We start from the raw sequence: 57,671 nt of genomic DNA, 5'->3' as shown, positions 1-57,671 counted from the left end.
GAGAACGCGAAGGATAAGTTCTTTATCCTGAATAGTTGATTTCTCAACTTCAGCTTTGAAACCGTCCCAGTCTTCGGCTGTGGTCTTTGAATCGAAGAAACCTGCTGTTTTTGCAGCTTCAATCTTATCAAACTCTTTCTTAATGAATTTATCAGCTGAGGTACCTCTGTTAACTGAGAGTTTCTCGTTAAGCTCAAGTTTTCCGTCTGGAGAAGCATATGAACTGACAACTGCACTTTTCAACTGACGGTTTGGATCTGCAGATGCAGTTTTGATATATTCTTTCAGAAGAGCAATATCTTCAGCTTTCAGTTCTGTAGCACGAACATCTGATTTATTGATAAGATAGTTAATGTCAGCTGCCTGAGTTTCAGGATTGATTCTGACATAAGAATCTTTTGTAGAAATAGATTTATCTTCTTTCTCAACAAGAGTAGAAGTGATTATAACACCATCAGCAAGTTTCACAGGAGCGAAATCAAGGCTCTTTGTACCTCTTACAGCTTTAGCTCTCAGCATCAGTTCAGAAACTTTCATACCTTCCTTATAAGGTATGCTGGCTGTGTAAGAGAAATCACCACCGTTATATGTGATAACTTTATTATTAGCCTGAACGCTTTCACCCTGAAGAACCTGAACTTTATCAAAAGCGGTTTCGCCACCAGCATAAGTAAGAACCGGAGTAGCGGTTACAGTGGTCTTCTTGTCAAAATAGCTTGCTGGGAAGGTACCTTTGATTGTAACATTAATCATCCCGGCATGTGCTTCAAGGACCTTAGGAGTGACCTCATACTTGATCAAGTTAGAGTTTTTCTGCATCTTACTCAGGCCGCTGCAACCAGTCATGAGTGTTGCGGCTAGGATAAGGATAAAATAGCTTCTGAATTTTTTCATAGTTAAAAAGTGTTATTTGTTAATGTTTGCTTGTTTGTCTGTTAATAATGAACAATATACTAAATCTCGAACATATGTGCAAATTTAAAAAAATTTAGACAATATGGAACAATTTAAAACAAATTAAAATTACAATATCACCTTATTAAGTCCCACAGGGTAATTATTATAAAAAATGGTATCGATAATTTTGGTGTAGTGGCTTTCATTCTCCACAAAGTCTATATCATTAACATCAATAACCAGATATTTGTTCTCAGGATTTTGCTTAAAGAATGAAAAATAACTATCCTGGATTTTCTGCAGGTATTCTTTTGTTATAGACTTTTCATAATTCCTTCCGCGCTTCTCAATATTCCGTATCAGACGGTCAGGATTAAGATGAAGATATACGTAGATATCAGGCTTAGGCAATGACCCGTATATTATATAGAAGATCTGCCGGTAAAGATTATATTCATCACCTGTGAGTGTTGATGCAGCAAAAACAAGTGATTTCATGAAGTAATAATCAGCTACTGAAAAGGATTTAAAAAGATCCTGGGGAACAAGTTCTTCCTGAAGTTGCTTGTATCTGCTTGCCAGGAAGGAAAGTTCGAGGGGAAATGAATACTTATCCGGCTCCTTATAAAACTTTGGAAGAAACGGATTATCAGCAAAATGCTCAAGTATGAGACGGGCATTGAACTGATCAGCAATCCGGCTGGCAAGAGTGGTTTTCCCTGCCCCTATGTTCCCCTCAATAACGACATAATTATACCTGATCTTCATGCCTTAAAATTAAAAAAAAATCCCGCTTTTGCGGGACTCTTTTTAATTATTTGGATTCTGTTCAGGATCTTTTTTAGGAGCTTCCGGACGCGGAGGACGAGGGAGCAGCTCTTTACGGGATAATTTAAGTTTCCCTGTTTTCGGATCAATATCGATTATCTTAACTTCAATCTCCTGACCCTCCTTAAGAACATCCTCAACCTTGTCTATCTTTCTCCATTCAATTTCAGAGATATGAAGAAGTCCATCCTTATTCGGGAGGATCTCCACAAATGCACCAAACTGAACAATTGTTTTCACTTTTCCTCTGTATACCTGACCTATTTCCGGTACAGTAACAATTTTTTTCACCCAGTCTAGGGCGGCAGTAATAACTTCGGCATTCTCGCCAAAGATATTCACATCACCATGACCATCTATCTCTTCAACAATAATTGTTGCTCCGGTTGTACGCTGGATCTCCTGAATTACTTTTCCGCCCGGACCAATAAGTGCGCCGATCATCTCCTTAGGAATTGTCAGCATTTCAATCCTTGGAGCGTGGGGTTTAAGTTCCGGACGAGGCTCAGAGATTGTATTGTTCATAATACCAAGGATGTGCAGTCTTCCTGCCTTTGCCTGATGAAGAGCTTTTGTTAGAATCTCAAACGAAAGTCCGTCAACTTTGATATCCATCTGTGTGGCTGTTATGCCATCGCGTGTTCCGGTAACCTTAAAGTCCATATCTCCCAGGTGATCTTCATCACCGAGAATATCAGAAAGAACAGCATATTTTTTAGTGTTCTTGTCTGAGATAAGTCCCATTGCGATTCCTGAAACAGGCTTTTTAAGTTTTACTCCGGCATCCATAAGTGCAAGTGTTCCGGCACAAACAGTTGCCATTGATGAGGATCCGTTCGACTCAAGAATATCAGACACAACCCTTATTGCATATGGATTCTCATCATCAGATGGCATCATATTTTTAAGTGCACGATGAGCAAGGTTGCCATGACCTATTTCCCTTCTTCCAACACCACGGTAAGCCTTGGCTTCACCTGTAGCGAACGGAGGAAAGTTATAATGCAGAGTGAACTTCTCAGTTCCTTTGTTCAAAACGTCGTCAATAATTTTCTCATCGAGCTTGGTACCAAGAGTTACAGTTGTAAGAGACTGTGTCTCTCCCCTTGTGAAAAGAGATGAACCATGAGTTGCAGGAAGAGGATCTATCTCACATACAATCTGCCTGATCTCGTCGGGTTTTCTTCCGTCGAGACGAACATTGTCATCAAGAACCAGTCTCCTTGAAGCTTCCTTCAGCACATCGTGATAATATTTCTTTACCAGACCCTCATTAACAGGATTCTCATCTGTATACTGTGCTAAGAATTCCTTTACAATATTTTCGAATGAATCGATTCTTTTGTGTTTATCGGCAGTGCATGATTTAGCAGCCTCATAACATTTTGTGTAGGTCTCATCCCACACTTTTTTTCTGAGATCCTCATCATTTGTCTCGTGACAGTAAGTACGCTTAACAGTTGAACCCACCTCTTCGGCAAATTCCATCACAGCCTTACACTGGACTTTAATGGCATCGTGTGCAATTCTGAGGGCTTCAAGCATCTCCTCTTCAGAGACTTCCTTCATTTCACCTTCAACCATCATAATGTTATCATATGTTGCTCCAACCATAAGGTCGATGTCAGCATTTTCAAGCTCAGAAGCTGCAGGATTCACAATAAACTTTTTGTTTATTCTGGCAACCCTTACCTCTGATATCGGGCCATTGAACGGAATATCTGATACAGCAAGTGCTGCAGATGCTGCAAGACCTGCAAGAGCATCAGGTATAATGTCCATATCGGCGGAAACCAGGTTTATTGTAACAAATGTTTCTGCATGATAATCATCCGGGAAAAGTGGTCGCAAAACTCTGTCAACCAGCCTTGATACCAGAATCTCATAATCAGATGCACGTGCTTCCCTCTTAAGAAATCCGCCGGGGAAACGTCCGGATGATGCGTATTTTTCCTTGTATTCAACTGACAACGGCATGAAGTCAACATCTTCTTTTGCTTCGCGTGCCGATACTACTGTTGCCAGCAACATTGTCTTTCCCATTTTTAACAAAACAGAACCATCGGCCTGTCTGGCCATTCTGCCTGTCTCAAGGGTTATTGTCCTCCCGTCGCCGAGATCAATAATCTTTTCTTTAACTTTAAACATTATATATGATTTTATGATTATTGAAATTACAAAATAAGCTTAAATAGTATGAAAAAAGGCAATTTTAGATTGCCTTTTATACTCTATTTACGTAATTTCAACGCTTTTATGATTTCGCGATACCGCTCGATATCTTTAACTTTAAGGTAGTCTAAAAGCCTTCTTCTCTTACCTACAAGCTTAATAAGTGCCTGCTGGGTACTGAAGTCTTTCTTATTCTTCTTAAGATGCTCTGTAAGATGATTGATCCTGTATGAGAACAGCGCTATCTGGCCTTCTGCAGTTCCGGTGTCTATTTCAGATGTTCCGAATGTCTTGAAAAACTCCTGCTTCTTTTCTGTTGTTAAATACATATCTCTAATTAAAATATTGTTAATCCAAATATAGATCGAGTCTCCAATTTTGGAACGCAAAAATAAGGCTTTTTTATGTAAATTATCAAACAATTGACTTTTTTTTTACAAAGTTGATGAATTATTTATTTTTACAGGAACGAAAACATGCTGCTAAAAATTGTTCCTGTCCTATTATAAAGACGTGTAAAATGTACTAAACGTTGCGTCTAATAACATTATCATTCAGCTATTTGTCAATGATTTTTAATTATTCGTCAAAAGAATCTCCCCATCACCATTTCTCCCCACCTTGTCATCCATAGCTTTAGCATAGGGGGATACTCCCCATAACCGTCAACTTAAGAGGTTATATAAATTAAGATAGTGAAAGATTTAAGGACTAAACAGAATGTAAAGCGCAGAATGTGTGTTTGATACATTTCCCCTCCTTTTGAAGGAGGGGTGGCCGGACCACTTATTAATCATGATACAAATGCCTATACCGGCCGGGGTGGTTGATTGTTTATTCTAATTCCAGATCTTTATTTTTGAAGTTTTTCCTAATTTCATTTTTTACAAATTCAGGTTCCTGAAATACTAGTCTGTTTTCAAATCTTAGTACTGTGAATCCAAGACCTTCAAGATACTGATCTCTTTTTATGTCTTTTTCTATTTTATGATATTCACCATGCGGATTACCATCAAGTTCAATTATTAGTTTTTCTGAAGTACAAAAAAAGTCAACTATGTAGTTACCTATACTGTGTTGTCTTCTGAATTTTCTTAAATCAAGTCTCTTTGACTTTAAAATGTTTCATAACTCAGCCTCAGCAGAGGTGGACTTGTTCCTAAGTGTTGATCTGAAGAACTTAAGACTTTTCCTGTTAAAGATGTTTTGGTTTTTCATATCATTAAGAATAATAAGAAATCAGAGAATCAACCACCCCGGTCGGGAAATAGAATTCTGTATATATATGATAATCAGTCATCCCGACCACCCCTCCTTCAAAAGGAGGGGAAACTTCTATATGCAGTTTCTCTTTCATCCCAAAAGCTTAGGTTAATTCCTATATGATACTCCCGCTAACTCATTTACGGCTCAAGAATAAGCTCATCCTGGTCTTTCAGTTTACTTCCCTGACTAATGATTTTGTTGCCGATTCTGCAACTGAGGCATTTTCTGTTTCTGCAATATTCATTTCTCAGCTGAATTAGCGCCTGCGAATAAAATGCAGATTCAACAAGCATTCCTGCATTTCTCCACTCTGAAATTATTTTATTGTCCTCAGCTTCAACACCTTCGAGAAAGTCGAGAGCCCTTTCACAGATATCCTGACGGTCGCGGCTTTTGCCAAAAACAAATATTGCGGGAATAACAGCATTTATAAGCAGTATATCTGTCGTCTGTGATCCGGTGTTTTTTTGTGATTTTCTGCTCTTCCTGCCAAAAACATAATGGTCATCCCAGTAATCTGATGCAGATACCTCAAATAGTTTTTTAAGCCGTGTAACCTTATCTGCCTCAATAACCTTTGAAAAAAGGCCGCCTGTAGCAGAAAGCATTGATGCAAGCTGTGAAATTCTCAGGGTAGGGAAATTGGCTGGTCTCAATCTGGAGAATTTCCAGATCCAACCCTGAAGTGACTGCAGAGAGTATTTTGATGAGAGGATTCTGTACTCTCTGATAAGACTCCGGTAATATTCATCAGAAAGGGCATCCTTAAAGAGACCTTCGTCGAGCATACCGGCTGCGCCAAAGAGAAGTGCCTCAATCTGAAATCTGTTATCGGCATGCTTTCTGATAATACGGAAAGGGAGTGCCCTGGCAAGCATCTCAAACGGCTCAGTATTAACTCTGAACCCAAAATATCTCGATAACAGCCTGTAAAATGTTTCATCCCAGTCATTTCCGGTTTCATCCATAATACGGAGTATCATCTCCGCCTTCTCCTGAAGCCTTTCAATTAACAGTGAGGTGAGCCAGTGACGGATAAGTATTTTATCGACTTTGCAAAGCTCATCCTGACAGGCAATTACATACGGATTATTTACCAGCGAAAGGTATTTATCATATAATGTCTGATCAAATTTTATTTCGGAGGTAAGTATTTCCTCTCCCATTTGATTGAAAACCTTCCTGTCGTTTTCAGCCACGACATGCAGTATCACATTGTTAAAGGCCGGATCGGTCTGATGACCATGCATCTCGAAATGGGATGAGCGGGTATGAATTTCCACATTCCCTGCCCAGAGGGTATCTCCTATTAATAATCGTGAATTGAAAAAATCCGGTCCTGAATCACGGTTATATTCCCCTGGATGAATAACTGTAATCAGTTTACCGTCGCTGTCAAGCAGACTGTCAGCATTATACAAACTGTATTTCCACAGGTAATGAAGAAACTCCTCTTTCATTCTTAGCACGAATTAAATGAGAAAGCAGCAAGAATATAAAATTAAGAAAAAAGTATCAAACGCAATATTGTTGGTACATTTCTTTTTCTCTGTGTAACTCTGTGATTCCTCCGTGTCACTCTGTGTAAGTTCTTATTTTTTGTTACACAGAGGTCCACTGAGAAGACACAGAGAGCCACAGAGAATCTCAGAAATTATGATTTCGAAATGCAAAAATTCAGATTCTTTTAAATCAGACTCCGTTCAGAAAGATATTTCTCCATTTCGAGCTGAACCTCCAAAGCCTTTTCTCCGGCTACTTTATCAAAGTTTTCGGTGTTATCGGCGAAGATTATCCCGCGCGAGGAGTTGACAAGGAGACCGCATTTGCTGTTCATACCATACTTTGCCACTTCTTCGAGACTGCCTCCCTGTGCTCCGATACCAGGGACAAGAAGGAAATGGTCAGGAACCAGTTTTCGGATATCTTTAAGCATCTCGGCGCGTGTGGCACCTACAACATACATCATATTATTTATTGTACCCCATTTTCTGGAAACGGATAATACTCTCTCAAAGAGTTTAATTCCATCATCGCTATGGTACTGAAAATCATCTGCTCCTTTATTTGAAGTAAGGGCAAGAAGGACAACCCATTTATCCTTATATGTAAGAAAAGGTGTTACAGAGTCTTCTCCCATGTACGGAGCAACAGTTATTGCGTCGAATGGCATATTTTCGAGAAATGCTTTGGCATACATTTTTGAAGTATTGCCAATATCTCCGCGCTTTGCATCAGCTATTATAAAAATTTCAGGATAATTGTCCCTGATATATCTTACCGTAGCCTCAAGAGTAATCCATCCCTTTGCACCATAGCACTCATAAAAGGCTACATTGGGTTTATAAGCCACTGTATATTTATGAGTTGAATCGATGATCCGTTTGTTAAACTCGAATACCGGATCTTTTTCCTTATGAAGAAATGATGGAATCTTTTCAATCTCGGAATCAAGTCCGACACAAAGGAAGGAGTGTTTTCTGACTATCTGTTCAAACAGGGAATCGTGGTTCATGAAAACCGGAATTAGATGTTGCTTTCTTTTAATCGTTCAGCATTTTCAGCCATTTGCAGCTTATCGAGCACCTCCTGGATGTTGCCATCGAGGATTGAAGGAAGATTATATATTGTAAGATTGATACGGTGATCAGTCATTCGTCCCTGGGGATAGTTATAAGTACGTATCTTGGCCGATCTGTCACCGGTTGAAACCATTGTCTTTCTCCGGTGTGAAACCTCATCGAGGTACTTCTGATACTCAAGGTTGTAAAGCCTTGTCCTCAGTTCCTTGAGAGCTTTATCATAGTTTTTAAGCTGCGATTTTTCATCCTGACATGTGACAACTATTCCGGAAGGAATATGTGTCAGTCTAATTGCAGAATATGTAGTGTTAACTGACTGTCCGCCCGGGCCCGAAGAACAATAGGTATCTTTACGGATATCTTCAGTCCTTAGATCGATATCAAACTCGTCAGCTTCTGGCAGAACAACAACTGATGCAGCAGATGTATGAATTCGTCCCTGGGTCTCAGTCTGAGGAACACGCTGAACCCGGTGCACTCCTGATTCATATTTCATTATTCCATAAACACCTGTTCCTGTGATGCTTAAGACTATTTCTTTATAGCCACCGGCAGTTCCTTCCGAAATATTTGTAACATCAACTTTCCACCCTTTTGTTTCGAAGAACTTGCTGTACATTCTGAACAGATCTCCTGCAAAAATACTTGCCTCGTCACCGCCGGTTCCTGCTCTTATCTCCATAACCGCATTCTTATCATCCTCAGGATCAGCAGGAATGATGAGCATCTTTATTTCATCCTCCATCTCAGGCAATCCGGCGGTGAGCTCATCGAATTCAGCTTTTGCCATCTCGCGCATCTCATCATCCTTTTCTGTTGCCATTATTTCTTTTGCACTGGCTATATTACTAAGAGCCAGTTTATATCTCTCGTACGATTCAACAATTGGCAAAAGGTCTTTATATTCCTTATTCAGTCTGACATACTTCTTCATATCCGTGAGAATCTCGGGCTGGGTAAGAAGATCACCAACCTCAATGAACCGTGTTTTCACGCCTTCAAGCTTCTCAAGAATCATATTATTTGCCATAGCATGATAAATTTTCAGGGGGCAAAGGTAATAAAAAGGCGCAAAGGCACAAAGGGTTAACGGCGCATAGGAAAAAGAAAGAATTGGAGAAAGGGAGAAGAGGTGAAGAGGAGATCTTTACTCTGTGCAACTCTGTGTATCCTCAGTGTAACTCTGTGTAACAAAAAATTATGGACAGAATGAATCCTGCACAGAAATAAATAAATTAATAATCAAATGTTCCGAATTCAGATTTTATGGTAAGCCTCTTACTGTCTGAAGATTCACAGTGACCAATAACTTTTGCGTCGATATTGAACGATGAAACAATTTCAATTATCTTCTGACTGTTTTTTTCATCAGTATAAATCTCAAACCTGTGCCCCATATTGAAAACCTTATACATTTCGGACCATGGTGTACCTGATTGCTCCTGAATAATTCTGAACAGAGGAGGTAACGGGAACAAATTATCTTTAATAACATGCAGATTTTCAACGAAATGCATCACTTTTGTCTGTCCTCCTCCTGAACAATGGACCATTCCGTGTATCTCGTGGCGTATTGACTCCAGCACTTTGATTATAACCGGGGCATAAGTACGGGTCGGAGAAAGAACCATTTTTGCGGCATCAGTATTTAATCCTTCAATTTGATCGGTAAGCCGGTATCGGCCTGAATATATGAGATCATAAGGCAGCGTGGTATCGAGGCTCTCAGGATATTTTGAAGCAAGATAAGGAGCAAATACATCGTGCCTCGCGGAAGTTAATCCGTTGCTTCCCATACCGCTGTTATACTCTTTTTCATAAGAAGCCTGTCCCGAGGATGATAATCCGATAATTACATCACCCTTTCTTATATTATGGTTTGAGATCACATCCGCCCTTTTCATCCGGGCAACAACTGTGGAATCCACAACGATCGTTCTAACCAAATCGCCAATATCGGCCGTTTCGCCGCCGGTGGAAAATATTCCGACTCCCAGGTTCCTTAATTCTTCAAGTACTTCTTCGGTACCATTAATAACAGCTGACAGAACCTCGGCCGGTATATGATTTTTATTTCGCCCTATAGTGGAGGAGAGGAGAATATTGCTGTAAGCACCTATACATAGTAAATCATCAAGATTCATTACAATGGCATCCTGGGCAATCCCTTTCCATACCGACAGGTCACCTGTTTCCTTCCAGTAGATATAGGCGAGTGATGATTTTGTTCCGGCGCCGTCGGCATGCATTATATTACAGTATTCAGCGTCGCCACCCAGGAGATCGGGTACTATTTTGCAAAAAGCCCTTGGATAGAGCCCTTTATCGATATTCTTAATGGCAGCATGAACATCTTCCTTTGCAGAAGAAACACCTCTTTTGCTATATTTTGATTCGGTTGACATATCTTAATTTATTCCCTTATACACCCATTCTATAGATTGCTTAAGCAGCTTTCTGAAGTTCTGGTTTTCAAAAGTAGGCACATCGTGACCACTCTGAAGCACAACTATTCTTGATTTTCCATACATCTTTGACCATCCTATTAAAGGTGTGCTGCTCGGTTCATCAGTAGTAAGAAGGGGGGTTACACCCTCTTCAACATAATAGCCCTTATAAGTCTCATCAAAAATCGGGAAATCATCTACACCTTTAGTTACAGGATTGTTCTTACTTACAACCTTTACATTGAAATGAACATCATGTATATAAGAGCAGGGCTGATACTCCTTGCCCCTGAAAGTAGTTGCTTTATGAAAATATTTTCCTCCTATTATGTTCCAGTATTCAGTCCAGTCGTCGTAAGCACAAATACTATGGTGCAGTGCTACCACCGGTTTTCCTTCACTTATGCATTCTGCAAAAACTTTTGCCTGCTCATCAGTAATTTTCTGCCACATGTGGTAAAATACAAGAACATCATAGCTTATGCGGTTTTCAGGAAGAAACATATCATATGCAGCCGGAAGTTCAGCTACCTTATAAGTTATGTTATCGCCCAGACCTGAAAGCATCTGGTTAAACTGCTCCACTTTATATGTGTGTCCACCAGTAATTACCAGAATGCGGATTGTTTTAGCAGGAGGATCAGCAATTGTAACAATTGTTACAAAACAAAGCAGGAGAAGTGAAAGCAAATATCTCATATGATGAAGAGTTACCTTTTATTTCTTTGGGGCTTCATAATCTGTTCTCAATACCCTGAATTCCGTTCTCCTGTTTATCTGATGGGCAATCTCTTTTTGTTCATCGGTCGACAGGGAATTAATCAATTGTTCTGTCAGTGTTGCCCCAGATCTGAGGAAAGGATTCTGAGCAGCGATAATGGCATCAACAACTTTCGGTGTCGACTCACCATACCCTTTAGCTGAAAGTCGTTCAGCTTCAATTCCTTTTTCAATAAGGTACTGAACTACAACCTGTGCTCTTTTTTGAGAAAGATCCTGGTTGTATTGCTCGGTATCTCTTGAGTCGGTATGCGACATAAGTTCAATTGTCACATTTGGGTTATCTATGAGTGTTTCAACAAGCTTATCAAGCGAAACCATCGATTCGGGTCGTAATTCCCACTTTCCAAAATCGTAAAGAATATTCGGAAGTTCAATTGGATTATCTATCGGTGTGAGAAGTATTGTCACCATAAATTCACGGCTCTTCTCCTGGCCTTTTGTAGTCTCTTTGTCTTTACCCTTAAGGTATCCCCTTTTTGATGCGACCATTATATAATCTACATCAGCTTTAAGGGCAAATTTAAAATCACCTCCTGTACCTGTCTCTGACTGAAGGCTGTTGCCGTCGCTGGCAATCAGTTCAACGAGTGATCCTGTTACAGGAGCCCCGGTTTTTTCATCTTTAACCAGACCTGTTACACTAAACTTCAGGGGTGGAAGTTCAAACAGATAGAGATCATCATTCCCTCTCCCCTTTCTTGTAGAGCTGAATATTCCTCTCTCATTCTCGCCTTCGAAAGTAATTCCAAAATCATCCGCAAAACTATTGATCGGGGGTTTCATGTTCTGAACAGTCCAGCTGCCGTCAGGCTGCGGCTTAGCCCTGAAAATATCGAGTCCCCCCATTCCTATTAATCCGTCAGACGCAAAATAGAGAGTCCCATCGCTTCTTTCATAAGGGAATAGTTCATCTCCGGGCGTGTTAATATCTGGACCAAGATTTTCAGGTTTTGACCATGCACCGTTTCCTGATCTTGTCACTTTCCAGATGTCTTTTTTCCCTGATCCTCCTGCTATATCAGAAACAAAATAAAGAGTTGATCCGTCGGGTGATATTGAAGGATGTGCAGCTACAACAGAGTCGGGTAATACTCCAATGTTTTTGGGTTCACTCCACGTATCCCCCGACTTTTTTGATACCATTATAACACAACCTTTCTTCTCACGTTTTCCTGCCTCGCAGCGTGTGAAATAAATCTCCTTATAATCGGAAGAAAAAGAAGGAGTACCGTCTTCAAACTCGCTGTTTATTGCCTGCACCGGCACAGGAGTGCTCCATTTGGATTTCTTATCCATCCGGCTTTCAAAGATATCAGTATAGCTTTGACCGGTTGCGCCATGTGTCTGAGTACCTGCGGCATCGTCACGCGAGGATGTAAAATATATGAGTCCGAAATCGTCTCTTCCATATGCCGGACTAAAATCAGATTCTTTGGAGTTGATATCTCTCAGGTCTTCGACCTTATATGCTTCGGGATTCCTTAGCCATTCGATAGCCAGTTCGCAGGAACGGATCTCCTGGTCAGCTCTGGCATCGGAAGGTGCAATCTGTTTATACTTCTTAAATTCATCTATTGCCTGCTGATGTTTCCCGTTCTTCTTTATTGATTCGGCAAGCCAGAATTGTGCATCGGGTCGTGAAAATGACGATTTCACTGCCAGTTTATACCATGTCTCGGCATTTTTGGGATCATTTATAAGTCTATAGCACTCAGCAATCATAAACACAAGCTCAGTCCGGGTATTTTTATCAGCCTTCTTGGTTTTGGAATATGCGTCCTTAAACTGATCAATTGCATCGAAATACTCCCCGGCGGCAAAAGCGGCATAAGCTCTGTCTGATTTTCGTTTCTGGGCTGAAACGTCAGGATTAGCAACAATAGAAAGCAATATGATAAATAACAATAATCGTTTCATAAATCCGCCATGAATTTGAGCATAAAAGTAATCAATTTAAGGAATTCTGGTAATAATTAAAGTAACGTAATAAGTTTGTTAATAGTATATCAAAAAAAGGGACTCCAGCAGGAGTCCCTTTAACTTAAACTATGAATAAAATACAACCCAACTTATCTTGTGAAAAGCAACTCCCTGTATTTAGGAAGCGGCCATATCTCGTTATCAACAATTAGCTCCAGTTTGTCGATATGTACCCGGATCTCATCCATATAAGGTTTTACCTTGCTCTCATAGGCTAATGCCATTTTATATGTATCAGTTATGACATTGGCTTTTTTACGTTCCTCGATCATTTCAGCCACCAGTCTCTTAATATTTGAGATATGATCTGATATTGTAACAATCATCTCTTTACGAGGTCCGGCGAGTCTTTCAAATTCTGTATCCTTAAATATCTCCTTGAGTCCTTTAACATTTTCAATAAGAGTAGTCATATAAGTTATTGCAGTCGGGACAATATGATTTATAGCAAGATCTCCAAGTACACGTGCTTCAATCTGAACCTTTTTGGTAAATTTTTCATATTCCACCTCAACACGGCTTTCGAGCTCTTTATCTGTCAATACTCCTGATCCAACAAGTGTGCTTCTTGATTTTGCACTGAGCAATGTGCTAATTGATTCAGGTACGCTGGCAATATTTGAAAGGCCTCTTTTCTTCGCCTCCTTATGCCATTCAGCACTATAACCATCACCTTCAAACAATACCTTTTCAGATTCAAGAATGTACTTTTTCAGTACCATAAATATTGCTTCATCCTTGTTTCTTCCCTTTTTAATAATAACATCGACATCCTTTTTGAACTGTGCGAGCTGATGAGCGACGGCAGCATTAAGGACAATCATTGCTGAGCTGCAGTTGGCAGATGAGCCTACTGCCCTGAATTCAAACCTGTTACCGGTAAAAGCAAATGGGGAAGTACGGTTTCTGTCGGTATTGTCGAGCATTATCTCAGGTATTTTACCAATACCCAGTTTCAGTTCAGTCTTCTGAGCCGGAGTCATTTTGGCATCGGTAACCTTTCGTGCAATATTCTCGAGCATTCCTGTAAGGTACGATCCGAGGAATATTGATATTATTGCGGGAGGAGCCTCATGACCACCAAGACGGTAAGAATTGGTCTCATTCATTACTGATGCTCTGAGAATCTCGTTATTATCATATACTGCCTTCACAACATTTACAAGAAATGTAAGGAACTGCAGATTTGTTTTTGGATTCTTACCGGGAGACAAAAGGTTTACTCCGGTATTGGTAGCCATCGACCAGTTATTATGTTTACCTGATCCGTTGATCCCTGCAAAAGGCTTTTCATGAAACAGTACTCTGAATTTATGTTTGCGAGCTACCCTCTTCATAATATCCATCAGAAGCTGGTTGTGATCAACTGCCAGGTTTACCTCCTCAAATATCGGGGCACATTCAAACTGATTGGGAGCTACCTCATTATGACGTGTCTTTACCGGAATTCCCAGACGATAAGCTTCGCATTCAAAATCCTCCATGAAATTCATTACCCGTTCAGGAATTGATCCGAAGTAATGATCGGACAGCTGCTGGTCTTTAGAAGACTGGTGACCCATCATTGTTCTTTCTGCAAGCATAAGATCAGGTCTTGCATAATACAATGCTTCATCAATCAGAAAATACTCCTGCTCACAACCGAGAGTGGCAATTACTTTATTGACATCTTTATCAAAGTACTGACAGACATCTACTGCTGCTTTATCAAGTGCAGAGAGAGCCTTAAGAAGAGGAGCTTTATAATCAAGAACTTCTCCTGTATATGATACGAAAATTGTCGGAATACAAAGTGTTGTACCTACAATAAATACCGGGGATGAAACATCCCATGCAGTATAGCCTCTTGCTTCAAATGTATTACGAATACCACCGCTTGGAAAACTTGAGGCATCAGGTTCAGACTGAACCAGTACTTCTCCTGAAAAATTCTCAACAACCCGGCCATTATCGCCCATTTCCATAAATCCATCATGCTTCTCAGCTGTCCCGTCAGTAAGCGGATGGAACCAGTGGGTATAGTGAGTGGCACCTTTACTTATAGCCCATGCTTTGAGCCCGGTAGCAACCTGGTTCGCTTCCTGACGGCTTAATGATTTACCTTCATGTATAGCCCTTTTCACTACTTTATATGCCTCTTTCGACAGGTAGTGTTCCATTTTTGGAAGATCAAAAACATTCTCTCCGAAGTATTCGGATACAACTTTAGATGGTGTTGAGACTGCAACCGGTTCGCGGTTGAACACTTCTCTTAATGCACTAAATCTGAGTTCTGCCATTTTTTTAAGTATTTTTTACAAAAATAGAGATATTTTTAATATACACCCTGTTTTTTAGGGTTATTTTCGTTATTTAGATTGTTTTTTATTAACATACCCCCTGTTTTTTATGTTATTCTCCATTATTTTATAGTTTTTTTATAGTTGGGCCGAAAATAACCCCCTTGCCCTCCGGGCATTCCCCCTGGGAGGGGAGATGCCACGCAGTGGCAGAAGGGCCTTAATATACAATTTAATATATGTCCAGTGTTTTAATGAAATTTTGTTATATTTGTCGCCTGTATTAAAAAAGCAATATTTCTATTAATTATTAAAGTATATATTACATGTCAGCACTTCAATTTTTACGTGAGAAAGCCGGAGTTTTGGTTGCGGGAGTTATTGGTCTTTCACTTCTTTTATTTGTTGTGAGCGATTTCTTTGGAAATGGCAGAGGACAAAGGATGAAGATGAAGAAATACTATGAAATTGGTGAGATCGGCGGGGATATGGTACAGTACCAGGACTATGAGCTGAGACTTCAGAATCTTACTGAGATTTATAAGTTGTCAGGACGTACAAATCTTGATGAGGCTACTGTTGAAACTATGAGGGAGCAGACCTGGCAGCAGATGGTAAGGGAAAAGATCCTTGATTCACAGTATGAGAAACTCGGAATCGGAGTAAGTACTGAGGAAGTGGATGAGCTTGTTCTTGGAAACTATCCTCACCAGATAGTTCAGCAATTATTCACCGATCAGCAAACCGGTGCTTTTAACAAGTCATTCCTTGTTAACTTCCTTAAGCAGACCGAAGTTGATGAAACAGCAAAAAGATACTGGCTCTTCTTTGAAGATGAAATTGTAAACGACAGGATGAATACGAAATACAGTAACCTGGTGTCAAAAGGATTATATGTAACATCCAAACAGGCTGAATTTGATAAAGCTCTTGCCGGTAACACAGTTGACTTCAGTTATATTCTTAAGAACTATGCAACTATTGCTGATTCTTCAGTTACAATTACTGATAGTGAAATACAGGCTTACTATACTAAACACAAGGACAGTTATAAGAGAACTGCACTGAGAGATATTGAATATGTTACTTTTGATGTAACTCCTTCGGAAGAAGACATTAAGCAGACTGAAGACTGGATGAACAAAACAAAAGAAGAGTTTGCTGCTGCTGCTGATCCGGTTCAGTTTATTAACCTTACTGCTGACACCCGTTATGTTGGATTTTACACTCCACTGACAGACGTTCCTGAGAACCTGAGGGATTTTGCAAAAAAAGAAGATGTGACCTCAATTTATGGTCCTTATCTTGAAGATGGTTATTACAAAATGGCCAAACTTATTGCTGTAGCTAACAGACCAGATTCAGTTAAAGTTCGTCATATTCTTCTTTCTCCCAATCAGACAAGAAGTCTTGATGATGTTAAACGCCAGGCAGATAGCCTTATGAAACTGATCAAATCAGGAACTCCGTTTGAAATACTTGCTCTTGCCAATTCAGATGATCAGGGTTCGGCACAGCTTGGCGGTGACCTCGGATGGTTTCCGGAAGGAAGAATGGTAGTACCTTTCAACAATGCATGTTTTTCAGGGAAAAAAGGTGATTTAAAAACTGTTGAGACAACATTTGGTATTCACATTATTGAAATTCTTGCACAATCGAAAGACACCAAAAAGTATAATATCGGTCTCATTGACCGTAAAATAATACCAGGTACCCTGACCAACCAGAAGATCTACAGTGAAGCCAGTCAGTTTGCCGGTACAAATGATACATATGAGAAATTCAACAAGGCTGTTGCCGAAAAAGGTTTGAATAAAAGAGTAGCCAATGACGTTTCTCCACAGCAGAAAACACTCCCCGGGCTTGATAGTCCCCGTGGTTTGATCATGTCTTTGTTTCAGGCTGAAGAAGGTAAAATTATACTGAGCAATGAGCAGGCAGTTTTCGAATTAGGAGAACAATATGTTGTTGGATATTGTACTAAGGTTCTGGAAGACGGAATTGCTCCCTTAAAAGATGTTGAGAACGATATTAAGTTCGCTCTTATAAAAGACAAGAAGGCTGAACTTATTTCAGCAGAATTTGTCAGGAATAGCGGTTCAGGCAAGACCCTTGATGATATTGCAAGAGCAATGTCGCTTACAATTCAGGAAGCTACACAGATTACCTTCAGATCATACACCGTACCAGGTGCCGGAACAGAGCCTGCACTTATTGCTGCTGCTTCAGCTGCAAAACAGGGTGAAGTTGCAGGACCGGTAAAAGGGCTTAATGGAGTTTATATGCTCATTGCAAATAATGTAACACCAGCACAGGGAGAAGATGTAAAGCTTTTACAGGACAGGCTAGCCTCTACATTCCAGATGAGAGGAACATATGAAGCTTATGAAGCTCTCCGTAAAAATGCAAATATCATTGACAGGAGATACAAGTTCTATTAGCAGAACACAGATTCAAAATATAAAAGGACATGCTGCGGTATGTCCTTTTTTTGTATCCATAAGCCGCTGCGCGGCATATCCAATGAAAGATTTTACTATTATTTTCAAACCCCTCTGCCCTTCGGGCATCTCCCCTGGAAGGGGAGAAAATCCCTGCAATTAACCGAATTTCACTTACTTCCAGAGTTTTCTCCCCCCCCCGGGGGGAGTGGCCGGAGGCCGAGGGGGTGTATGTATGATGCAGGATTACCCTGTTAATCTTCTGCTAAGCGAAGTCTGGAGACTTCGCTTTACCTGCATTGTAGTCTTAAGGTTACATTTATCTGCGACGCAGTCAGAGACTCCGCCGGGCAAGAGTAATTTGGATTTCTTAGCGTCTTTGTGTGAATGGGGTATAAATAGAAAAAGCCCCTTGATTACTCAAGGGGCTTTTAATTAAAGTCGGCGACGACCTACTCTCCCACAATTGCAGTACCATCGGCGCTGTCGGGCTTAACTTCTCTGTTCGGAATGGGAAGAGGTGGAACCCCGACGCTATAGTCACCTAAAGATCTTTTGAAGTCTGAAGTCCGAAGTCCGAAGTCCGAAGTTTGAAGAATATATCTTCCTTACTTCTTTCTTCCGTCTTCTGTCTTCCGTCTTCCGTCTTTTAAATAACTTAGACACATCGGAAAGGAAAGTTAATAAATCTGTACCCCGAAAGTTTACGGGTAATTAGTATTGCTCGGCTTTGACGTTACCGCCTTTACACCTGCAACCTATCAACGTCGTAGTCTTCAACGACCCTTAAAGGAGATCTCATCTTGAGACGAGCTTCGTACTTAGATGCTTTCAGTGCTTATCTCTTCCAAACATAGCTACCCTGCGATGCAGCTGGCGCCACAACAGGTACACTAGAGGTCTGTCCAACACGGTCCTCTCGTACTAGTGTCAGGTTCTCTCAAATCTCCTACGCCCACAACAGATAGGGACCGAACTGTCTCACGACGTTCTGAACCCAGCTCGCGTGCCACTTTAATCGGCGAACAGCCGAACCCTTGGGACCTTCTCCAGCCCCAGGATGTGACGAGCCGACATCGAGGTGCCAAACCGCCGCGTCGATATGAGCTCTTGGCGGCGATCAGCCTGTTATCCCCGGAGTACCTTTTATCCTTTGAGCGATGGCCCTTCCATACGGAACCACCGGATCACTATGCTCTACTTTCGTACCTGATCGACTTGTCGGTCTCACAGTCAAGCGCCCTTATGCCATTGCACTCTGCGCACGGTTACCAATCGTGCTGAGGGCACCTTGAGAAGCCTCCGTTACTCTTTTGGAGGCGACCACCCCAGTCAAACTACCCACCAAACAATGTCTCCCCTTGCGGGGGTTAGGTTCCAGATAAATAAAGGGTCGTATTTCAAGGGTGACTCCCCGATTCCTGGCGAAACCGGTTCATAGTCTCCGACCTATCCTACACATTATTTACCCAAAATCAATGTTAAGCTATAGTAAAGGTTCACGGGGTCTTTCCGTCCCGTTGCGGGTACCCGGCATCTTCACCGGGACTACAATTTCACCGAGCTCGTGGCTGAGACAGTGCCCAGATCGTTACACCATTCGTGCAGGTCGGAACTTACCCGACAAGGAATTTCGCTACCTTAGGACCGTTATAGTTACGGCCGCCGTTTACTGGGGCTTCAATTCAGAGCTTCTCATCCCGAAGGACAATAACCCCCCCTCTTAACCTTCCAGCACCGGGCAGGTGTCAGGCCTTATACTTCATCTTTCGATTTCGCAAAGCCATGTGTTTTTGCTAAACAGTCGCCTGGGCCATTTATCTGCGTCCCTCTTGCGAGGGAGACCTTTTTCCCGAAGTTACAGGTCTAATTTGCCTAGTTCCTTAGCCACGGATCACTCGAGCACCTTAGGATTCTCTCCTCGACTACCTGTGTCGGTTTGTGGTACGGGCACCATGTACCTGAAGCTTAGAGGTTTTTCTTGGAAGTCTGTTTAGGATCACTATCCGCTTGCCCGAAGGCTCGCGGTACTGTCAGGTTCATCATACCAAAGCTATTAACCTTAATATATAACTACACCCTTTAACGTACTATTCCGTCAGTACGCGGATCTTTCACTACTCCGTCACCCCTTCGCAGTACACGGTGGTACTGGAATATTAACCAGTTGTCCATCGAGATCGCCGTTCGGCTTACCCTTAGGACCCGACTAACCCTGATCCGATTAGCGTTGATCAGGAAACCTTAGTCTTTCGGTGGACAGGTTTCTCACCTGTCTTATCGTTACTTATGCCTACATCTTCTTTTCCAGCCGCTCCAACATACTTTACAATACATCTTCTGCGCTGACTGGAATGCTCCCCTACCAATAACGCTCAAAAGCGTTAGTCCATAGCTTCGGTAATATGCTTATGCCCGATTATTATCCACGCACAACCGCTCGACTAGTGAGCTGTTACGCACTCTTTAAATGAATGGCTGCTTCCAAGCCAACATCCTAGCTGTCAAAGCAGTCGCACCTCGTTTAATCAACTTAGCATATATTTTGGGACCTTAGCTGATGGTCTGGGTTCTTTCCCTTTCGTCCACGGACCTTAGCACCCGCAGGCTCACTCCCGTGTATATCTTGCAGCATTCGGAGTTTGTCAGGGGTTGATAGGCGGTGAAGCCCTCTAGCCCTATCAGTAGCTCTACCTCTGCAAGACTCACCACGAGGCTGCACCTAAATGCATTTCGGGGAGTACGAGCTATTTCTCAGTTTGATTAGCCTTTCACCCCTATCCTCAGTTCATCCAAAGACTTTTCAACGTCAACTAGTTCGGCCCTCCATCCCGTGTTACCGGAACTTCAGCCTGACCAAGGATAGATCACAAAGTTTCGCGTCTACCCCCTCTAACTATACGCCCTATTCAGACTCGCTTTCGCTTCGGCTCCAACTCTTAAAGTCTTAACCTTGCTAGAGAGGTGTAACTCGTAGGCTCATTATGCAAAAGGCACGCCGTCACCAAACCTAAGTCTGGCTCCGACAGGTTGTAAGCGCACGGTTTCAGGTACTATTTCACTCCCCTGTTCGGGGTACTTTTCACCTTTCCCTCACGGTACTGGTTCACTATCGGTCTCTCAGAAGTATTTAGCCTTACCGGATGGTCCCGGCAGTTTCAATCAGGATTTCTCGTGTCCCGACCTACTCAGGATACCAATTATATTATTAATACTTACACGTACGGGACTTTCACCTTCTACGGTCTTACTTTCCAGAAATGTTCCATTTCATATTAATAATAATGTCACTGGTCCTTCAACCCCAAAAACGCCAAAACGTCCTTGGTTTGGGCTATTCCCCGTTCGATCGCCACTACTAAGGGAATCACTTTTGTTTTCTTTTCCTCCGGGTACTAAGATGTTTCAGTTCTCCGGGTTTGCTCCTCGTATCACTACGGGTACCAGGTCTTCATCCTGGTGGGTTGCCCCATTCGGAAATCAACGGATATATCGGATATTTGCTCCTCCCCGTTGCTTATCGCAGCTTGTCACGTCCTTCTTCGCCTCTGAGAGCCAAGGCATTCACCATGCGCTCTTATTTACTTTCTTGAGTTAATCAAATTTACTAACTTTCTTACCAATATGTCAAAGAACTTTTTCGGAATTGCCCCTAAATCCCCTTGAAGGGGACTTTTTTACCCCCTTTAGGGGGAAGGGGGCGAACCCCTTAACCACATACGCCTAAGCTTAAGTGGTTTAAGTTATAATAATGAAGTATACCAGACGGATATGTAACTATGTCCATTTTCTATCGGAGCACAGTTAAGTATTGATTTTCTCCAGAAAGGAGGTGTTCCAGCCGCACCTTCCGGTACGGCTACCTTGTTACGACTTAGCCCCAGTCACTAGTTTTACCCTAGGCCGCTCCTTACGGTTACGGACTTCAGGTACCCCCAACTTCCATGGCTTGACGGGCGGTGTGTACAAGGCCCGGGAACGTATTCACCGCGCCATGGCTGATGCGCGATTACTAGCGAATCCAGCTTCACGGAGTCGAGTTGCAGACTCCGATCCGAACTGAGACCGGCTTTCGAGATTCGCATCCTGTCTCCAGGTAGCTGCCCTCTGTACCGGCCATTGTAACACGTGTGTAGCCCTGGACATAAGGGCCGTGCTGATTTGACGTCATCCCCACCTTCCTCACGGTTTACACCGGCAGTTTCGTTAGAGTTCCCGGCATTACCCGCTGGCAACTAACGATAAGGGTTGCGCTCGTTATGGGACTTAACCCGACACCTCACGGCACGAGCTGACGACAACCATGCAGCACCTTGTAAAGAGTCCCGAAGGAAAGGGATATTTCTACCCCATGCACTCTACATTTAAGCCCAGGTAAGGTTCCTCGCGTATCATCGAATTAAACCACATGTTCCTCCGCTTGTGCGGGCCCCGTCAATTCCTTTGAGTTTCAGCCTTGCGGCCGTACTCCCCAGGTGGATAGCTTAATGCTTTTGCTTAGCCGCTGACTGTGTATCGCCAACAGCGAGTGATCATCGTTTACGGCGTGGACTACCAGGGTATCTAATCCTGTTCGCTCCCCACGCTTTCGTGCATCAGCGTCAGTAATGGCCCAGTAAGCTGCCTTCGCAATCGGTGTTCTGTGTAATATCTAAGCATTTCACCGCTACATTACACATTCCGCCTACCTTGACCGTACTCAAGACTAACAGTATCAATGGCAGTTCTCCAGTTAAGCTGAAGGTTTTCACCACTGACTTATTAATCCGCCTACGCACCCTTTAAACCCAATAAATCCGGATAACGCTCGCATCCTCCGTATTACCGCGGCTGCTGGCACGGAGTTAGCCGATGCTTATTCCCAAAGTACCTTCAGTTCTGTACTCGTACAAAATTTTATTCCTCTGGAAAAGAAGTTTACGACGCATAGCGCCTTCTTCCTTCACGCGGGATGGCTGGTTCAGGCTTACGCCCATTGACCAATATTCCTCACTGCTGCCTCCCGTAGGAGTCTGGTCCGTGTCTCAGTACCAGTGTGGGGGATCACCCTCTCAGGACCCCTAGACATCGCAGCCTTGGTAAGCCGTTACCTTACCAACTAGCTAATGTCACGCATGCCCATCCCGTACCGCCGAAGCTTTAAATATCCAAAGATGCCTCCAGATATCATTATGGGGTATTAATCCGAATTTCTCCGGGCTATCCCCCTGTACAGGGTAGGTTACATACGCGTTACTCACCCGTGCGCCGGTCGCCACCAAAGTATTGCTACCTCGTGATGCCCCTCGACTTGCATGTGTTAAGCCTCCCGCTAGCGTTCATCCTGAGCCAGGATCAAACTCTTCATTGTAAAAATTTATTCTTAAATCTCTTTACAAAAATCAATCCCGAAATCTCAATTCAAAATACTAACAAGTTATCTTGACAAGATATTTCCATATCTCGTCTGGTTGTTTACTTCATAATTTCAAAGAACTATTCTTTTGCTTTTGGGACGACAAAGTTAATACTTCCTGTCATCTATTCCAAAAAAAAACGAGATATTTTTTCCGGCTTTTTTCTTTCCCTGCTTTCCTTTCTCCTCAAAGCCGGAATTCTATCTCTCCTTCCCTTCAATCAACTCTTTGTCTTAAAGCGGGTGCAAATGTATGAAATGATTTTTACAATGCAAATAAAATGCAAGATATTTTTCAATTAATTTAATATTATTTCATTCCCCCTCTGATAAACAGTCACATACAAATCAAAAAAAATCAGATACGCTTTATTATAGTAGAAACAGACCTATACCATTATATATATAGGGGAAATTCCAATAGAAAAAAGCACAAGATATACCTGTATATTCACTTAAGTTACCTTTATCCTAAAATGAAGGCACTTCATCAACAGAAACAGCTATTTCAAAAAAATACGCAAAAACTAGATGTCCAGATTCTGCTGATTGTTTAAATTTGATATAGAATACCCTTTTTAAAAACTCAGATATATGATTGAGCTTAAAAATGAACTATTCTATTTTATAAATGTTATTAAAAAATCGTACTCTTCTATTACTAATTTTAATCTGTTATTCTTATGAAAAAAAATCTGTTTTTTGCAGTTATCCTCAGCATCGGATTAGCTGCATTAATTAATTCGTGCGTGAAAGACACTTTCACGGAGGAAGATGCTTATGCTCAGCAACGCAAGAATGAGTTATTACAGGACTCACTTGCAAAAGCCAAGCTTCTGACAGAGGCTAATCTCACCACCGAGCAGATTATGCTGCTGGACTCCCTGAAAAAAGTCGGGGGGGTAATTAACTATTCCGTTGCTGCAGTTATTGCAAGCGAGTCCTCATGGTGGAACGATTGGGTTGCCTTATATAGTAAAGGAGAACAGGCTCAGATGGCCCTTGACGGAGCAACTGTAACTGTTGCCCAACACGGACGCCTGTTCACTGCTACTACCGATCTAAGTGGAATAGCATCCTTTAAAGACCTCAGGGTTGGTACCGCGAACGTCAATATCAGGAAGACCGGCTTTACAGAGGTAAGCTATGTCGTGGATCTGCCTCCTCTTACAGAAGGATCAATAATTACTGTAAATGAGGATGATGGATATTATGTAACCGATACAGTCACAACCACAAATAATGTCATAGATATTGTTCGTCACGTTGCAACTGCAATACCTGTTTTCTCACTTACTACCAATCTTTCCACAGTTTCAGGTGTAGCTACAGTTGAAACCGACCTGACCAACGATGTACCGGAAGTTGCAGCAGGTGTAAAAATAAAAGGGATAATTGATGTGTACAATTCCAGTTTCTGGGAAAATTACATTTATGTTCCAAACGTACAAGATTGGTGGGGAGGTTACAAAGGATTTACCTATTACGGAAAAATCAAGACTATTGCATTCAGCAGTACAGTATCATCAGCAACAACTGCTGCTGACGGTACATTCTCAATACAGGTTCCATCAACACCTCAGGGATTACCAATTGATTTCGAAGTAGATCAGTTTGCTTTGAATCAGTCGCTTCTAATGCCGGCTATTTATGGTGTTCCGGTATGGGGTGTTCAGTCAGTAAGAACTCTGTTCGGCCCTGGCATCAGCTACAGCCCGATACCTAATCTTGGTCTGGCTCAGATGAATGTACAGTCTGCATATGTTCAGTTCTCTGCACCAACAGGAACTCCTGCAGCGCAGCCAACATCCGTTGCATCAGCAACAGCAGTTCTTGCAAGCTCAGGCATCGTTTCAATTAACATGACATCAGCAGGAGAAGGTTATACTCAGGCTCCTCTTGTAAGAATATCCAAAGGATCTGTTATTAATTCTGTGCAGGCTGAAGGTACAGCGGTTATCAGCGGCGGCAAAGTCACCTCTGTAACGATTACAAGCGCCGGTACAGGTTATAAACCAACAGATAGTCCGACTGTTACTTTTGTTCCTAATATTGATCAGGTTGCTACAGCTACTCCAAAAATTGGATACTCACTGGCTACTATAGCTGTTTCTGCTCCGGGAGCCGGATACCTTGCTCCTCCTGCAGTTACTATTTCATCAAATACAGGAACCGGTGCGGCTGCAACAGCTAACATGTCGGGTTATGTATCAGCTCTCACACTTACAAATCCTGGTGCAGGCTATACAGCAACACCACTTGTATCAGTAGCTCCAAGCGGCGGAACTAATGCAACAGCTACATTAACAATGACAACAGCTAACCCTGTTCATTCAGTAACTGTACCGACAAACCTTAACTTCTGGACAACAAGGAAACGCGGAACTCGTATTACCGGAGCTGGTAGCGGCGCTCTGACAGACTCAACAATTCTCAGCAGTCAGGGACGTGTTGCATTTATAACTATTCTAAATGGTGGTGCAGGCTATATTACAGCACCAACAGTAACTATAAGCGGAGGCGGTGGTTTTGGAGCTACAGCAGTAGCTACACTTACCGGCGGTGTTGTAACCGGTATCTCACTGGTTACACAGGGATCGGGATATACATCAGATCCAACAATAACACTTACAGCTGCTCCTACAGGCGGAACAAATGCTACTGCAGCACTGAGAAGAGAGTTTCAGGTTACAGGAGTCAATGTTACAGCCAGCGGAAACGGATATGTAGCGGGCACAACAAACGTTCAGTTTGAGAATGCTCCAACTTCAGGAGTATATGTAGCAGCTCCGGTTGGAGTTGTAGCGAACCTTAGCATGAGCGTTGCAGGTATTACGGTATCTGTTGCAGGTACTGAATACACATCTGCACCGGCAGTAACAATTGTACCAGCTAACGGAGTTGTAACTACTCCTGCTACAGCAACTTCTGCTATCGCCTATTTTGTTAAAAATATCGTTGTTACAAACCAGGGCAGCGGTTATGAAGGAACTGATGTGCTTGTAACATTAGCTGCTCCTCCTGTCGGAGGTACTCAGGCAACTACCGGAGCAATCGGCAGAACCAACGGTGTACTCAGAAGGATAATTGCAGGAGCACCGGGTGTTGGATATACCGCTGCACCAAATGTTATTCTCACCAATGGTACAGGAGTAATACCTGTTAAACAGGCTGAGATTACTGCAACTGTAAGTGGCGGACAGGTAACCGGTTATACTATTACTGATCCGGGTCAGGGTTACGACTTTGCATCCGATGCACAGTATGGTATAGCAATTACAACATACAATATTTCTGCTGCAGCAGCAGCTAATCCTAATCCATCTTCAGGACAGATTGCATTTATAAATGTAACTGCCCCTGGTGCAGGTTATGCCGTTGTTCCGGAGGTTGAAATATTCAATGACACACAGGGTGATGCCAACGGATTCGGTACAGGTGCAACAGCAACAGCAGTTGTTACTGACGGAAGAATCAGTGCTATAACAATAACAAATGCCGGTTCGGGATATTATGTTTCTCCGAATATCAGAATTGTTGTTGTCTCCTCAGTAATGAGAGCATATGGTAGAGCTATAGTAAGTACTGATGGCAGAATTACCGGTGTAGACTTCTCAAATCCTTCAGGCGGATGGCCAGGATATCAGTTCACACAGGGTTATGGTTACGAAACTGCACCAACAGTTACCTTCCTACCGTCTGTTACGGGTAAAGGAGCAGGAGCTGCCGGTGTTGCAACTCTGACCAACGGAAGAGTAACAAATGTCATCATGACCAATGAAGGAAGCGGTTACATAGGCAGGAATAAACCTTTGCTTATGAACTACACAACGACTCCAAGCAGTAATATCTATGCTACGGCTGGAAAGAGCTATGTGCTTGACTTCTACTTCGGTACTGGTAAGCATACGGTTACAGAACAGGGTATTTTTTAATATAGTTTAATAAAGAGCAGGCAGCAGAGTCTGCCTGTTCTTTTAACTAATCTTACAGATTATGAAAAAGATATTACTATTATTATTAATGGTAGTATTCCTCAGTAACTTAAATGCCCAGGATGAAGGATCCGGATCGTTATTCGGTAAATTCTATATCGGAGCTAAGGCAGGTTATGGTATTTCTAATTTTGAGTCGACCGTTAATTCAGAGAAGGACTTTGCAAAGATGACTTTTGACAATGTTTCATATGGCATCGTAGCAGGTTTTGAACTAACTAACCGGTTATGCATTCAGGTGGAGGGAAATTATGCCCAATACGGGGCTAGAGAATTTATCCCGAATTATATTTATTCACCAACAAATCCACTATTTGTATCATACAATCCTAACACGACTGTTGATCATGTTGATATGGATTTGTTTTATGCTGACATACCATTAACCATACGTTATTCTCTGACAGACGGTGATTTTGCTCCATACGTTTACGGAGGAGTGAATTGGGGAATAAACATGAGCGGGAATGCTACTATTGTACGTAAATTTATCGAAAATGATGTTACTATTTACCGTGAGTTCAAAGATGATATAACAGGCCAGATTAAATACAACGACTTTTCACCTGTTGTTGGTGGCGGTGTTAAATTAAATATGGGCTCATTATCTCTTCTTGGTGACGTACGCTACAAACATGGTCTTAAAAACATAAGTAATGTGAATAACAGTTTAGGCTTTAAAAACAGTGCATTATATGTAAGTGCCGGACTTGTTTTCAACTTATAGGATCATAGGTATAATAAAAAAAGCCCTCTGGAAAACCAGGGGGCTTTTTAATTAAAGTCGGCGACGACCTACTCTCCCACAATTGCAGTACCATCGGCGCTGTCGGGCTTAACTTCTCTGTTCGGAATGGGAAGAGGTGGAACCCCGACGCTATAGTCACCTAAAGGTCATTTGCGATTTCGGATTTCGGATTTCGGATTTTTTTCAATCCGCATTCCGCAATCCGCATTCCGCAATCTATACCTTATGACACATCGGAAAGGAAAGTTAATAAATCTGTACCCCGAAAGTTTACGGGTAATTAGTATTGCTCGGCTTTGACGTTACCGCCTTTACACCTGCAACCTATCAACGTCGTAGTCTTCAACGACCCTTAAAGGAGATCTCATCTTGAGACGAGCTTCGTACTTAGATGCTTTCAGTGCTTATCTCTTCCAAACATAGCTACCCTGCGATGCAGCTGGCGCCACAACAGGTACACTAGAGGTCTGTCCAACACGGTCCTCTCGTACTAGTGTCAGGTTCTCTCAAATCTCCTACGCCCACAACAGATAGGGACCGAACTGTCTCACGACGTTCTGAACCCAGCTCGCGTGCCACTTTAATCGGCGAACAGCCGAACCCTTGGGACCTTCTCCAGCCCCAGGATGTGACGAGCCGACATCGAGGTGCCAAACCGCCGCGTCGATATGAGCTCTTGGCGGCGATCAGCCTGTTATCCCCGGAGTACCTTTTATCCTTTGAGCGATGGCCCTTCCATACGGAACCACCGGATCACTATGCTCTACTTTCGTACCTGATCGACTTGTCGGTCTCACAGTCAAGCGCCCTTATGCCATTGCACTCTGCGCACGGTTACCAATCGTGCTGAGGGCACCTTGAGAAGCCTCCGTTACTCTTTTGGAGGCGACCACCCCAGTCAAACTACCCACCAAACAATGTCTCCCCTTGCGGGGTTAGGTTCCAGATAAATAAAGGGTCGTATTTCAAGGGTGACTCCCCGATTCCTGGTGAAACTGGTTCATAGTCTCCGACCTATCCTACACATTATTTACCCAAAATCAATGTTAAGCTATAGTAAAGGTTCACGGGGTCTTTCCGTCCCGTTGCGGGTACCCGGCATCTTCACCGGGACTACAATTTCACCGAGCTCGTGGCTGAGACAGTGCCCAGATCGTTACACCATTCGTGCAGGTCGGAACTTACCCGACAAGGAATTTCGCTACCTTAGGACCGTTATAGTTACGGCCGCCGTTTACTGGGGCTTCAATTCAGAGCTTCTCATCCCGAAGGACAATAACCCCCCTCTTAACCTTCCAGCACCGGGCAGGTGTCAGGCCTTATACTTCATCTTTCGATTTCGCAAAGCCATGTGTTTTTGCTAAACAGTCGCCTGGGCCATTTATCTGCGTCCCTCTTGCGAGGGAGACCTTTTCCCGAAGTTACAGGTCTAATTTGCCTAGTTCCTTAGCCACGGATCACTCGAGCACCTTAGGATTCTCTCCTCGACTACCTGTGTCGGTTTGTGGTACGGGCACCATGTACCTGAAGCTTAGAGGTTTTTCTTGGAAGTCTGTTTAGGATCACTATCCGCTTGCCCGAAGGCTCGCGGTACTGTCAGGTTCATCATACCAAAGCTATTAACCTTAATATATAACTACACCCTTTAACGTACTATTCCGTCAGTACGCGGATCTTTCACTACTCCGTCACCCCTTCGCAGTACACGGTGGTACTGGAATATTAACCAGTTGTCCATCGAGATCGCCGTTCGGCTTACCCTTAGGACCCGACTAACCCTGATCCGATTAGCGTTGATCAGGAAACCTTAGTCTTTCGGTGGACAGGTTTCTCACCTGTCTTATCGTTACTTATGCCTACATCTTCTTTTCCAGCCGCTCCAACATACTTTACAATACATCTTCTGCGCTGACTGGAATGCTCCCCTACCAATAACGCTCAAAGCGTTGAGTCCATAGCTTCGGTAATATGCTTATGCCCGATTATTATCCACGCACAACCGCTCGACTAGTGAGCTGTTACGCACTCTTTAAATGAATGGCTGCTTCCAAGCCAACATCCTAGCTGTCAAAGCAGTCGCACCTCGTTTAATCAACTTAGCATATATTTTGGGACCTTAGCTGATGGTCTGGGTTCTTTCCCTTTCGTCCACGGACCTTAGCACCCGCAGGCTCACTCCCGTGTATATCTTGCAGCATTCGGAGTTTGTCAGGGGTTGATAGGCGGTGAAGCCCTCTAGCCCTATCAGTAGCTCTACCTCTGCAAGACTCACCACGAGGCTGCACCTAAATGCATTTCGGGGAGTACGAGCTATTTCTCAGTTTGATTAGCCTTTCACCCCTATCCTCAGTTCATCCAAAGACTTTTCAACGTCAACTAGTTCGGCCCTCCATCCCGTGTTACCGGAACTTCAGCCTGACCAAGGATAGATCACAAAGTTTCGCGTCTACCCCCTCTAACTATACGCCCTATTCAGACTCGCTTTCGCTTCGGCTCCAACTCTTAAAGTCTTAACCTTGCTAGAGAGGTGTAACTCGTAGGCTCATTATGCAAAAGGCACGCCGTCACCAAACCTAAGTCTGGCTCCGACAGGTTGTAAGCGCACGGTTTCAGGTACTATTTCACTCCCCTGTTCGGGGTACTTTTCACCTTTCCCTCACGGTACTGGTTCACTATCGGTCTCTCAGAAGTATTTAGCCTTACCGGATGGTCCCGGCAGTTTCAATCAGGATTTCTCGTGTCCCGACCTACTCAGGATACCAATTATATTATTAATACTTACACGTACGGGACTTTCACCTTCTACGGTCTTACTTTCCAGAAATGTTCCATTTCATATTAATAATAATGTCACTGGTCCTTCAACCCCAAAAACGCCAAAACGTCCTTGGTTTGGGCTATTCCCCGTTCGATCGCCACTACTAAGGGAATCACTTTTGTTTTCTTTCCTCCGGGTACTAAGATGTTTCAGTTCTCCGGGTTTGCTCCTCGTATCACTACGGGTACCAGGTCTTCATCCTGGTGGGTTGCCCCATTCGGAAATCAACGGATATATCGGATATTTGCTCCTCCCCGTTGCTTATCGCAGCTTGTCACGTCCTTCTTCGCCTCTGAGAGCCAAGGCATTCACCATGCGCTCTTATTTACTTTCTTGAGTTAATCAAATTTACTAACTTTCTTACCAATATGTCAAAGAACTTTTTCGGAATTGCCCCTAAATCCCCTGAAGGGGACTTTTAGCCCCCCTTTAGGGGGGTTGGGGGGCGAACCCCAAATTGTGGAGAATAAGGGAGTCGAACCCTTGACCCCCTGCGTGCAAGGCAGGTGCTCTGGCCAACTGAGCTAATTCCCCAATCTTAGTAGTCCCGCGCGGAGTTGAACCGCGGACCCCTACATTATCAGTGTAGTGCTCTAACCAACTGAGCTACGGGACTGAATTATACTTCCGTACACTTAGATTGGTTGTACATTCTCCTGTATTATATAATAATGAAGTATACCAGACGGATATGTAACTATGTCCATTTTCTATCGGAGCACAGTTAAGTATTGATTTTCTCCAGAAAGGAGGTGTTCCAGCCGCACCTTCCGGTACGGCTACCTTGTTACGACTTAGCCCCAGTCACTTGTTTTACCCTAGGCCGCTCCTTACGGTGACGGACTTCAGGTACCCCAAGCTTCCATGGCTTGACGGGCGGTGTGTACAAGGCCCGGGAACGTATTCACCGCGCCATGGCTGATGCGCGATTACTAGCGAATCCAGCTTCACGGAGTCGAGTTGCAGACTCCGATCCGAACTGAGACCGGCTTTCGAGATTCGCATCCTGTCTCCAGGTAGCTGCCCTCTGTACCGGCCATTGTAACACGTGTGTAGCCCTGGACATAAGGGCCGTGCTGATTTGACGTCATCCCCACCTTCCTCACGGTTTACACCGGCAGTTTCGTTAGAGTTCCCGGCATTACCCGCTGGCAACTAACGATAAGGGTTGCGCTCGTTATGGGACTTAACCCGACACCTCACGGCACGAGCTGACGACAACCATGCAGCACCTTGTAAAGAGTCCCGAAGGAAAGGGATATTTCTACCCCATGCACTCTACATTTAAGCCCAGGTAAGGTTCCTCGCGTATCATCGAATTAAACCACATGTTCCTCCGCTTGTGCGGGCCCCCGTCAATTCCTTTGAGTTTCAGCCTTGCGGCCGTACTCCCCAGGTGGATCACTTAATGCTTTTGCTTAGCCGCTGACTGTGTATCGCCAACAGCGAGTGATCATCGTTTACGGCGTGGACTACCAGGGTATCTAATCCTGTTCGCTCCCCACGCTTTCGTGCATCAGCGTCAGTAATGGCCCAGTAAGCTGCCTTCGCAATCGGTGTTCTGTGTAATATCTAAGCATTTCACCGCTACATTACACATTCCGCCTACCTTGACCGTACTCAAGACTAACAGTATCAATGGCAGTTCTCCAGTTAAGCTGAAGGTTTTCACCACTGACTTATTAATCCGCCTACGCACCCTTTAAACCCAATAAATCCGGATAACGCTCGCATCCTCCGTATTACCGCGGCTGCTGGCACGGAGTTAGCCGATGCTTATTCCCAAGGTACCTTCAGTCCTGTACGCGTACAAGATTTTATTCCTCCGGAAAAGAAGTTTACGACGCATAGCGCCTTCTTCCTTCACGCGGGATGGCTGGTTCAGGCTTGCGCCCATTGACCAATATTCCTCACTGCTGCCTCCCGTAGGAGTCTGGTCCGTGTCTCAGTACCAGTGTGGGGGATCACCCTCTCAGGACCCCTAGACATCGCAGCCTTGGTAAGCCGTTACCTTACCAACTAGCTAATGTCACGCATGCCCATCCCGTACCGCCGAAGCTTTAAATATCCAAAGATGCCTCCAGATATCATTATGGGGTATTAATCCGAATTTCTCCGGGCTATCCCCTGTACAGGGTAGGTTACATACGCGTTACTCACCCGTCTGCCGGTCGCCACCAGGTATTGCTACCCGTGATGCCCCTCGACTTGCATGTGTTAAGCCTCCCGCTAGCGTTCATCCTGAGCCAGGATCAAACTCTTCATTGTAAAAATTTATTCTTAAATCTCTTTACAAAAATCAATCCCGAAATCTCAATTCAAAATACTAACAAGTTATCTTGACTAGATATTTCCATATCTCGTCTGGTTGTTTACTTCATAATTTCAAAGAACTATATTTTCTTTTGGGACGACAAAGATAACGCTTCAAATATTTCTTCCAAAGAATTTGATATATTTTTTCATCTATTTTCTGAAATAATTTCAGTAATTAAATTGAGGTCGGTTGAAAAGTGCTATTTTCGTAAATATTTAAAGCCTATGTCGAATATCGTTATCATCCCAACATACAAGGAAAAAGAGAATATTGAGGCTATCATAAAAGCCATATCAGATCTTCCGGTTTCATTCGACATTCTTATAATTGATGACAACTCTCCCGACGGGACAGCCGACATAGTTAAATCGCTTCAGCCATCCATCAGTAACCTTCACCTTATTGAAAGGCCAGGGAAACTGGGTCTGGGAACAGCCTATATTGCCGGCTTTGAATGGGCTCTGAGCAGAAACTACAAATATATATATGAGATGGATGCCGACTTCTCTCACGACCCACGCGACCTAGTACGGCTTTATAATGCCTGCGAGATTGATGGCGCAGACCTGGCTATAGGCTCCAGATATATCAGCGGGGTAAATGTTGTTAACTGGCCACTGTCCAGGGTGCTTATGTCTTATGTCGCGTCAATATATGTAAGGGTAATTACAGGTATGAGAATAATGGACACTACTGCCGGATTCAAATGTTACCGGAAAGAAGTTCTCGAGAATATTAAACCCGGACATATAAAATCAGTCGGATATGGTTTCCAGATTGAGATGAAATTCACTGCCTGGAAAATGGGATACAAAATAGTTGAAGTGCCAATTATCTTCACAGACCGTAAACTGGGCGCCTCAAAAATGACAGGCGGGATCTTTAACGAAGCACTGTGGGGAGTACTCAGAATGAAACTGAGGAGTGTTTTTACAAAATATCATAAGAAATAGTATACCTTATTATATATATGTAATCGCCCCCCTGCCCCCCTAAAGGGGGGTTAAATCTCGATTAAGAAGAGAATTTTATTCATAATCAAGAAGTTAGCCCCCCTTTAGGGGGGATGGGGGGGGCAAAAACTGGAACCATGAGCAGTATACTTATCAAAAACGCAACAATAGTCAATGAAGGAAAGACCTCCATTGATGACTTGCTTATTGTCGATGAACTCATATCTGCTATCGGTGATGCCAATGAAATGCATATTCCTTCCGGTACAATAACAATTGATGGAACAGGACTATTGCTGCTCCCCGGCGTTATTGATGATCAGGTACACTTTAGAGAACCCGGACTAACCCACAAAGGAGATATCAATAGTGAAACAAGAGCCGCAGCAGCAGGTGGGGTAACTTCATTTATGGAGATGCCTAATACTGTTCCTCAGACAGTTACAATGGATGCTCTTAACCATAAATACAAACTTGGATCTGAGAAATCACTGGTCAATTACTCATTTCTTATCGGTGCCACTAACGACAATCTTGACGAAGTTTTGAAGGCTGATCCTTCAAATGTGTGTGGTATTAAGGTCTTTATGGGATCATCAACCGGCAATATGCTTGTTGACAGGGAAAGTGCTTTGCGTGAACTTTTTAAAAAGGCACATATGCCGGTAAGCACTCACTGCGAAGATGAATCAACTATCAGAAAAAATTCAGAAATATACCGGCAGAAATATGGTGAAGATGTTCCTTTCAGCATGCATCCTCTTATCCGAAGCAGGGAAGCCTGTTATTTGTCTTCATCCTATGCTGTAAGACTGGCTAGGGATTATAATACAAGGCTCCATATTTTTCATCTCTCAACAGCTGATGAGATGAAACTGTTTTCAAACGAACTTCCCCTTTCTCAGAAGAGAATCACTGCGGAAGTTTGTGTCCACCACCTGTGGTTTGAAGAATCTTCATACACAGAAAAAGGATCTTTAATAAAATGGAATCCTGCCATAAAGACAATGTTTGACAGAGAGGCACTTATAAAAGCGGTGAATAACAACACAATAGACATAGTCGCTACTGATCACGCCCCCCATACAATGGAGGAGAAAAAAAATACATATTTCAAAGCACCCTCAGGCGGACCACTAATCCAGCATTCATTGGTCACTATGCTTGAAATGTGGCACCGCAAAATATTCAGTCTCGAAAAAGTTGTTGAAATGATGTGCCATAATCCGGCCATTCTCTTTAATATCCGGAAAAGAGGATTTATCAGGGAGGGTTACAAAGCCGATCTTTGCCTTGTTAATCCTTCATCTCCATGGAGTGTGTCAAAGGATAACATTCTATATAAGTGCGGTTGGTCTCCATTTGAAGGCGAAACCTTCAGATCAAAAGTTGAAAAAACTATTGTAAACGGAACAATAGTGTATGATAAGGGGGTGATAAACGAGGATTACAGGGGGCAAAGGCTAATGTTTGACAGATAGGACTATTTGTTAAGGGTTGCTTCGTCGCTTCTCTCCTCGCAATGACCCATAATACAAGGCAGTTTCGTCACTACGATCCTCATAAGGACGAGGTAAACAAGACAGATCGGTCATTGAGAGGACGACGAAGGAGGATGAAACAATCCTTCACTTTCTTACCACAAACCGTACTGTACTTCTCATCCTCTGCTCCAGCAGGATCTCGCGGCCTGCTGTTATTTTATTAACAGCATTCTGAGTGTAATGCCTGATCGTAAGCATCTCAACACTTTCATTATATACCAGCGCAAACTCCAGATTCATACTCTCAATAAGTGCATCAATCCTGCGCCGTTCATCATCAACACATACATCTATACTTACAGCACTCGCCTCCACAAGGTTTACTTTTATCCCATGCTGCATGAAAACATGAAAGATCCTGCTAAGGTTTTCATCCATAACAAAAGAGAAATCACGTGGTATAATTGAAATAAGAATCTGATTCTCTTTCTTTATAAAAACCGGGATGACTCTCTTAAGAACCGCATCAGATTTTATCACAGTCCCTCCGGAAGAAGGATTAATAAATGATCTTACATAAAGAGGGATCTTCTTGTTATGCAATGGTTTAATTGTCTTAGGATGTATAACCTTTGCTCCTGAGAATGTCATCTCAACTGCTTCGCGATATGAGATCTCTTCAAGCAATTGTGCCTCATCCATCCATACCGGATCAGCATTCAGTATTCCGGGTACATCCTTCCAGACAGTTACTGATTCTGCATTAAGTATATTAGCCAGAACAGCAGCAGTATAATCTGAACCTTCTCTTCCAAGGGTTGATGAATCTCCTTCTGCAGTCCCTGCTATAAATCCTTGTGTGATATAAATCCTGGTATTCAGGAAGTTAAAAATGCTGTTTGTCCTGATTACGCTCTGCTCCCATTCAATATTTGCATCCCGGAATCTGTCGTCTGTTTTTATACAGGTCCTGATATCAACCAGCTCAATTCCTGATAATTCTGACTTCAGATATTCAAAAACTATTATTGATGATATTAACTCCCCGTAAGGTATTATCTGATCATACTCGAAATCATAACTACCCTTTTTGGTTTTGAGAAGGTAGGACTTCAACTTATCAATTGTCTTATTAAACAGTATAAATGCTTCACTCTCAGGGCTAAACGACAACCCATTCAGTATACTATTATGATAATCTATTAACCGATCCAAAAGTTCCTGATACCTGATGTCTCCATCAAACCACGCTCCCATGATCTGCTCAAGTGCATTTGTCATTTTCCCGCTTGCAGATACTACGATTATAAGTTCCGATTCCTCCTTTGACACTATTTTAAGCAGATTCTTAATCCCTTCAGCATTTTTTATTGATGCCCCGCCAAATTTATAGACCTTCATATTAAAAAATTTGGGTAAAATTAATATTTCCCTGCCAGAATGCAATTCCGATCTCATACTACCATTGTAAGATTCATTTTAGTAAATTTGCCGGCGAATTCCTGCAAATGAAAGAGAACAAAATATCAGAAATCTATAACCTGCATCCTGTCATTCCTCTTATTATTGAATCGGTTAACTCCGACAAACCGGGAAATACACAGATTGAAGGGTTATCAGGGTCATCAAAGGCCATGGTTCTCTCAATTGTATTTCACAAAACACAAACAACTCATGTTGTGGTGATACCTGAAAAGGAAGATGCAGCTTACTTTTATAACGACCTGGTATCCCTTTTAGGTGATGAATCTGTCTTCTTCTTCCCGTCAACATACAAAAGATCAGTACAATATGAGCAGACTGAACCGGCTAATATTGTACTTCGTACAGAAGTTCTTAATCACCTTGCCTCCGGTAAAAGAAAGGGAATTATCGTTACCTATCCCGAGTCGGCAATGGAAAAAGTTGTCAGCAAAAGGAACCTGAAGAAAAACACTTTCAATATAAGCAAAGGTGACAAAATTTCTCTCGAATTTCTGGAGGAGGTTCTCCATGAGTATAATTTTGTGAGAACAGATTTTGTCTATGAACCCGGTCAATATTCAATAAGAGGAAGCATTGCCGACGTTTTCTCCTATGCTGCAGATCTTCCCTACCGTGTCGACTTTTTCGGCGAAGAAGTCGAAACAATAAGATCATTCAATACCGACGATCAGCTTTCTGTAAGTATACACAAACAAATTTCTATCATCCCCAATATTCAGGACATCTCAATTGAGGAGATAAGTGACTCATTTACAGACTTCCTGCCTCCCTCTTCTCTTATCTGGATGGAGGATTCAGCATATATCAAAGAAAAAATAAACGGAATTTACTTCCTGACAACTCAGAGAGAAGACTCCGGTTTGATAGCTGACAAGAAGGAGATTGTGATGACCGGCAACCACTTCTTCGATCATTGCAATAAGTTCAGAATGATGGAGTTCGGGAAGCACAGTCTCTCAGAATCATCAAATGTATTTGAGTTCAGGTCGGAATCGCAGCCTGTTTTCAACAAGAACTTTGAATTACTGTCAGATAAGCTGCTGGCGAACGATTCCCAGGGATATGAGACATTTATTGTTTCGGAAAGCGAGTCTCAGATTGAAAGGTTGAGAGATATTTTCAGTGAAATTAATCCCGAAGTGCATTTTACTCCTTTATTGCTTAACCTGCATGCCGGATTTACCGATCACGATCTTAAAATCTCTGTTTATACCGATCACCAGATATTCGACAGGTATCATAAGTTCAGGATCAGAGGGTTCTTTACAAAAAAAGAGAGCATTTCTGTTAAGGAACTAACGGGATTGAACCCCGGTGACTATGTTGTACATATCGATCATGGAATAGGTAAATTCGGCGGCCTCGAGAAAATAGAAGTCAACGGTAAGATACAGGAAGCTATTAAGCTGGTTTACAGAGACAATGACATTCTCTATATAGGTATCCACTCACTGCACCGCATCTCAAAATATAAGGGTAAGGATAATGCAGAGCCAAAAATCTACAAACTTGGTTCAGGAGCATGGCAAAAACTTAAGCAGGCAACCAAAAGCAGGGTAAAAGACATTGCTAAAGACCTTATCGTACTGTATGCAAAAAGAATGTCGTCACCGGGTTTTTCATTCTCACCCGACTCATATCTGCAACGCGAACTCGAAGCCTCTTTTATTTATGAAGATACTCCCGATCAGCTCACCGCCTCAGTTGCAGTAAAAGAGGATATGGAAGCGGAACATCCGATGGACCGGCTGGTTTGCGGAGATGTAGGTTTCGGAAAAACAGAGATTGCAATACGGGCAGCCTTTAAGTCAGCCACCGACAGTAAACAGACTGCTGTTCTGGTGCCGACAACAATACTGGCACTGCAGCATTATAAAACATTCTCATCGAGGCTTAAGGGTTTTCCCTGCACCGTTGAATATATAAGCAGACATAAAAAAGCTGCTGAACAAAAAAAGATTCTTGAGAAACTGGCAGAGGGGAAAATTGATATTATTATTGGTACACATAAGCTTGTGGGACAGGATGTTAAATTCAAGGATCTTGGCCTTCTGGTTATCGACGAAGAACAACGATTCGGCGTATCAGTAAAAGAAAAGCTCAAAAAGATAAAGGCTAATGTTGATACATTAACACTTACTGCCACTCCGATTCCCCGGACATTGCAGTTTTCTCTGATGGGAGCCCGTGACCTGTCGATTATAAATACTCCGCCACCCAACAGGATGCCGATTGTAACAGAACTCTACGGGTATAATGAGGATATTATTAAGGAGGGGATAGAATATGAGATCTCAAGAAACGGTCAGGTCTTCTTCATTCATAACAGGGTTGAGAATATTAAGCAGATCCAGGCCCAGATAAACCGGATATGCCCTAATGTTAAAACCGCAATCGTTCATGGACAGATGGAAGGCACACATGTGGAAAATGTCATGTACGATTTCATTCAGGGAGATTATGATGTACTTCTTGCCACAACAATTATTGAGTCGGGTCTTGATATCCCGAATGCAAATACAATATTTATAAATGATGCCCATCATTTTGGTCTTTCAGAGCTTCATCAGCTAAGAGGCAGGGTTGGGCGTTCAAATAAAAAGGCTTTCTGCTATCTGCTGGCACCGCCTCTGACCACTTTAACACATGAAGCAAGAAGAAGACTAAAGGCAATAGAGGAATTTTCGGAACTTGGTAGCGGATTTAACATAGCCATGCAGGATCTTGATATCAGGGGGTCGGGAAATCTTCTGGGAGGAGAACAAAGCGGATTTATTGCTGATGTAGGGTTTGAAACGTATCAGCGGATCTTAAATGAGGCAATGCTTGAGTTGAGAGAATCGGGATTCAAAGAACCGGAACTGAATGAAGAAAAGCCAACCGGGCCGGCAAAAACAGAAAAAGTTAAAGCATACGTCACAGACTTTCAGATAGATACTGATCTGGAGATAATGTTCCCCGATGAATACATCTCCAACATCTCAGAAAGGATAAGACTTTATAAGGAACTAAATGAGATTGACACTGAAGAATCATTAGTCGCATTTGAGAAGAAACTTACCGACAGGTTTGGAGTTATTCCCCCACCGGCTGAGGCATTGCTCGATATAGTAAGAATTAAATGGATCGCCGTAAGGCTTGGCGTGGAAAAAATACTTTTAAAAAACAATTTGCTGATAGCCAACTTTATAGCTGATCATAATTCATCATTTTACAGAAGTGCCATCTTTATTTCAATAATGAATTATGTGAATAAGAAACAGCACAGGATGAGTATGAAGCAGAAAGCAACAAGGCTTAGTCTTACTATTACTGATGTAAAAACTGTAAAAGGGGCTATTAATGTGCTGAATAATATTCTTGAATCATATTGCCCCCCGGCCCCCTAAAGGGGGTGTAAATCCCTGCTAGCGCAAGCGGACTTTAGTCCCGCATAAACTAAATTTTATTTCTAGGCATCGCTTTATTACCTTTGCAGAATATATTCTTTGTATGAACCTTATAATAGATATTGGAAATACCAATACAAAATTTGCTGTATTCAACGGATCTGATAAAAAAACTGTTTTCAGGTCGAAAGAATTTAGCTGTGAAAAGCTTGAAAAGAAGCTGGCTCCCTTTAAAATCGAAAAAGCGATAATCTCTTCGGTAAGAGACACTCCTGAGTATATTTTTGATCTTCTAACTGTTAATATTCCCAAAGTACATATACTTACATCCAGAACAAAGCTCCCATTTAAGATTGAATATGAGACACCTGACACACTTGGTCCTGACAGGATTGCCGCTGTTGCAGGAGCATTTAATGTATTCCCGGGTGAGAATGTTCTTGTTATTGATGCAGGTACTGCTCTGACATTTGAGTTCCTTACAAAGAGTATTTATAAGGGAGGAAATATCTCTCCCGGTCTTCAAATGAGGTTCAGGGCATTGCACAAATTTACAGGCAAACTACCATTGGTTTCTGCCACTGAAAAATATACATTTCCAGGCCGTAATACCTCAGATGCAATTGCTGCAGGAGTTATTACAGGGGTGACATATGAAATAAATGAGTATATTCGCACGTTTGAGAAAAAGCATACTGAATTTAAAGTAATACTTACAGGCGGCGACAGCGGATATCTTAAAGACAAAATTGACTATCCTGTCACATATTTGCCTGATATTGTGATTGATGGTTTAAATTATATTTTAGAATACAATGCGAAATAAACTTATACTACTCTTTTCGATCTTTCTGATTTCATTAACAATAACATCAAACGGTCAAAAACTTGTTAACTCACCTTACTCCAGATTTAATCTGGGATCAATAGAGCCATCAGGTTCTTTCAGGAGTCAGGGAATGGGTGGAATAAGTGTTTCGCAAAGAGATAATACCTCAATCTATTTTTCAAATCCTGCCTCTTACAGCAGCTTTGATACAATCTCCTTTATTTTCGATTTCGGGGTGGATTATACAATGGGAAAACTTTCTGATGGAGAATCAACCTATTCATCCAAAGATGGAAATTTTGATCATCTGTTCTTTGGGTTTCCTCTTGCAAAAGGATGGGGCCTTGCAGCGGGAATAAGTCCGTACAGTAACGGTTATTATAAGCTCACTGAATCTGTTCTGGATACAGATGCTGATTATGATCCGATGATCGGAGAATTCAGCTCATACCATGCTGGCGATGGCGGACTGACAAGTGTATTTTTAGGATCAGGTATTAATATTACCAAAAACTTCTCAGCCGGAATAAATATGACATTGCTTTTCGGACAAATGAACAGGACAAACCAGTTTGATTTCGCTGATTATTATAATGTCTTTCATAATAATACCTCAGAAAAACTTGAGATCTCGGGTATTAATTTCGACTATGGGCTTCAGTACAGAGCCAAACTGGGAGATAATTATTTCCTGAATGCAGGAGCTTCTTTAACATCAGGGAAAGATTATAATACCAATTATGAACGTCTGATTTACAGATATACAGCTTATAGTACCAAAGATACACTTTCGCTTACTGCTGTTGAGGGGAAATCAACATATATCCCGGCAACGATGAGAGTAGGGATCTCTGTTGGGAAGGTAAACAAATTTACAGCCGGATTCGATTATATCTCTACTAACTGGAGTACTGCAAAGATCCCCGGCGGAACTGGAAATGCCGCTGATTCACGCTCATATCTCTTTGGTCTGGAATTTATTCCCGACAAGTTTTCCAATTACAACCTGCTGAAACGGCTCGAATATCGAATCGGTGGTCATGCTGGTGACAGCTATCTCATTCTTAACGGAGAACAGATCAAGGAAATCGGAGCAAGTGCAGGTATTGGAATGACGTTGAGAAGAACAGAATCATTATCAAAGGCAAACCTGTACCTTGATTATACAAGGAGATCAGGATCAACAGCTAATGGACTGCACTCTGAAGACTATTTTACTGTTGGCATCAGTCTGAATCTTTATGACTGGTGGTTTATGAAGAGGAAATATGAATAATAGGCCCAAATACAACAACACTATTAAGATCATCTTGGTTCTGGGTATTTTAGTAGCCATATTCCCTTCATGCAAAAAGAAAATTGATGTAATACCCAAATCTGATTTTCTTCTTTACCCTTCAATGACTGCCAAGGATTTTGAAACAGTACTCCTCGATTCGGGACAAACCACTCTTATAATGCGGTCACCCCTGGCAGAATCGTACGATAATGAGAAAGAGCCATATACAGAGTTCAGGTTTGGATTAAAAGTTGACTTTTATGACGGCAAAAAGTACATCTCTGGCTCAGTATCCTCAAAATATGGCAAGTACTACAAAAATACCAACTTATGGGAGCTGAAAGACAGTGTAGTTGTTGTAAATGAAAAAAAGGATATGCTTGAAACCGAGGTGTTATTCTGGGATCAGGCTAAAGATCTTATCTATACCGACCGGTTTGTAAGAATTACAAATGAAGACCAGATAGTTATGGGAACGGGCTTTGAATCTGATTCGAAGCTTGCAAAGCGCCGCATCAGAAAAGTAAGTGCTACAATATATCTTAAAGATGAGGAATAGTTCACTTCTCGTTCTGGAGATTATCTGGATAATAACCGGCGTGTTATCCATTGCAATAGCCATAAGAATAGCTGTAACAACCGGGGGCAACAGAATCTGGTTCTTTTTATTAATGGCCGTCATCTCTTTTCTCTTTGCATGGCTCAGACACAAACAGAGAAAAAAAAGCTAACTTTGCTCTATGAGCGGAATTCTAATAATACTCCTGGCAATAATTCTTTCTGCATTCTTCTCCGGCATGGAGATTGCATTTATTGCATCCAACAAGCTCAGAATAGAACTTGACAGAAAACAGGGAGTATTTGGCTCAGAAATTGTAAAAATCTTTACTGATAATCCGGGACAGTACATCGCAACAATGCTGATTGGCAACAACATCTCGCTGGTCATCTACGGACTTGTTTTTTCAAGCCTGCTTGGACCGCTTCTTGTCCCATTATTTGAATCTGACCTAGTTGTGCTTGTCTTAAACACACTTATTTCTACAGCAATAATTCTATTTGTAGCTGAGTTTCTTCCAAAAACAATATTTATTATCTCCCCGAATTTCTTCCTTAAATTTTTAAGCGTACCAACTCTGATCTTTTATTTTCTTTTTTACCCCATCAGCAAACTGACTTTGGCTGCATCAAATATGGTCATCAGGTTGGTTTTCAGACTAAAACCTGGTGAAAGGAGACAGGAAAATATTGTTTTCAGCAAAGTCGATCTCGACCATTTTGTTAATCTAAGTAACCAAAGCAATAAGGAAACAGAACCACATCATCATAATATCAGGATATTCCAGAATGCACTTGATTTTTCGAATGTGAAGTTAAGAGAGTGCATGGTACCACGTACTGAGATAGAAGCTGTGGATATTATGAGCAGCGTGGAACAGCTTAAAGAAAAATTCATAGCAACCAGGTATTCAAGGATCCTTGTCTACCAGGACACGATAGATAACATAACAGGTTATATTGAGCTTAAGGATGTATTCCGGAATCCGGGCGATATTAAGTCTGCAATCCGTAAACTTGCTATTGTTCCTGAAACGATGCCTGCTAACAGGCTTTTAAAGCTCTTTGTTGATGAGAGAAAGAATATTGCCCTCGTTGTTGATGAGTTTGGAGGGACATCAGGCATGGTGACAATTGAGGATGTACTTGAAGAAATTGTAGGTGATATAGAAGATGAACATGATACAATAGATCTTATTGAAAAGAGAACCGGAACAAATGAGTATATATTCTCAGGGAGGATTGAAATTGACTACCTTAATGAAAAGTATGATCTTAAGTTACCTGAGGAGGATGATTACGAAACCCTTGCAGGTATGATAATGTTTTTCCATGGCAGCATACCGCGCAATAATGATGTAATAAGGATCAGGAATATTGTTATCAGAGTCATTCGTGCCACAACAACAAGGCTTGAACTGGTGAATCTTAAAGTGGAATAAAACCGTCGCTTCCGGAACTCGTAATACATACAAATTGGTTCTAAAATTCTTTTCGTAATAACCTGTAATTGTGCTCTTTCTATCATATGTTACGTTTCACTCAACATGTGGAGCAAAATTACTCAATAAGTTTAATAAATACATATTCTGCTAAATTATGATATCAGAGTCATTCATACCACAAAGACCAGGCTGGAGTTTGTGAATTTTGAAATGAAATTAAAAAACCGCCTCAGTTTCCTGAGACGGTTTTTAAAATGCATACTATAATTTCTTAGAAATTTCTAGTGTTTTACTGGTTTTGAAAAAGGGATATTTAAATTAAAAGCTGATTTAGAAGCTCCCTTCTTTAATCCTGCTGGATCCAAGGTCAATTCAGCCTCGAATTTATTGGTAGCCATATAACCTTCATCAAACATCCACTGTGCCCAATCATCAGTACCCTGAATAAGAGTATACTGAATGGTCATTTTTGGATATGCACCTGAAGCGTCATAAGTACCAGTTCCAACAATATTATAAGGAGTCTGAACAGCTCCGTTGTATTTTGTTGTACAATAATACTGAAGAGGAATTGTTACTACTCCTGTGTTAGGATTAATTGTGATACTTGCTGAACCACCCTTAACAATTACTTCACCCCAGAATTCAGTCATCCAACCATTTACAAGACCTTTGATCTGTAATGAACAGCCCTGGTATGTTTCAACTTCGCTGTCATAATCAACATCTGCCTTGTCTACACCATACCAAACACCAGAGTAAACACTTACAGGTTTTGATACTTCTTTTGTAAAGGTGTATGATGTTCCGGTTTTAGTAACATAACCAAGGTATACTCTATAAGAGGAGCATACAAACTGATTTGTCATTACAGCTGGAAAACTATACGTCAGCTCCTGAACACCTCTTTGTGAGAAGGCCAGATCAATGTCTATGTCAAGAGGAGAATTAAAGTCACCTGCGTCAATAGTTGAAGTAAGGTCAACTGCTATGTAATATTTACCGTCTACTAATGAGTTAAAACCTGCATAGGTCTCATAACCGGTTGTATTAATTGCGGTAACAGCAGCAGTAGTTTTATCTGCCTTAAGAATTCTTAGGCGTAGGTTAGCTGCTGCAAGAGGATCAACTTCCATTCCAATTACATCAAGTGCATTGGTTTCCCAGGAAAGATCCATGTGCATAGCTGCAGCAGGATTAACAACCTCAAAACTCCATGTTGGACTGGTTGTAATAACACCTTTAGCATCTACAGTCTCGACTCTCCAGAAGTACTCAGTTCCGGGAGTAACGTTTACTGTTACAGACTGTGTTGTCTGCCCTGTTTTGAATAAATCGGGTTCAGAATTATCTCCGAAATAAACATCCCAGCTTTGTGGATCACCGTCAGAATCAGTAGATTCCCACTTAAGATCAACAGTAGTTCCGGTAACATTTAAAAACCCGCCATCTGCAGGAGCCAGTAGTACCGGGTCAGTAAATGAACCGTATTCGTACACTGGTGATTTCTCATCCTCATTACAGCTCTGCATGGTAAACAAGCCGGTCAAGGAGAGTATCATTACAAAAAATATTAATTTTCTTTTCATATCGAATTTTTTTATTTTCAGTTAATTTTTTTGACTCTCTAATCTTAATAAGATATTAAGAAGTTAAGCCAAAACAAACTTATTTCCTTGTATGTATTTCATACATTATACGATTACCGGCAGAACTTTCATAATAGCAATTCAAAACAAATTTCTTTGTTACTGGATTGTAATAATTAATGTCTGTGCCATTGGCTGGAGGAGCAGGTAAAGCAGTTGCATCACCGGTCCATGTATCCCACATTCCACCTACAACTGCTCCGGTAGCTATGTCGAAAGGTGTTGCAATTACCTTGAAGCAGGTGGTTCCACCAACAACCATGGTATTTGCAGTTACCTCTATTTTAATTCCGTAAGGAGAATAGTTACCAAAACCAACTTTAGTAACTGTTTTGCAATCAACAGTTGAGAATATCTGCTCAGTACCTGCCGCAAGAAATTCGGTTGGATTACCAGGTCTTATACGATATCCTACGGTAGAGTATGTAGCTGCATATGGGTTGTTAATTGGTAAAGCCATTAGCCTTGATCCCTGGTTAAGTGCATCTGCCGGAATTACACCTCCGCTTGCATCTGTAATTGAGATTGGAGCCATGAAGTTATCACATGCATCCAATAAATCGGCATTCCATACCTTTACATGAACATATGCATTTCTAGTGCCTGCTTCAATTGTAACAGTTGGATTTAGTACCTCGATATATGGATATAATTTATATGCGGTACCTTTTGCTGCATTATACCTTGCAAGAGCATCAGGATTAACTGCAATTGTAAGAGTAATATCCTGTGTTGGCGGCTCATCAGATGCAACGTTCACGAGGAATTTGAAGGTAGTAGGAGCTGCAACAGGCTGCAATGCAAAGGCCTGAAAGCCTGCATTCCATACCTCAGCGTACATCTTTCCTTTAAGGTCTGATGTCCAGTCCTCACCAATATCATCTTTCAGGCAGGAACTTAAAACAAGAACTGCAGCCAGAAAGGATGTTATCATGAATATTTTGTTTCTCATATTCTTTTTTTTTAATTGTTATTAATTTATGGCAATTGTTCTTAACGGTTCTGCCAGAAAATTTTTGTTGTAAACAAATTAATGTCTCCCTGAGCAAGCACATTGTCATTGTTAGTGCTTATTTCAGTCTGAGGATAAAGCAGACGTACCGGAGGAGTTGCATTAAGTTTTGCAGGATCCGCTGACCAGTGAATAAAATCGGGATATCCGGTTCTTCTGTAGTCTGTCCAGATAGCCATAGGGCTTATGCCATTCAGAGCACACCATTTCTGAGTTATAATTGTCTGAACTTTATTAGTGGCAACATCAAAGTTAACAAGAGCTTTCCCTCCCTGTGTAAGATAAGCCTGAGCTGCAAGTGCATTCCCTGATGCACCACCCATATAAATTATTGAACGAGTAACTGCACTCTCATATAGTGCTTTTGCATTACCGGTCAGAATTCCTCTCTGAACAGCTTCTGCCTGAAGGAAAAGACTTTCAAAGTCGGTCATAATAGGCGCTGACTGGTTATAAGCCTGCAACATACCTGGTCCAAGTTTTGAAGTAGTAGGAACCGGCTCAAGAACAGTAGCTCCGAAATAGTTACCTTTTACTGTGGTTCCTCCTGCTGTACTCGGCTGGAAGAATCTTAGTTTACGGGGGTCATTGTTAGCTGTAAGGAAATCGCAAGCGTCCTGGTTGGCCACATAGTAACCTAAACCATCTGCCTGATTTGAACCATCCTGCTTGTAGAAAGTCTCCCAAAATGGGTTCATCTTACCAGCTGATTGCACATAACCAGGATTCAGCATTGCTCCGTCTCCTGCTCCGAGATAATCAGCTGAAGTATGAGCAGTGGTGGCAATCGCAGAAGAAATATAACTATCTCTGCCTGCCATTCCTGACTGGTTTACAAGTATTCTGAGTTTGAGTGTATTTGCAAATTTCCACCACATACTCATGTCGCCATGATAAATGATATCATAGTCACCAACCTCTTCTGCATCAGCAGGAGATGAGGCTATGAGTTCCATAGCTGCATCGAGCTGAAGAACCAGATCCTCATAAATAGTCTGCTGGGCATCATACTTAGGCTTAAGAATTCCATCAGCTGTACGAAGAGCCTCAGTATAAGGAACGTTTCCATAAGTATCGACAAGATTCTGATAAAGGAGAACCTTCATAATTTTAGCGATTGCCCTGTAAGGCTTAAGCCTATCAGTTGTGGAATTCTTCTCTATGTAATCGTAGTTCTGAAGATTAACATATGAGTTGTTCCAGTTACCCTGGAAAGAACTGTTCAACAGGTTATACTGGGTTAAAGCAACCGGCTGAGAGTATCCGCCGCTAACTGACATCAGGCCATGCCACATATACACGAAAGAATAGTTGCCAGGAAGAGTCATAATACGCGAAGTCGTATTGAGAGCTGCAGGCAGGATAAGGTTAGCCGGAACAGCAGAAGCCTGATTTGGGTTGAATTCGTTAACTGAAAGAAAATCTTTCCCGCAGGAAGTTCCCAATACAAGCAGTACAGTTAATAATATTAATAATTTCTTCATATCTTTTTAATTTTTCTACTTAGAAAGTAAGTTTAACACTAAACCCGTAAATTCTTGTAGGAGGCGTCTGATCTTCTGTGGTATAACCAACCGCGTTACTGTTACCAGCCCTTGAATTGAACTCAGGATCTGTCCACATATTAGATCTGGGACGAAGCATAATCAGGTTTCTTCCAACAATTCCCACTTGGGCTGCCTGAATGACGCCACCAAGAATATTTTTTACAGGAACATCATATGAAAGAGCTACTTCCCTTAATTTCCAGAATGCAGCACTTGTTAAGTATGTGCTCTGTACGTTATGATAGTCAGACGATACCCATAATGCACGTGATGCATTACGTGTAATAACATTTGTATTCTCAACATATACCGGAGCAGCAGCTGTACCTGTATTTATTACTGAATTGGGAATAACAAAATTCTGACGACCGTTCTGGGCTGAGTGCCATGATGTACCGGTAAAATCGAGTGCATTACCAACTGCATTCTCAATAACGTTTCCGCCTCTGTAATCAGCCACAATATTCAGGCTTAAACCCTTAAAGTTGAGTGTATTAACAATACCGAGGATGTGATTCGGGTTACCATGTCCCATGTGTTTGAGGGCAGGGTCTTTAATCGGATAGCCTGTAAGTGCATCAACAATTATACGTCCCTGTGGATCTCTTTTAACATCTGTAACTTTAATAGCAGGGAACTGTTCACCTACTATTGCATAAGATACGTCCTCAATAGGCAATTCATTCAAACCTTCAAGGATTGATAATACCTCACTTGTATTGTATGCATAACTGATCGTCATATTCCAGTCAAGGTCACCAAGGCTAAGTACCGGGGTGAGTTTGAAGTCTGTTTCAATACCCTGTGTCTGAAGCTCGCCGGCATTGATATACGCACTAGCATAACCTGTTGCTAATGAGATAGTTGCAGGAATTGTCTGATCTTTTGTGTTTGACTGATAAGCATTAACTTCGAGATGAAATCTATTCCTGATGAAGCTTAATTCAAAACCTGCTTCAATCTCCTGTGTAAGTTCAGGCTTCAGAAGTGGATTGCTCAATGTTGTGCTTAGTAAGAATCCGGCAGTTGATCCGTATGGGAAGCCAGCTCCCGGGTTGAATGAAGGTAAAGTTGCATACCAGTTATCAAGAGCAATCTGACCGGTTTGTGACCAACTGGCACGGACCTTTGCGAAACTCAGGAAAGAATTGTCCTTAAGAGCCGGGATAGCTTCTGAAAGAACCAAACTACCGTCAACACCCGGGTAGAAGAATGAACGGTTCTCTTTTGTTAACCTTGAATCCCAATCGTTACGGGCTGAAGCGTGTATGAATGCGAAGTCTTTGTAACCAAGAGTAAGGTCAGCAAACAGACCCATTGAATTACGCTCTCTCATCACTTCTCCAACTCCAGCTTCTCCCAGACGGTTTGCCACGTTGTAGAGTAATGGTATAACAAGTGAATTATTAGCAACACCAACAGCTCTGTATTTATTTGAGTACATTGAATTACCAATAATCATTTTGCCATCAAAATCACCGATCTTCTTGTTCAACTGAACAAGCAGGTCACCGGTAAGAATGAAACTTGACCTTAATTCGTCAGCAGAGACTCCTACGAATGGTGATCCTGTTGCATTATGACCAGCTTCCCATGGGTCGTGTGCCATATATGTATTATATGTAACTCCATTCCTGTATGAATTTATCGCTCTAGACTCGTAAGTCAAACCAGCACGGTATGAAATGTCGATCCAGGGAGCAGGGTTAACAGAAATCAAAGCAGATCCAAGAACGTTTTCTTTTCTTGTCTTGTTCCTTGAGTTATTAAGCTGCCAGTAAGGATTTGGATAATAAGCATTAAAATAACCATTGTGGTTAGCAAACTTATTATTCTCGATATCTTTGTAATTCGTAAGATCAACCTCAGCAGGTGTATTAAGTACGTTCCAGTAAACCGGTCTGCCCTGGAAAGGCTCACCACCTGAAACATCAGTATTTGTCTGAGTAAAACCGAGGGTATAATCAGCATGGAAGATACCTGAAGTTCTTGAACCTGCCATACGTACACCGGTTCTCCTGTTCTTATCATTAGGAATTGTTCCTGTTGTATTAACATCCTGAGCAGACAGGTAAAAACTGTTCTCTTCATTTCCAACAGAGTATGACACATCGTTCTGAAGCGAAATACCTGTATCGAAGAATTTCTTCTTACCATCTTTAACAGCACTGTAAGGTATCATCTGGTATGAACCGTCAACAAGCCTTCCACCTAAGATAACCATGTCACCATTGAATTCAGGGCCGTAGCTCTGGTTTTCGTATGATGTACGAGGGTCGGTGTTTCTGTCAGGACCTACCCAGAATGTGTAGTTAGGATCTGAGTTAACTGTATCTTCACCTGAACCAGCACCAAAACGTTCCTGTAATTTAGGCATGTAGGAGACAGTTTCGAATGTTGTGGTATTGCTAATCTTAATCACAGGCTTGTTTCCACCACCCCTTTTTGTTGTAACGACCAGAACACCGTTTGAAGCATCGTTACCATAAAGAGCAGCAGCACTCGCGCCTTTCAGTACGTTAACATTGCCAATGTCGTTCGGGTTGATTGAGTTAAGGAAATCAGCACTTACCGGAACACCATCCAGAACTATCAAAGCCTGGTTGCTTGCCAGAAAGTGGCGGTTTCCTCTTAAGGTGATCCTTGTGTCAGGATTAACTCCATTGTTAACAGTATTGATCTGTAATCCGGAGACTTTTGCAGTCATACCATTAACAACGTTACTAACACCACCCTGAGTTAACTGTTTATCAGATACCTGAGCAGTTGCAACTCCAAGCTCTTTGGCTTGTCTTTTAATACCGAAAGCTGTAACAACAACTTCATTTAGACCCAAAAGATCGGGTTCCATAACAACATCAATTACTTTGCGGCCGGCAATTTCAACTTCCTGTTTTTTCATCCCGATATAGGAGAAAACAAGAGTTGTTCCAGTCTGCGGTGCTGTAATTGAATACTTTCCATCTACGCCTGTTATAGCGCCAACAGTTGTACCTTGTACAGTAACCGTTACACCAGGAATTGCACCTTCCCCTTCAACAGAAGAGGTAACCGTACCTGTAATGACTATTGTCTGTGCCAATAGAGTGTAGCCACCTATAAACACAAACAAAACAATCAGCAGAAATAGTTTCTTCATACAAATTAGTTTTAGGTTTTAATTTAACCTGCCAAATATAGGGGATGTTTATTAATTATCCAAACTAAACAAATATATTTTATATTGATAATATTTAGCATCTAAACACGTAGAGACGCAATGCATTGCGTCTCTCTCATTATATAATGATACCAATTATGATACCAAATTGTTATAACAAAAGAGACGCATAGCAATGCGTCTCTACAGAAATAAATTGAGGCTTGTATCTATTTGTTTATCAGCATTTTAAAATGTCGGAAAAACAATGGGATAGTTTCAATACCTTTTAGAAAATTATATACCGGATAGTTTTCATTTGGCGAATGGATTGCATCAGAATCTAATCCGAATCCCAGCAGGATGGATTTAATTCCAAGCACTTTTTCAAATGTCGCTACAATAGGAATACTGCCTCCGCTACGTACCGGAATTGGTTTTTTGTTGAACGTCTCTTCAACAGATTTAGTTGCTGCTCTGTATCCCGCGGTCTCAATGGGACTAATATAAGACTCCCCCCCATGAAGATATTCAGCTTTAACAGTAACTCCTGCCGGGGCAATCGACAAAAAATGCTTCTCAAATAATTTAGCAATCTTCTCTGCATTCTGATACGGGACAAGCCTCATCGAAATTTTAGCATACGCTTTTGAAGGGAGAATAGTTTTTGCGCCTTCTCCTGTATATCCTCCCCATATTCCGTTAACATCGAGTGTGGGACGAATCCCGATTCTCTCGAGATCAGAATACCCCGATTCTCCTGTTAATTCTTTAACACTGATCGATTTCATGAAGTTCTCCCTGCTAAAAGGCCTTTTAGCCATCTCACTTCTCTCATCCATACTGCACTCTTTCACATCATCATAAAAGCCCGGAATTGTAATCCGGCCATCCTTATCCTTCAATGAGGAAATCATATCGCAAAGCACGTTACATGGATTGACCACTGCTCCTCCATAAAGGCCAGAATGAAGATCCCGATCGGGTCCCGTTACTTCAACCTGCATATATGAGAGGCCTCTGAGACCTGATGTAATTGAGGGAATTTCCATTGATACCATGGTTGTATCAGAGATAAGGATAATATCTGCAGCGAGCATATCTTTATAAGTTGTGCAGAATTTTTCAAGGTTGACTGATCCGACCTCTTCCTCTCCCTCAACCATGAATTTTATGTTACATGTCAGAGTTCCCGTATTCATCATTAACTCGAAAGCCTTTACATGCATAAAAAGCTGACCCTTGTCGTCATCTGCCCCGCGTCCCCATATTTTCCCGTCTTTAATTACCGGTTCAAATGGTTTTGTGTGCCATAACTCAAGAGGCTCAGCCGGCTGAACATCATAGTGGCCGTAAACAAGTACAGTAGGAAGACCGGGAGAAATTATCTTTTCAGCATACAGAACCGGATTCCCGTCGGTAGGATAAATCTCCACTTTATCTGCACCTGCTTTAAGGATAGAATTCTTGAGCCATTCAGCTGCCTTAAGCATATCTGCTTTATTCTCCTCTTTTGCGCTTACTGAAGGAATACGTATAAGTTCAAAAAGTTCCTCAAGGAAGCGGTTCTGATTATCGGCGATGTACTTTTTAATTGTTTCCATACTAATAATTTCTTTGACTGATTTTAACTATTTATAATACCACCAAGACGCTAAGACACCAAGGTTCACCAAGAGCTGTTCCAATAAGGCATAAATTAGTAATCCTTTGTGCCTTGGAGCCCTGGTGGCAAATTTCTTATTCCCTTAGAGTCTTATTTTTTCTTAATTCCTTAGCTGCAATACACAAATCGTTATACATCTCTTCTCCGAATGCCCTTATTAACGGCTCTTTAAGAAACTCATACACATACACGCCTTCTTCAATTCCTGTACTTCGTCCACCTGAGCAGATAGCTATCTCCTGGTAATTTACAGCCCTGAAATCAGAGTAATATTTTACACGGGCAGGAAACAGGTGACACGACAATGGTTTCCGGAAATCAATTTTTCCATCTGCCCATGCCTTCTCAATCCCGCACATATATATTCCGTTATTAATCAGTGTATAAGCGCACTCTTCATTTGCGATCAGGGGTGTAACCCTTTCATTTTCGAAATCGGTTATGCTTTTACCCTGTTTTTCAATTTCTGCTATTCCCTCAGGTCGCAGATATGGCTTAACCTCAGTCCAGATTTCTTCAAGAATATGTGCTTCTGAAGCACTTAGAGGTGCTCCTGAATCGCCGTACCTGCAGCAGTTGCCAAGACACAACGGAAGGTTACACCTGAATTTCTTTTCAAGTATGTCGAAACTGAATATGGTATCGTCGATTCTAAGCATCTTTTCTCTGTTCTTTCCTCTGTGGAACTCTGTGTCAGCCTGAGCTTGTCGAAGGCCTCTGTGGAACTCTGTGTAACTGAAAAAGAACTGTCACAGAGAGACACTGAGGAGACACAGAGAGACACTGAGAAGCTAAACCAATACGTTTCCGGTCATATCCTTCGGTATTGCCACTCCCATTATTGTGAGTAATGTAGGCGCAACGTCCGCAAGGATCCCTTCATTTATCTTTTTATAATGATCGCTGACAAGTATCGATGGAACAGGATTAAGCGAATGAGCTGTATTGGGTGATCCGTCGGGATTCACAGCCATATCTGCATTACCGTGATCCGCAATAATCAGCACATCATATCCATTTCCCTGGGCTGCTTTGATAACTGCACCTGCACATTCATCGACAGTCTTTACAGCCTTCTCAATTGCCTCATAAACACCTGTATGACCAACCATGTCACCATTAGCAAAATTAAGACAGATGAAATCGAACCTGCCGGTTTCAATTTCTTTAATTACTGCATCTTTAACTCCGTATGCGCTCATCTCAGGCTGCAGATCATAGGTTGCTACTTTTGGAGAGGGTATCATAATCCTCTCTTCATTCTGGAACTTTTCTTCCCTTCCGCCGGAGAAAAAGAATGTGACATGAGCATATTTTTCAGTCTCGGCTATTCTGAGCTGATGTTTCCCTGCTGCTGCTAGCACCTCTCCTATTGTATTATCCGCATTTTCTTTGGGATATATAATATGCAGACCTTTGAATGTTGCATCATACGGTGTCATTGTACAATAATAAAGAGGCATTGTTTTCATGCCATTTTCTGGCATATCTTTCTGGGTCAGAGCAATAGTGAGCTCCTTGGCCCTGTCATTCCTGAAATTAATAAATACAATAACATCACCCTCTTTCACATTGCCGATTGCATTTCCGCTCTTGTCAGTTACGACAATCCCCTTCATGAATTCGTCAGTTACACCTGCATCGTATGATTTCTGCATTGCGTCCAGAACATTCTGTGTTTTCTCACCAATACCACTCACAATCAGATCATAAGCCTCTTTGACTCTCTCCCATCTCTTGTCGCGGTCCATCGCATAATATCTGCCGATAAATGATGCTACTCTGCCATTTGATTTCTTAAGATGTTCAACCAGACTTGTCATATATCCGACTCCGCTTCTCGGATCGGTATCCCTTCCATCACCGAAGGCATGAATAAAAACATTTTTCAATCCGTAATCCATTGTCATATCGCAAAGATAGTAGAGGTGTTTATCCAGAGAATGAACTCCGCCATCTGACATAAGTCCAAGAAAATGAACTTGTTTATTCTTATCACGTGCGTAAGAAAATGCATCAACAAGAACTTTATTCTTCTTTATCTCTCCTGTTTTACACTCTTTGTTAATCTTAACGAGATCCTGATAGATTACCCTGCCGGCACCAATGTTAAGGTGACCAACCTCTGAATTACCCATCTGACCATCGGGCAAACCAACATCTTCTCCGGAGGCGTGCAGTCTTGAATTAGGATACTTATTCTTATAATATGTAAGGTTAGGGGTTGGTACCTGGCTTATGACATCTGATTTTGAACCGTCGCCGATTCCCCATCCATCGAGTATCATCAAAAGTGTTTTACTGTTCTTCATATAAAGTATGTAAATAGTTAATTAATAACAAGTGAACCTTATAAGTGGTTCTTGATAGACTGCAAATTTAGCAAAAAATCCTTTGTGTACCTTAGTGATACCTTAGTGCCCCTTTGTGGTAAAATAAAAGCATTAAACCACAAAGGAACACAAAGTATAACACAAAGGACACAAAGGAAATGTGTCTTTAATTCCCTGTAATAATCAGTTTTCTGAATCCGAGATCAACTCCTCCCGAAGAGATCCTGACAAGATAAATACCGGCTTTAAGTCCTATATCTTCAATAAAGAGTTCTGATTCACCTGATGCAACTTTGTAGGTTTTCTTAACAGCACCCTGGAAATCAAATATCTTTATGTCTGTCTCAGCTGCAAGCTTATCACTAAACTCAATTCTTAACTTATCAGAAGCTGGATTGGGATATAAACCAAAAGTAATAATCTCTGGCAAGATGCTGGACTCTGTTCCTATTGCATTCTCATCAAGATTTAAATTATCAAATACCGATTTCCCGGTTTTTAATGAGCCGGAAGCTACCTGGTAAACCTCCTTGGTCTGACTGTTCTGAACAAAGGCAATAACCTCTATATCAGAGTTGTTCTTTATATTTTCTATAACCCAGGTTTTCTCAGGAATAGCAAAAGATTCTCCTTTGGTCCAGGTCTTTTTAAGATCTATTCCTCCCGCATCAGGAATGAATTTCCTGAATACATTCTTAAAGTTCACCTCACCAAGAGCAGCAGGTTTGTCACTTATAGCTTCTTTTTCGGTTACGGCCAGGTAAAGTATCAGATTATCTGACGTAAATGCATTTAAAGCAGTAACTGTACTATTAACTGTCAGGACTCCGCCGGTAATCTTTGGTGTGATAGTTAAAGAAAATTTCGAGTCCAGAAGTGACCTTCTTGAGAGATCATTACTATCAAGCGGTTCAGCTTTATAATCAGAAAGTGATGCATAGAGGTCATTACTGTATCCGCCGTCGATTAATGAATACGGCACTTTTGATAATCCATATGAGAATATTCTTGCACTGGCATCACCAGGATTGACCAGGTAGAACGGATCATCATCAGGGAAATTAGTATGATACTGGATATTTATCACATCCTTATCTCTGACTTTTATTATTTTATTGACAAATGCAGTAGCTTCACTTCCCTTTTTAGAGAAAGTATTAGTAAAATGCTCAAGTAATACTTTTCTGGTCCGTTCTCCAATCCAGATATCATCGAAAGCAATACCTTCCTTGTCGAGAGAATTACCATCTGAACCATAAGCAAGCCTGAACTTCACATTTTTCTTGCCTTTCAGTTCATCCAGGGCGTGACTGGATGGTACATAATCAACGTCAGCAGCTTCTTCACTTAAAGTTGTCCACCCTATCTTGTCACCACCAGGCTTACCATTAATAAGAGTTGAGTTATACCAGTTAATACCATCCTCAAGGGTTCCGACATACTTCCAGTCAGATCCTTCTGTCTTATACTGCAATGCAGCCCCGTTTCGGTTTTTCTCAAATATCTTGAATGCCTGAAGGGTAATCATCGGTCGCTGGATATTTGTAAAATCAAAGCATGGGGAAATAACAGAGGTGGTATCGATTTTACCCTGTTTGTCCGATTCATATCTTGTATACCAGGCAGTTGAGCCTGATTTCGCCTTGTTTATTCTGGTGCGGTCGGGTGTACCAAAACTCCATATTAAATTAGGATCAGAATCATCTTTCCCCCAGCCTGCTTTCCCTGCTTCAAAATTCTGATAATAAAATCCGTCTTTCGGTATGGTAATAGTCGGACGCAGGTATATTTTTCTTGATACTGTGTCTGCACAATTTGCATAACTTGTTCTTACTATATATTTTACGTGGACATAACCGGTATCCTGCATAGTGTATTCAGGATTCAGATCAGAACTAATCAAGCTACCGTTATTAAAATTCCAGGTCCTTGAAATTACAGGGAAGTTCGTAAAA

31 protein-coding genes, 2 tRNA genes, 6 rRNA genes and 1 pseudogene (2 of these 40 cut by a window edge) are annotated in these 57,671 nt (G+C 41.8%); 11 read left to right on the top strand and 29 right to left on the bottom strand.

What is annotated here, in order from left to right; all coding sequences use genetic code 11:
- From IPJ16_07915 to IPJ16_07860, 12 genes and pseudogenes are all read right to left on the bottom strand, one after another.
- Positions 1-894 carry the 5' portion of a hypothetical protein gene (locus IPJ16_07915; GenBank protein MBK7627109.1) on the bottom strand. It extends 822 nt beyond the left edge of the window, so the window shows 894 of its 1,716 coding nt (coding positions 1-894); it begins with the start codon at positions 892-894; the stop codon falls past the left edge of the window.
- A 129-nt stretch (positions 895-1,023) separates the two neighbouring features.
- Positions 1,024-1,665, bottom strand: a complete 642-nt coding sequence (locus tag IPJ16_07910) for a deoxynucleoside kinase (protein MBK7627108.1) — start codon at positions 1,663-1,665, stop codon at positions 1,024-1,026.
- Between the two features lie 42 nt (positions 1,666-1,707).
- Positions 1,708-3,873: a polyribonucleotide nucleotidyltransferase gene (pnp, locus tag IPJ16_07905; GenBank protein ID MBK7627107.1), complete on the bottom strand. Its 2,166-nt coding sequence runs from the start codon at positions 3,871-3,873 to the stop codon at positions 1,708-1,710.
- A gap of 83 nt (positions 3,874-3,956) precedes the next feature.
- Positions 3,957-4,226, bottom strand: a complete 270-nt coding sequence (gene rpsO / locus IPJ16_07900; protein ID MBK7627106.1) for a 30S ribosomal protein S15 — start codon at positions 4,224-4,226, stop codon at positions 3,957-3,959.
- 505 nt (positions 4,227-4,731) lie between these two features.
- Positions 4,732-5,115, bottom strand: a pseudogene (locus IPJ16_07895) (DUF559 domain-containing protein).
- Positions 5,116-5,300: 185 nt separating this feature from the next.
- A complete protein-coding gene (locus IPJ16_07890; GenBank protein ID MBK7627105.1) occupies positions 5,301-6,623 on the bottom strand; it encodes a DUF2851 family protein in 1,323 nt (440 codons plus the stop codon).
- Between the two features lie 227 nt (positions 6,624-6,850).
- Positions 6,851-7,678 (bottom strand): orotidine-5'-phosphate decarboxylase, encoded by an 828-nt coding sequence (gene pyrF / locus IPJ16_07885; protein MBK7627104.1) that lies wholly within the window; start codon positions 7,676-7,678, stop codon positions 6,851-6,853.
- Between the two features lie 11 nt (positions 7,679-7,689).
- Positions 7,690-8,775 carry a peptide chain release factor 1 gene (gene prfA / locus IPJ16_07880; GenBank protein ID MBK7627103.1) on the bottom strand — a complete coding sequence of 362 codons (1,086 nt, stop codon included), beginning with the start codon at positions 8,773-8,775 and terminating at the stop codon, positions 7,690-7,692.
- 205 nt (positions 8,776-8,980) lie between these two features.
- Positions 8,981-10,150: a phosphoribosylformylglycinamidine cyclo-ligase gene (locus tag IPJ16_07875; GenBank protein MBK7627102.1), complete on the bottom strand. Its 1,170-nt coding sequence runs from the start codon at positions 10,148-10,150 to the stop codon at positions 8,981-8,983.
- A gap of 3 nt (positions 10,151-10,153) precedes the next feature.
- On the bottom strand, positions 10,154-10,891 hold the full coding sequence (locus tag IPJ16_07870) for a ThuA domain-containing protein (protein MBK7627101.1): 738 nt from the start codon (positions 10,889-10,891) through the stop codon (positions 10,154-10,156).
- Between the two features lie 18 nt (positions 10,892-10,909).
- The gene (locus IPJ16_07865) at positions 10,910-12,892 is read right to left on the bottom strand and encodes an OmpA family protein (protein MBK7627100.1); all 1,983 of its coding nucleotides are present in this window, start codon (positions 12,890-12,892) and stop codon (positions 10,910-10,912) included.
- Positions 12,893-13,044: 152 nt separating this feature from the next.
- Entirely contained in the window at positions 13,045-15,234 is a 2,190-nt protein-coding gene (locus IPJ16_07860; GenBank protein MBK7627099.1) for a glutamine synthetase III, read from the bottom strand.
- Between the two features lie 326 nt (positions 15,235-15,560).
- Between IPJ16_07860 and IPJ16_07855 the strand changes: the two genes are divergently transcribed.
- Positions 15,561-17,675 carry a SurA N-terminal domain-containing protein gene (locus tag IPJ16_07855; protein MBK7627098.1) on the top strand — a complete coding sequence of 705 codons (2,115 nt, stop codon included), beginning with the start codon at positions 15,561-15,563 and terminating at the stop codon, positions 17,673-17,675.
- A 439-nt stretch (positions 17,676-18,114) separates the two neighbouring features.
- Here IPJ16_07855 and rrf (IPJ16_07850) read toward each other — a convergent pair.
- The 3 genes from rrf (IPJ16_07850) to IPJ16_07840 form a co-directional block, all read right to left on the bottom strand.
- Positions 18,115-18,223: ribosomal RNA gene (gene rrf / locus IPJ16_07850) — 5S ribosomal RNA — on the bottom strand.
- Positions 18,224-18,369: 146 nt separating this feature from the next.
- Positions 18,370-21,266: ribosomal RNA gene (locus IPJ16_07845) — 23S ribosomal RNA — on the bottom strand.
- Positions 21,267-21,500: 234 nt separating this feature from the next.
- A 16S ribosomal RNA gene (locus tag IPJ16_07840) occupies positions 21,501-23,025 on the bottom strand.
- The 16S, 23S and 5S rRNA genes sit together here, the layout of an rRNA operon.
- A 728-nt stretch (positions 23,026-23,753) precedes the next feature.
- On the opposite strand from IPJ16_07840, the gene IPJ16_07835 reads away from it, so the two are divergent.
- Together IPJ16_07835 and IPJ16_07830 are read left to right on the top strand one after the other, a co-directional pair.
- Positions 23,754-27,005 carry a hypothetical protein gene (locus IPJ16_07835; protein MBK7627097.1) on the top strand — a complete coding sequence of 1,084 codons (3,252 nt, stop codon included), beginning with the start codon at positions 23,754-23,756 and terminating at the stop codon, positions 27,003-27,005.
- Positions 27,006-27,066: 61 nt separating this feature from the next.
- Positions 27,067-27,792, top strand: coding sequence for a PorT family protein (locus tag IPJ16_07830; GenBank protein ID MBK7627096.1), 726 nt, complete (start codon positions 27,067-27,069; stop codon positions 27,790-27,792).
- 55 nt (positions 27,793-27,847) lie between these two features.
- Here IPJ16_07830 and rrf (IPJ16_07825) read toward each other — a convergent pair.
- The 5 genes from rrf (IPJ16_07825) to IPJ16_07805 all read right to left on the bottom strand — a co-directional run bounded on the left by rrf (IPJ16_07825) (position 27,848) and on the right by IPJ16_07805 (position 32,899).
- Positions 27,848-27,956: ribosomal RNA gene (rrf, locus tag IPJ16_07825) — 5S ribosomal RNA — on the bottom strand.
- Positions 27,957-28,073: 117 nt separating this feature from the next.
- A 23S ribosomal RNA gene (locus IPJ16_07820) occupies positions 28,074-30,966 on the bottom strand.
- A 125-nt stretch (positions 30,967-31,091) separates the two neighbouring features.
- Positions 31,092-31,165 (bottom strand) — tRNA-Ala (locus IPJ16_07815).
- Positions 31,166-31,173: 8 nt separating this feature from the next.
- A tRNA-Ile gene (locus IPJ16_07810) sits at positions 31,174-31,247 on the bottom strand.
- Between the two features lie 129 nt (positions 31,248-31,376).
- Positions 31,377-32,899: ribosomal RNA gene (locus IPJ16_07805) — 16S ribosomal RNA — on the bottom strand.
- 273 nt (positions 32,900-33,172) lie between these two features.
- Between IPJ16_07805 and IPJ16_07800 the strand changes: the two genes are divergently transcribed.
- On the top strand, positions 33,173-33,901 hold the full coding sequence (locus tag IPJ16_07800; GenBank protein MBK7627095.1) for a polyprenol monophosphomannose synthase: 729 nt from the start codon (positions 33,173-33,175) through the stop codon (positions 33,899-33,901).
- Between the two features lie 137 nt (positions 33,902-34,038).
- Complete coding sequence (locus tag IPJ16_07795; GenBank protein ID MBK7627094.1) at positions 34,039-35,382, top strand: dihydroorotase; 1,344 nt, start codon at positions 34,039-34,041, stop codon at positions 35,380-35,382.
- Between the two features lie 147 nt (positions 35,383-35,529).
- Here IPJ16_07795 and IPJ16_07790 read toward each other — a convergent pair whose 3' ends face one another.
- Complete coding sequence (locus tag IPJ16_07790) at positions 35,530-36,786, bottom strand: aspartate kinase (GenBank protein ID MBK7627093.1); 1,257 nt, start codon at positions 36,784-36,786, stop codon at positions 35,530-35,532.
- A 107-nt stretch (positions 36,787-36,893) separates the two neighbouring features.
- Between IPJ16_07790 and mfd the strand changes: the two genes are divergently transcribed.
- The 6 genes from mfd (at position 36,894) to IPJ16_07760 (ending at position 44,367) form a co-directional block, all read left to right on the top strand.
- The gene (gene mfd, locus IPJ16_07785; GenBank protein ID MBK7627092.1) at positions 36,894-40,259 is read left to right on the top strand and encodes a transcription-repair coupling factor; all 3,366 of its coding nucleotides are present in this window, start codon (positions 36,894-36,896) and stop codon (positions 40,257-40,259) included.
- 103 nt (positions 40,260-40,362) lie between these two features.
- Complete coding sequence (locus IPJ16_07780) at positions 40,363-41,085, top strand: type III pantothenate kinase (GenBank protein ID MBK7627091.1); 723 nt, start codon at positions 40,363-40,365, stop codon at positions 41,083-41,085.
- Complete coding sequence (locus IPJ16_07775) at positions 41,075-42,364, top strand: hypothetical protein (protein ID MBK7627090.1); 1,290 nt, start codon at positions 41,075-41,077, stop codon at positions 42,362-42,364. The genes IPJ16_07780 and IPJ16_07775 overlap by 11 nt, the downstream gene beginning before the upstream one ends.
- Positions 42,357-42,926 carry an LPS export ABC transporter periplasmic protein LptC gene (gene lptC / locus IPJ16_07770; GenBank protein ID MBK7627089.1) on the top strand — a complete coding sequence of 190 codons (570 nt, stop codon included), beginning with the start codon at positions 42,357-42,359 and terminating at the stop codon, positions 42,924-42,926. The genes IPJ16_07775 and lptC overlap by 8 nt, the downstream gene beginning before the upstream one ends.
- Positions 42,916-43,098, top strand: a complete 183-nt coding sequence (locus IPJ16_07765) for a hypothetical protein (GenBank protein MBK7627088.1) — start codon at positions 42,916-42,918, stop codon at positions 43,096-43,098. Before lptC ends, IPJ16_07765 begins: the two co-directional genes overlap by 11 nt.
- 9 nt (positions 43,099-43,107) lie before the next feature.
- Positions 43,108-44,367 (top strand): HlyC/CorC family transporter, encoded by a 1,260-nt coding sequence (locus IPJ16_07760; GenBank protein MBK7627087.1) that lies wholly within the window; start codon positions 43,108-43,110, stop codon positions 44,365-44,367.
- A 284-nt stretch (positions 44,368-44,651) separates the two neighbouring features.
- On the opposite strand, the gene IPJ16_07755 is transcribed toward IPJ16_07760, so the two are convergent.
- From IPJ16_07755 to IPJ16_07720, 8 genes are all read right to left on the bottom strand, one after another.
- Entirely contained in the window at positions 44,652-45,959 is a 1,308-nt protein-coding gene (locus IPJ16_07755; protein MBK7627086.1) for a hypothetical protein, read from the bottom strand.
- Between the two features lie 79 nt (positions 45,960-46,038).
- A complete protein-coding gene (locus IPJ16_07750) occupies positions 46,039-46,971 on the bottom strand; it encodes a DUF1735 domain-containing protein (protein ID MBK7627085.1) in 933 nt (310 codons plus the stop codon).
- 41 nt (positions 46,972-47,012) lie between these two features.
- Positions 47,013-48,515: a SusD/RagB family nutrient-binding outer membrane lipoprotein gene (locus IPJ16_07745; protein ID MBK7627084.1), complete on the bottom strand. Its 1,503-nt coding sequence runs from the start codon at positions 48,513-48,515 to the stop codon at positions 47,013-47,015.
- A gap of 19 nt (positions 48,516-48,534) precedes the next feature.
- Positions 48,535-51,717 carry a SusC/RagA family TonB-linked outer membrane protein gene (locus IPJ16_07740; protein MBK7627083.1) on the bottom strand — a complete coding sequence of 1,061 codons (3,183 nt, stop codon included), beginning with the start codon at positions 51,715-51,717 and terminating at the stop codon, positions 48,535-48,537.
- Between the two features lie 230 nt (positions 51,718-51,947).
- Entirely contained in the window at positions 51,948-53,321 is a 1,374-nt protein-coding gene (locus IPJ16_07735) for a dipeptidase (protein ID MBK7627082.1), read from the bottom strand.
- Positions 53,322-53,457: 136 nt separating this feature from the next.
- On the bottom strand, positions 53,458-54,042 hold the full coding sequence (locus tag IPJ16_07730; protein ID MBK7627081.1) for a DUF3109 family protein: 585 nt from the start codon (positions 54,040-54,042) through the stop codon (positions 53,458-53,460).
- A gap of 132 nt (positions 54,043-54,174) precedes the next feature.
- A complete protein-coding gene (locus tag IPJ16_07725) occupies positions 54,175-55,695 on the bottom strand; it encodes a 2,3-bisphosphoglycerate-independent phosphoglycerate mutase (GenBank protein ID MBK7627080.1) in 1,521 nt (506 codons plus the stop codon).
- 187 nt (positions 55,696-55,882) lie between these two features.
- A protein-coding gene (locus IPJ16_07720) for a T9SS type A sorting domain-containing protein (protein MBK7627079.1) crosses the window boundary here: on the bottom strand, positions 55,883-57,671 show its 3' end. Its footprint extends 6,887 nt past the window's final position; the window shows 1,789 of its 8,676 coding nt (coding positions 6,888-8,676); its start codon lies off the right edge, out of view — the gene reads right to left on this strand; the stop codon is at positions 55,883-55,885.

The organism is Bacteroidales bacterium (assembly GCA_016709865.1).
In the GTDB taxonomy this organism is placed as follows: domain Bacteria; phylum Bacteroidota; class Bacteroidia; order Bacteroidales; family VadinHA17; genus LD21.
Note: the sequence above shows the minus strand (reverse complement) of the source record. Positions and strands in the feature narration are given on the sequence as shown.

What these genes read in the sequence shown, in the direction of transcription:
- IPJ16_07910 (MBK7627108.1), bottom strand. Translation starts at nt 1,665, where the DNA reads ATGAAGATCAGGTATAATTATGTCGTTATTGAGGGGAACATAGGGGCA.
- pnp (MBK7627107.1), bottom strand. Translation starts at nt 3,873, where the DNA reads ATGTTTAAAGTTAAAGAAAAGATTATTGATCTCGGCGACGGGAGGACA.
- rpsO (MBK7627106.1), bottom strand. Translation starts at nt 4,226, where the DNA reads ATGTATTTAACAACAGAAAAGAAGCAGGAGTTTTTCAAGACATTCGGA.
- IPJ16_07890 (MBK7627105.1), bottom strand. Translation starts at nt 6,623, where the DNA reads ATGAAAGAGGAGTTTCTTCATTACCTGTGGAAATACAGTTTGTATAAT.
- pyrF (MBK7627104.1), bottom strand. Translation starts at nt 7,678, where the DNA reads ATGAACCACGATTCCCTGTTTGAACAGATAGTCAGAAAACACTCCTTC.
- prfA (MBK7627103.1), bottom strand. Translation starts at nt 8,775, where the DNA reads ATGGCAAATAATATGATTCTTGAGAAGCTTGAAGGCGTGAAAACACGG.
- IPJ16_07875 (MBK7627102.1), bottom strand. Translation starts at nt 10,150, where the DNA reads ATGTCAACCGAATCAAAATATAGCAAAAGAGGTGTTTCTTCTGCAAAG.
- IPJ16_07870 (MBK7627101.1), bottom strand. Translation starts at nt 10,891, where the DNA reads ATGAGATATTTGCTTTCACTTCTCCTGCTTTGTTTTGTAACAATTGTT.
- IPJ16_07865 (MBK7627100.1), bottom strand. Translation starts at nt 12,892, where the DNA reads ATGAAACGATTATTGTTATTTATCATATTGCTTTCTATTGTTGCTAAT.
- IPJ16_07860 (MBK7627099.1), bottom strand. Translation starts at nt 15,234, where the DNA reads ATGGCAGAACTCAGATTTAGTGCATTAAGAGAAGTGTTCAACCGCGAA.
- IPJ16_07855 (MBK7627098.1), top strand. Translation starts at nt 15,561, where the DNA reads ATGTCAGCACTTCAATTTTTACGTGAGAAAGCCGGAGTTTTGGTTGCG.
- IPJ16_07835 (MBK7627097.1), top strand. Translation starts at nt 23,754, where the DNA reads ATGAAAAAAAATCTGTTTTTTGCAGTTATCCTCAGCATCGGATTAGCT.
- IPJ16_07830 (MBK7627096.1), top strand. Translation starts at nt 27,067, where the DNA reads ATGAAAAAGATATTACTATTATTATTAATGGTAGTATTCCTCAGTAAC.
- IPJ16_07800 (MBK7627095.1), top strand. Translation starts at nt 33,173, where the DNA reads ATGTCGAATATCGTTATCATCCCAACATACAAGGAAAAAGAGAATATT.
- IPJ16_07795 (MBK7627094.1), top strand. Translation starts at nt 34,039, where the DNA reads ATGAGCAGTATACTTATCAAAAACGCAACAATAGTCAATGAAGGAAAG.
- IPJ16_07790 (MBK7627093.1), bottom strand. Translation starts at nt 36,786, where the DNA reads ATGAAGGTCTATAAATTTGGCGGGGCATCAATAAAAAATGCTGAAGGG.
- mfd (MBK7627092.1), top strand. Translation starts at nt 36,894, where the DNA reads ATGAAAGAGAACAAAATATCAGAAATCTATAACCTGCATCCTGTCATT.
- IPJ16_07780 (MBK7627091.1), top strand. Translation starts at nt 40,363, where the DNA reads ATGAACCTTATAATAGATATTGGAAATACCAATACAAAATTTGCTGTA.
- IPJ16_07775 (MBK7627090.1), top strand. Translation starts at nt 41,075, where the DNA reads ATGCGAAATAAACTTATACTACTCTTTTCGATCTTTCTGATTTCATTA.
- lptC (MBK7627089.1), top strand. Translation starts at nt 42,357, where the DNA reads ATGAATAATAGGCCCAAATACAACAACACTATTAAGATCATCTTGGTT.
- IPJ16_07765 (MBK7627088.1), top strand. Translation starts at nt 42,916, where the DNA reads ATGAGGAATAGTTCACTTCTCGTTCTGGAGATTATCTGGATAATAACC.
- IPJ16_07760 (MBK7627087.1), top strand. Translation starts at nt 43,108, where the DNA reads ATGAGCGGAATTCTAATAATACTCCTGGCAATAATTCTTTCTGCATTC.
- IPJ16_07755 (MBK7627086.1), bottom strand. Translation starts at nt 45,959, where the DNA reads ATGAAAAGAAAATTAATATTTTTTGTAATGATACTCTCCTTGACCGGC.
- IPJ16_07750 (MBK7627085.1), bottom strand. Translation starts at nt 46,971, where the DNA reads ATGAGAAACAAAATATTCATGATAACATCCTTTCTGGCTGCAGTTCTT.
- IPJ16_07745 (MBK7627084.1), bottom strand. Translation starts at nt 48,515, where the DNA reads ATGAAGAAATTATTAATATTATTAACTGTACTGCTTGTATTGGGAACT.
- IPJ16_07740 (MBK7627083.1), bottom strand. Translation starts at nt 51,717, where the DNA reads ATGAAGAAACTATTTCTGCTGATTGTTTTGTTTGTGTTTATAGGTGGC.
- IPJ16_07735 (MBK7627082.1), bottom strand. Translation starts at nt 53,321, where the DNA reads ATGGAAACAATTAAAAAGTACATCGCCGATAATCAGAACCGCTTCCTT.
- IPJ16_07730 (MBK7627081.1), bottom strand. Translation starts at nt 54,042, where the DNA reads ATGCTTAGAATCGACGATACCATATTCAGTTTCGACATACTTGAAAAG.
- IPJ16_07725 (MBK7627080.1), bottom strand. Translation starts at nt 55,695, where the DNA reads ATGAAGAACAGTAAAACACTTTTGATGATACTCGATGGATGGGGAATC.